This window comes from Nocardioides sp. NPDC087217, assembly GCF_044744805.1.
Classification (GTDB): Bacteria; Actinomycetota; Actinomycetes; order Propionibacteriales; family Nocardioidaceae; genus Nocardioides.
On record NZ_JBIUZB010000007.1, the window covers coordinates 91,225 to 142,662 of the forward strand.

Sequence of the window (51,438 nt, forward strand, 5' to 3'; positions counted from 1 at the left end):
GGTCGGCGCTCGATGCCACGGCGAGTTCGAGACCTTCGCAGACTGTCGGCAGCTCAGGAGGCCCATTCCGCGAGGCGCGACGTCACACTCGGCGAAAACATCCATCACTGGGACCGGCACCTCGTCGACCGTCGCTTCCCTCCCTGATGGGCCACGTCGACCAAGCGGAATGAAGCCTCGAGCGCGTCGTTCACGTTTCCTTCGCCGTGGTCCTTTAAGACCAGCTCACGTGTCGCCTACTTCGGCGGGTCAAACACGCGTCTATCTGGGCGGTACGTCGCGCACCGCCATGCACACGGTCGCGGTGAGTGTCATCCCGCCATTATCCGGACTGAACGCGTGTCTTCGGTGACCGGACCGAGGAATCGAACCTGGAACTTGTGCGCGGAGGACGAGGACTTCGCGCACAATGACTCGACGCCGACGTATCAGCTTGGTTCGCGGACCCTCGGCTTACTGACTCGTCCGGTAGGAACTGATGGCCGACGACGCAAGCCGCGTCGTAGGTCGTCTGAGCCGAGATTGGCTCGAACAAACTAGTCGATGGAGTTACCTTGTCTGACCAATTGCTTTCTGAGCTGATCGACCTGATCCCGGAGTCGCAGCGCGAACGCAGCGGCCGCGCGTTCTACTCAGGACGCGCAGCGTGGGCCAAGCCCTCGCGCATTTATCTGATCGGCTACAACCCAGGCGGCGACGCAAACGACCCAGGCACCGTCATGGATGACACAGAGACGATTCTTCAGCACGACCGGTACTCGGCGTACGTGACTGAGGGCAATCCGGTCAACGAGCCCCGCTGGGGTACATCCATGCAGGCGAGCGTTCGGCACGTCCTCGGAAACCTCGGCTATGACCCAAATCAGGTTCCGGCGTCGAACCTGTTCTTCGCTCGCAGCTCGCGCGCCGATCAGCACCCCGCAGAACTGAAGCAGCAGTGGAAGGAGGAGTGCTGGCCGTTCCACGAGCACGTAATCAAGAGCCTTGATATCGAAATCGTCATGTGCGTCGGCAAAGCCACTGCCGACTTCGTTCTGGGTCGTGACGCGTTCAGCAAGCACAGGCCGACCAGCACGTCTTTCACCTCAACGAAGGGTCTTCGGCGAATCAGTCAAAAGTACGACGGCCCCGGCGTCCGCGTCGTCCAGCTGGGTCACACGTCTTCGACTAGCTGGCTCGGAGTCGAGCGCGACCCGTCGCCGTACCTCCGCGACTGGTGCGCCAACGACGGCCACTGACAGACAGCGAAGCAGGCCACCTCGAAGCCCGAGTCGGGGCTGCGGAGACTGCCTGTGCCCCGTCAGCCAAGTTGCGGGGCGATCCACGTCACCGGGTCTTCCAAGCCATGGATGCCTGTATCAGTCCGATGTGCTGCGACAACTTTGTGGCGACGACGTGTCTTGAGCGGATGCCGTGACTATCTGGGCGATAAGGGCTGCGTTGCCGTCCCCGTCACTCGGGGGCGCGACCCCACGTAATGGCTGAGCGGACGGCCGGGTCCAGCGCCTGAGCGAGGGCGATGTCTGGGCGAGCACCGAGGGCGCTGTTGATGCTGGAGAAGGCTGTGCGGAGCCCGGCGTACACCGTGAGCGCCGCGATCTGTGGCTCCTTGAACCCGGCGTCCCGGAGCCGTTGCACATCCTGCGGCGTGCTGCTGCCGGGGGAGCGGGCGACGGTGCGGGCCCAAGCGGCCAGGGCCCGTTCGCGTTCGCTGAACGGTTCGTCGTCGGCGACAAGGGCGGCGATGGCGGTCTGTGGGTCGGCCCAGTCGGCGAGGCGTTTGCTCCAGGCGACGGCACAGTAGGAGTCACCTACTGCCCGTGCTTGCGCGATCACGATCACGGCCTTGTCGCGCGGTGTCAACCCGGCCGCATCGGCCGTGGCGTCGAACAGTCTCACGAGCTGTTCCTTCACGTCCGGCTGATGTGCCCACACCCGGGTGAGGTCCCAGACGTAGCCGTCCTCGGCGAGGTCCGCGGTGTACAGCAGCTCCTGGCCGGCGCTCGGCGCAGGCTCCTCTAAGAAGGTCACGCATTCAGCACATCGATGCCGCGCTTGGTCGTGCCGTACAAGTGCCACATGTCCCCTGCGTTGGGGATCGGAGACCGAGCGTCCGACCGACGCGGCGGCCGCTACTCTGACGCCGTGGAGATGAAGGTGGAAGAGGGTCGCTTGGTCGAGTCCGCGACCGACCAAGGCACGGACCGCCGTGTGTTCGGGGAGTTTGTCGGACCGCATGGTGAGCTGGCGTCGTACGCGTTCGGTTGGTCCTCGCACTCCGACAGCGGCCGCATCTCCATCGGCATCGGCGCCGGCAACGAGGGTGGCGGCACGTTTCATGCGGCGGTCTTCGAGAACGACGGCGATATGGCGTACGCACTGATCGACGAGCCATTCGAGGCTGTCCCTCAAGGCGGGCGAGATCTCACGGCCGCTCAGGCTCGCGCACACCAGGATCTTCCGTTCGTCTGGTGGGTGGTGGATTCCGTGATGGCTCGGGACAGCCGGGCGGCGTGGTTGCGGCACTGGGTTCTGCGCACGAACAGCATCACGACGGCTGCAGTCATGACAGGTGATGAGCCAGCCCTCTATGTCTCACACGACGCTGACGACGGCATGTGGCAGGTCATCGGTACGTCGGACGGCACCGTCGACAACGGACGGGTTGGTCATCTCTTCCACCTCGTGGACGACGACCCCACCATTGCCGGCGTCCTCGATCTCGAACCGGGGGAGAGTGCGACCCGGGATCGCGTGGGTGGCCCTTGGGCCCGGCGCGGGTCTGGTGCTTAGGCTCGATCGAAGGCGCAGCATGAGTCGGACCTCCTTCGTGACCAGACTTCGGGACCATGTCATTCGGCCGCTCGTTCACAGCGCGCTGACAGAGCATGAGATCCCCGAGGTCACCATTGCGGTCGTGACCGGTACGGAGCACGACAGCTCACTGCGGGAGCCGGGGGAGCCGCATTGGACGTTTCCCGACGATGGGCACGAGTACGTGTGGGTGCACGCCACCTATCAGCCGACGAACGAGGCAGCTGAGTGGAGGTTGGGGCGCACGGCGGATCTCCATGATCCGTCCGAGCTGGTCGCTGCGCTTCAGGATCTGGGCTCGCGTGTCGAGGACTGGCTGTGCGAGACGTCGTTCGCGTGGGGCGAAGAGCGCCACGCCCGGCGTGTGGAGCTCGGAGATCTGCCGGAGTGGCTGATCGCCGGAGCTTGACGGCCTCACCGCAGCTGGAGCAGCTCCCGGATGTCCTTCTCTACGAGAGCGACCTCGTCGGGCCCGAGGTCGCGGTCGCCGAACAGGGTGCCGGTTGCCGTGTGCGCCCAATCGACAATGGCGTCCACCCCGATGTCCGCGTCAGAGATGCTTACAGGGTCGAGGTCGAGGTCGGGGTCGAGGAGAGTCGGGGCGTGTCTGTTGAGAACGGCGTGCTCCTCGGGGGCAAGGTTCCGGTGATACTGGCGTAGGAGTCGGGCAAGCTGACCGAACGCGTTGATTCGATGGCTGTACTGGACGAGCGCGACTAGCTCGTGCGTATCCCAGTTGTTGAGTCTTGACTTCCGGGATATCCGGCGTCGGGCCCAATCGAAGAACTCCTTCTCTTGGTTGCTGTCGCCAAGCTGCGCGATGGCAGTGGCCGCCAGGAGACTCACCTCGCCGGAGCGGTCTCGGAGCGCGGTGACGTACGTGGCCATGCCGTCGGCGGCGTACCGAATTCGGAGGGTGAAGAGGCCCGCGGCCCGGCATGACCCCTTCTCGCTCGAGAGTGCCTCGTTGACCAAGAAGCCCAGCGGCGGCAGGTCGCCGCTGGTGCTACTCAGGTGCCGGACAAGCGGGTCTCGCCGCCAGTCCGTTGGATCCGGCAGTCGCTCCATGATCTCCGCTGTTGTGATCGAGACATCCATGCGATCTCAGCTCAGTTGTCGACGAGGAGGTGTCATCATGCATCGCCAGATCTTCCTGCGTGTGGCGATGCCTCGAAACGCCCCAGAACTCAGCAGCTGCGGGACGGCCCAGCCCACGTACGTTCCCGCCTTCGGGCGCACGGGCGGATCGCGTCGATGACGCGGGACCGGTTCTCGGCGTACCCACGCGAGCAGCTGGGCGCGGATGTCGAGGACTGGATCTGTGAAACGTCGCTCGCACGAGGCAAGCAATGCCATGCCCAGCGCCTGGAGCCAGATGACCTGCCGGGATCGCTGTAGGAATGGCAGCATGGGCACCCCGTCACCAGGAGGCCCCATGCCCACCACAGCCACGTTCGTCTCGCCGACCGACGGCACCGCGCTCGCGATCAGGACATGGGGGGAGGAGCTGTCCGCGCCGCGGGGCGTTGTCCAGATCGCCCACGGCATCGCCGAGCACGGGCAGCGTTACGACCGGCTCGCTCGGGCTCTCGTCGCGGCTGGGTACGTCGTGCGGGCGGTCGACCACCGCGGTCACGGCGGGTCCGTCGCGTCGGCCGACCAGCTCGGTCACTTCAACTTCGAGGCGCTGGTGGCCGACGTCGCGGCCATGGGTGCCTCGCTGCGCGAGGAGTTCCCCGGGATCCCGGTGTTCCTGGTCGCGCACTCGATGGGGTCCTTCGCGGCGCAGACGGTGATCGTGGACCGGTCCGACCTGTACGACGGCGTGGTGCTGTCGGGCTCGACCGCCCTCGACGTACTCGCTGGTGCGCTCTCGAGCGCCGAGGGGCCGGTCGGGCTGGAGGCGTTCAACGCCGGGTTCGAGCACCGGACCGGCTATGAGTGGCTCTCGCGCGATGAGGCCGAGGTCGATGCGTACGTCGCAGACCCGTTGTCCGGGTTCGATCTGCCCGACACCGCCGTGCCTCAGCTGTTCGCCGGCGCCGAGCGTCTGGCCGACCCGGCAGCCATCGGTGGGATCCGCTCCGATCTGCCGATTCTCGTCGTCTCCGGCGACGCCGACCCGCTTGCCGGAGGTGGCGCCCTGGTCGAGCTGCTGGGGGAGCGTTATCGCGAGGCCGGATTGAAGGATGTGACGGTGACGCTCTACCCCGGGGCGCGCCACGAGATCTTCAACGAGACCAACCGCGACGCGATCACCGCCGACGTGATCGACTGGCTCACGGCTCATTCCTGACTGCCGCACGGTTGGGGACAGGTGGTTTCGCATATGCGAAATCACCTGTCCCAGGACCGCTCACCTCAGAAGGATGCTTCGGTCCGGATCGTGCGCGAGAGCCTGAAATGGGCGACTCATCCCAACACCTCGATCAACGTCTCGATCCGAGCGGCGAGGAGGTCATCGATCTCGCCGACGACCTGGAGGCGAATGCTCTCGGCGTTTGGTGCTTTGGTGACGTACGCCGTGATCGCGGTCCATCCGTCTATCAGGTAGCTGACCTGCGTGTCAGACTCGCTGCCGAGCCGTTCCATGCCCGTGCGGACCGTGTGCCAGTCGCTGTCGGTGAGAAAGCTGCCGGTCCAGTCAGAGACTCGCTCCAGAAACTGGCGCACCTGCTCAGGGTCGCGCAGGCGACAGGTGATCTCTCGGACGTGCTGTCGGTCCGAGACCGGTGGCGTCTCGACGGGCTGTTTCCGGAGCCGAGCTCCACACCAGGGGCAGTGGCGAATCGCGATGTAGCTCGAGCCGCCATCGTGGATGGGAAGGCCGATCCGGCCGCTGTCATCGCGGAAGATGACCGCATCGGAGCAGTGGAGTGGGTCCCGGTGCAGGCGACACCCGAAGTCGAGGTGCTCGGCGAGGGCGGTGCAGCAAAGGTCCCGCGGCCGGCGTCGAAGAATGATGCGGGTGATCCTCGGCAGGAGGCTGGCGATGGCGGGCACTGGGAGATCTTGGCCTATGGCGCTGTCGTCCCGCGCCTCAGTTTCTTACGGAGACTCCTCGGCTGACGCGAGTGACGTCTCGGCCGACGTACCTGACGTCTCGGCGGATGGCGGACGGGGCGACCCCTCGCGGAGGCCGCCCCGTCAGCAGATCGACTCAGGCGTACGGCCGGATGGCGTCGATGATCCGAGACCAGTTCTCGGCGCCGTACCCACGCGAGCGGGCCCAGGTGTAGTGGGCCTGGACGGCGCGGGGGAGGTCGGTGTCGATGCCGGCGGCCTCGCTGGCCTCGACGAGGTGGTCGGTGGTGGCGCCCATCATGGTGACGGTGCTCAGGTGGCCGGGGTGCTTGCCGGCCTCGAGCTGGGCGCCGAGGTCCTCGCCGGCGGCGAGCATGGGCGGGATGCCGGCGAGGGTCTGCATCAGCTCCGGCAGAGCAGCAGAGGGCTTGATGCCGCCCGTCTCCAGCAGCGCCACGGCGTGGAGCAGCGAGGAGAGGGAGGTGAGGAAGATGTCCAGGTTGGCCTGGTACATCAGCTGGGCGAGCCCGGGGTCCTCACCCAGGTAGCGGACCGACCCGATCCGGGCCAGCGCGTCCTCGTGCCGCGAGAGCACCTCGGCCGGACCGCTGACATAGACGTACGCATCGGGGGTGCCGACCATCGGGGCGGGCACCATCACGCCGCCGGTCAGGAAGGTGGCGCCGTGGCCGGTGACCCACTCGCTGCCCTGGCGGGTGCGCTCGGGAGCCTCGGAGCTGAGGTTGACGACCGTACGTCCGGCGAGCTCGTCGGTGGCGGAGCCGAGCACGTCGTACATCGCCTGATAGTCGGTCAGGCTGAGCACGATCAGGTCGCTGGCGGCGACGGCCTTCGCGGGGGAGTCGGCCAGCTGGGCGCCGGCGGCGACGACCTCGTCGGCACGCGAGGCGGTGCGGTTCCATACGGTCACCGGATGCCCGGCGGCGAGCAGACTGTGGACCATCGCCTGGCCCATGGGGCCGAGGCCGATGACGGTGACGGGAGTGCGAGTTGCGTTCATGGCTTCATCCTTGCGACTCGCCTACGATTGCGGGAGTACCCACTATTTACTGGGGTACTTACCAGAAGGTGAGTGAGGAAGACCCCCATGACGAAGAAGGCCCGAACCGGTCCCTACATCTGCGGCATCGACGCCGCGCTCGACGTGGTCAGCGGGAAGTGGAAGGGGCTGATCCTGTGGGAGCTCGACAACTATGGCGTGCGCCGCTTCGCCGAGCTGCGCCGCGGCCTTCCCGGAGTCAGCGAGAAGATGCTGACCCAGCACCTGCGTGAGATGGAGCAGGACGGGCTGGTGCACCGCGAGGTGTACGCCGAGGTGCCGCCGCGGGTCGAGTACTCGCTGACCGAGCACGGCCGCACCCTCAACGCCGCGCTCGGGCCGCTCGGCCGCTGGGGGATGGACCGCATCGCCCGCGAGCGCACCGAGCTCGTCGAGCATCGCGACGCCGCCATGCTGCCGCGTTAGGGTTGGCGGGATCAGTGCGCGCCGGCGACGCAGAACTCGTTGCTCTCGACGTCACGCAGCACGGTCCACTGGATCTCGAACTCGTCGTGCTCCGCGACGACGCTCGCGCCGAGCGAGACCAGGCGCGCGACCTCCGCGGCGCGGTCGGCAGCGATGAGGTCGGGGTGGGCGCGGTTCTTGGCCTGGCGTGCCTCGGGAACGCGCGCGAACAGCCAGGCCGCCACGCCCGGCGTGGGCTGCTTGAGGCCGATGGAGCTGAACTCGTCGGTGCTTCCCTCGTCGAGCGGGCGGTCGAGCGCGGCGGCCCAGAAGGTGGCGGTGCGAAGCGCGTCGGAGCAGTCGAAGCTGATGGCGCCGAGAGTCAGGGTCATGCGGGGTCCTTTCGAGGGGTGAGCGGCCAGACGATGTCGGTCTGGTAGGTCGACGGCAGGGCGCCGTCGGGGACGTTGATGACGTACGCCTCGCGGATCGGTTGCCCGGTCGGGGTGCCGTGGTGCGCGACCCAGGCGCCGAGGAGGCCGTAGGTCTCGGGCAGGGTCTCGTAGCTGCCGGCGTGGGTGGCGACCGCGGCGGTGACCGGCGGCAGCCGCAACAGCACGGTGCCCTCGGGAGCGACGTCCGCCCGAACCGGAAAGTACGCCGTGACCTGCTGCTCCGCGTCGTCGACGAACTCGGCGTCATAGAGCGCCGAGGCCGGCCCGGTCATCTCGATCCGACCGGATCGGCACGCCTGCTCGAGCCGCTCGAACGCCGGCGCCAGGAAGTCGTCATAGGCGCCGTCGCGGACGATGCCGGTCACCGCGACCGCGTTCGTAGCGGGGAGGTCGATGAGTCGCGGCGGGGTCCAAGACGCAGGGGGAGCGGCGTACAGATCCTCGACGATCTTCTCGACCTGTCGGGCGCGCTCGCGCATCCGATCGGCATGCCTGGCGAGGGTCGCGGCGGTGACCTCGGGGTCGCGTGCGGCCAGGATCGCGGCGACGTCGGCGAGCGGGACCTCCAGGTCACGAAGCCGGCGGATGATGGTGGCGTCGGCCAGCTGCCCCGCGGCGTACCGACGGAAACCAGTCTCCGGGTCGACCGCCGCCGGGGTGAGCAACCCTTGGGCGTGGTAGGCGCGCAGCGTCTTGATGGAGAGGCTGGCGGCGCGCGAGAAGGTCCCGATAGACAGCAGCGGCTCGCTCATGCGATCCATCCTGGTGTCTCCCCCGGAGGGAGATACAAGGATCCAGCGGATGCGGTGTGTCAAACGCCACAACACCGGCTCAAATCGACCCAAACGGGCGGTCTCGATTTGGGCAGGAGAAGGCCGCGGGGTGAGCCTGAAGTAATGACTCAACTGCACAGTGAGACCACCGCGGGCGATCCCGGCGAGCGGTCTTTCCTGGGCCAGCCACGCGTACTGGCCAACCTGTTCGGCGTCGAGCTGTGGGAGCGGTTCAGCTTCTACGGCATGCAGGGCATCCTGGCGATCTACCTCTACTACTCCGCGGCCGAGGGTGGCCTCGGGATCAGCGAGCCGGTCGCGCTCGGGATCGTCGGTGCGTACGGCGGTGCGGTCTACCTGTCCACGATCATCGCGGCCTGGATCGCCGACCGCCTGCTCGGCGCGGAGCGTACGCTCTTCGCCTCTGCCTGGCTGGTCGTCTTCGGCCACCTCGGGCTCGCTCTGATCCCGGGCATCGCCGGGGTCGGGGTCGGGCTGGTGCTGATCGCCCTCGGCTCGGGCGGCGTGAAGGCGAACGCCTCGTCCCTGGTCGGCACCCTGTACGCCGCCGACGACGAGCGCCGCGACGCAGGCTTCTCCCTCTTCTACCTGGGCATCAACCTGGGCGCCCTGGTCGGCCCGCTGCTTACCGGGCTGCTGCAGAAGCAGTGGGGCTTCCACGTCGGCTTCGGGCTGGCCGCGATCGGCATGATCTTCGGTCTGGTGCAGTACGCCCTGGGCCGTAGCGCGCTTCCCGACGAGAGCCGCGTCGTCCCCAACCCGCTTCCCGCCGCCGAGCGCGGCCGCTGGATCGCCATCGCCGTCGCCGCCGTGGCGGCGATCGTGGTGCTCTGCCTGACCGGTGTCATCACCGCGCCTCGGCTCGCCAATATCGTGATCGGCATCAGCGCGGTCGCCGCGGTCGCGCTCTTCGCCGTCATCCTGCTGAGCCTCCAGGTCACCGCCATCGAGCGGAGCCGGGTGTGGGCGATGGCGCCCCTCTTCATCGCCTCCGCGGTCTTCTGGTCGCTCTACCAGCAGCAGTTCACCGTGATGGTGGTCTACTCCGACCAGCGCCTGGACCGCGACATCTTCGGCTGGGAGATGCCGGTCTCCTGGGTCAACTCGATCAACCCGGTCTTCATCATCCTGCTCTCCGGAGTCTTCGCGGCCCTGTGGACCAAGCTCGGCTCCCGTCAGCCGTCGACGCCGGTGAAGTTCGCGATCGGCACGATCCTGATGGGCATCGCGTTCTGGGTGTTCCTGCTGATGCCGAGCGGTGAGCACACCGTGCCGCTGATCGGCCTCGCGTTCATCCTGCTGCTTTTCACCCTCGCCGAGCTGCTGCTCTCCCCGGTCGGTCTCTCGCTGGCCACCAAGCTCGCCCCCGAGCGCTTCCGCACCCAGATGATGGCCCTGTTCTTCCTCTCCGTCGCGCTGGGCACTGCGATGTCCGGTCGCCTCGCTGAGTTCTACGACGTGAGCGACGACAGCGGATTCTTCTGGTGGGTCGGCCTCGCCTCCGTCGTCGTTGGCGTCCTGCTGCTCATCGGCAACCGGCCCATCCGGCGGCTGATGGCCGGCGTGCACTGACACTCTCGCCCGTGCGGTCAGGGTTGCCAGGTTCGCCCGCTGTTCATGGAGGTGCGGATGCCGTCGCTGGTCGCGAGATAGATGGTCCCGTCGAGAACCGCGGCATCCCAGATCGCGTCCGGGTCGGCATGCGGATCCACCTCGGACGCGCCGCCCTCGGTGAGAACAGTCCCCCCGATCAGGACCACGTCGTCGGCCAGCGGCACCGGACTGCCCGTTCCCTCGATGACTCCGAACTCCTCCCACGACGTCAGGTCGGTGGAGCGGTGGATCGTCTCCCGTGGGCCGTCGGCGCAGGCAACGAAGGCGGCGGTGTCAGCGGCGTGAACCCGCGCCTCACCACAAGGGGCGGCCAGCTCCTCCCAGGTCTCGCCACCGTCTCGGCTGACCAGTGGTGTGGCCGTGACGCTGCCCTCGCCCTCGGGCGCAGCGGTGGCGACCACGGCCTCGCCGAGCACCACCACGTCCCACAAGACTTTGGCGCCAGAGACCGGCACCGCCTCGAAGTCATCGCCCGCGACCGTGCTGCGCCGGAGGATGCCGTCAGCTGTGTCGAGCAACCAGACGTGGTTGGTTGATGCATCGAGGATCGCGCCACCGTTCCACACCTTGGTCCAGGTGCTTCCCCCATCGTGGGTGGCCCAGACCGGGCCACCCGGAGTAGTGGCCCAACCGTTCTGCCCGTGGGGTGCCATGGCGAGCCGCTCCACGGAGTCCACGGGAAAGTCGTACAGCCGCTCCCAGGCGGTGCCGTCGAACCGCCAGAACGCGGAGCAGCCGCAGTCGGCCTCGTTGGAGGTCGCGAACACCTGGCCGTCGGCGGCCTCGACCTGCAGCGCTCTACCGGGCTTCGGGCCGTCCACCGACTGATTGCCGTCCTGGTCGGGGTCGATCGCGGTCTCCGACGGCTGGGGCGCAGGCCGTGGCTCGCTCTCGCCGCGGGTGAGAAGGGCGCCACCGACGACGACACCGACAACCAGCACCGCGGCGGCAGCCATCAATCCGGTGGTACGTCGGCGGGCCTGCCGCCGCTTCGCGCCGCGTCGTACGTCGTCGAGCATCTGCATCGGCCCCACCTCGGTCTCGAGCTCGAGGTCGAGCGCCCGGTGAAGTCGGTCTTCCAGCCCGGTCATGACGTCTCCTCCCGGTCGGCGTAGTTGGATAGTTCGGCACGGAGCGCCTTCATCGCCTGGTGGGCCTGGCTCTTCACCGTGCCGACCGAGCAGCCCAAGGCCTCTGCGGTCTGGGCCTCGGTGATGTCCTCGTAGTAGCGCAGCACGATCACCGCACGCTGGCGAGGCGGCAGTCGTCTGACCGCCTCGAGCAGGTCATGGTCCGGCGTGCGGTCGCTGCCGACCGGTTCCCGCATCTCGGTCAGCGGCCGTTCCCGCCTCTGCTTGCGCCACACCGACACACTGCGATTGACCATGGCACGGCGAACGAACGCATCGGGATCGCGCACGTTGCGCCAGTGCAGCAGCGTCCGCTCCAGGGCGTCCTGCACCAGATCGGCGCCGCGCTGCTCGTCCCCGGCCAGTGCCCGCCCCACCTTGAGCAGGTGTGGCAGCCGCGCGGTCACGTACTCGGTGAAGGCAGCATCGTCCCGGGCGCCGTCGGCGCCGGTCGTGAGTTGAGCCGTCATCGTGCCTCCACCCAGGTCATATTTCCGGTCTATGTCCAGGTGACGCACGAGGCACGTCGATGGTTGTACGTGATCTGTGAGCGCTTGCATCGAACCGCGAGGCATCCGTCCTCGCCGGTGGCGCCGCCTGGAAGTGTGGGTCAGGCGTTCTTCCGGCGACGGGTGAGGAAGGCGCCGATGCCCCCGATGCCGGCGAGCAGCCCGCCGACGGCGAGGAGCACTCCGTTCGGACCGCCCGTGTTCGGCAGGTTCCCAGCCAGACCGGCATCGATCCGGGTCGGGACCTCGGAGTCAGCCTTGGAGTCGGCCTTGGTGCTGGCCTTGGTGCTGGCGTCCTTGACGACCGCCGCGCACTTCTCCGACTTGTCGGTCTTGGTCTCGTAGACAGCCGGGATGACGACCGTGACCGAAGAGGCAGGCGAGTCCACCACCGTGACGTCCGATGCCGGGCTGTCCTCCACCGTGCGGGTGTCGACCAGGTCCCAACCCTCAGGCTCGTCGGCGGTCCAGGATGCGTCGGCCAGGTTCGTGGTCGGCTCACCGTCTTCGACGAAGTAGAGCGTGACGTCGGGGTCGGTGTAGGCCTCCTGCTTGATCACGGTCTGCTCGTACTGCTCGCCGATCTGGGACAGGTTCAGCGGGTTGTCCTCACCGTCCTGACCGTCCTCATCGGCCGGGGTGCCCGACGTGGTGGTCCAGGCGGTGAAGTGGTCCCACTGCCATGGGCCGAAGACGGCAGGAGTGGCCTCTTCGACCACGATGGTCTCGGTCCAGGCCTCCTTGTCCACGACGGTCTCGGTCCAGGCCTCTTTGTCCACGACCGTCTCGTCCCACGCCTCCTGGTCCACGACGGTGACGGTCTCGGTCAGGTCGCCCTCGGCGAAGCGGACCCAGCCCAGGTCGCCGTGCTCGTCCTCGCCGTTCCAGTCCGGCGTGTTCAGGTAGCGGACCTTGCCGGTCTGCTTCTGCCTGTAGGCGTAGCCACGGGCCGTGACGCGAGTCTCCTCGTGGGTGACCGCCTCGTGGTGGACGACGTGCGTCTCGGCCGGGTGCTCGACCGTGTGGGTCTCAGCCGGGTGCTCGATGGTGTCGGTCACCGCGGCGGTGCCGGGCGTGTAGGTCCGGGTGTAGACCGAGTTGCGGAACTGGTCCTCGGCGACAGCCTCGTGGCTCTCACCCTTGACCACCTTCGAGAAGCGGGACTCCTCGTGGGACACCGCGTCGGTGTGCTCCACGTGCGTGACCGCAGGCGTGACCTCGGTGGTCGTCTTCTCGTCGGCGACCTTGACCTGAGAGGTCACGGTGGTCGTCTTGCAGTCCTGCGCGGCCTGAGCCCCCGGGGCTGCCACGACCGAGGCGACTCCGGCAACGGCGACAGCCGCGAGACCGATCTTGGTGGAGTTGTGCATGTTCATGGGCGGGTTCCTTGCTGGGTTTGTGGTCCGTGCCTGTGGTGAGCAGGCAGGGCTGAGGTACCCGAGACCGGGCGGGCGGACAGGGATGCCCGTTCGCGGTCGGCCTGGGCCGATCTCGGGTGGATCGTCCGGACCTCTTGAAACCGAGGAGCAAAGTGCGGCGCGTGGGCCGCCTCGGCGAGGCCTGTGAGAGGAGGGTCTCCCGGGGCTGTCTCAGCGGGTTGCGGGTATTCTCTTCGCCTACTCAATTTTGGGGTAGACAGGACCTTCGACCCCCTTGTGTCCGACCTGAATTGGGACCAAGGTCGGGTGGTATCCGCCTGTGCCGATGGGACGCCGGGCGGCCCACTCGCCCGCCTCGGGAGGATTCTCTCCGGGTAGCCGACGTAGCCTGGAGGCATGAGGTCGGACGACGATCTGTACGCCGATGTCCCAGCCCTCGATGAGCGGTCGCGACGAGCCATCACGGTTGCCGAGAAGTGGATCGGGGAGGGCATCGAGGGGGTGGAGACCGGAGACGCCTTCCGTACAGAAGACTGAAGACCTCTCCGGTCCCGTGGCCGATCACGGCCAGACACGCACCTGAACCGAGCTGGACCAGCTCGAGCGGGTGTCAGCTGAGCTCGCGCTTGAGGATCTTGCCCGTCGCGGTCATCGGCAGCGCATCGACGATCTCCACGATGCGGGGGTACTTGTAGCCGGCCATCTGCTCCTTGCCCCACACCACCAGCTGCTCGGCGGTCACGCTCGCTCCCGGGTTGAGGATGACGAACGCCTTGATCTCCTCGCCGTGCGACTCATGGGATACGCCGACCACGGCGGCGAGGCTGACGTCGCCGTGCGTCACGAGGACCTCCTCGATCTCGCGCGGGTACACGTTGAAGCCGCCGCGGATGATCATGTCCTTCGCTCGGTCGACGATGTAGTAGAAGCCGTCCTCGTCCTTGCGGGCCAGGTCGCCGGAGCGGAACCAGCCGTCCTTGATCGCCTCCGCGGTGGCCTCGGGCCGCCGTAGTAGCCCTTCATCACGTTGTGACCCTTGATCGCGATCTCCCCGACTCCGCCGGTCGAGCTGTCGATCTCGTTCCAGTCGTCGTCGATCAGTTTGACCTCCACGCCCCAGATCGGGACGCCGATCGATCCGGCCCGCGGCTCCTGGTCGGGGTCGCTGAACGTGACGACGGGCGACGTCTCCGAGAGGCCGTAACCCTCCAGGATGGTGACCCCGAGCTTCTCCTTGACCCGGTTGATGATCTCGACCGGGAGGCTGGCGCCGCCGGAGACGCCGATCCGCAGGTTGCCGGCGATCCGCTGGACGTCGACCGCGTCCGTGAGGGCGCCGAGGAGCCCCCACCACATGGTCGGGACGCCGGCGAAGAAGGTGATCTCCTCCTTCTGCATCAAGCCGATCACCTGCTCGGCGTCGAAGCGCGGCACCAGATAGAGCGTTGCCGCCATCGAGAAGCCCGCGTGCATCTGGACGGTCGCGCCGAAGGTGTGGAAGAGCGGCAGCGTCAACACATGGGAGTCGGTCGCCGGCTGGCTCTTGAAGATCCGGTTCATCGTGACCACGTTCATCATCGTGTTCGCATGCGACAGCTCCGCACCCTTGGCCTGACCGGTCGTCCCGGAGGTGTAGAGGATGATCGCGGTGTCGGTCGCCTCCGTGACCACCGGGTCGAAGACCGCCGACTTTCCGGCCAGCGCCTGACCGAGCGTCTCGGTCCCCTCGAGAGGGCTCTCCGCCGCCGGGTCGGCGGTGATCATGAAGAAGTGCTCACACCCGTCGGTCTGCTCGAAACCAGCGTGGCCCTCCGCGCCGATCGCGAGCTCGGGGGTCCCCTGGAAACAGAAGTACGCCTTCGCATCGGCATCGGCCAGGTGGTAGGCCACCTCCCGGCCCTTGAGCAGCACGTTCAGCGGGACGACGACGGCGCCCGCCTTGAGGATTCCGTAATAGATGACCGGGAAGTAGGGGAGGTTCGGGCAGCTGAGCGCCACCTTGTCCCCAGGCTGGATGCCGCGCTCGATGAGCAGGTTGGCGACCTGGTTGGCCGCGGCGTTCACCTGCGCGTACGTCAACCGCGAGTCGCCGAGGACCAACGCCTCCCGATCGGGGTACTTGCGGGCGGAGTCCTCGAGCAGGACGGACAGGTTCAACATGACACTCCTGGGGCTGGGTGAATCTGAGCGGTGGTGCCGATGAAGCGGGTCACCCGGTCGGCGAACTCGTCCGGCACCTCGATCTGCGGCATGTGGCCGATGCCGCGGAAGAGGACCGCCTCGGCATGCGGGAAGGCCCGTTCGGCCTCGGCCAGGTGTGTTGCCGGGAGAACTCGGTCCTGGTCGCCCCACATCAGCAAGGTGGGGATACGCAACGAGGCCACCTCAGCGAGGAGCTCCTTGCGCCAGCTGTCCTTGATCCCGCGGGGTGTGCCCAGCGCTCGCGCGATCTCGAGCGAGACGCGCCCGGTGTCGGGCTGGCGCGAGATGGCGATGGCGTGATCCACCCGGGCGCTCGTGGCCAGGCGTGGGTCGGCCAGCGACATGCGCTCGAGCACGTACGCCGCACCGCGTGTGGTGTGGAACGTCATCGCCTCACCCAGGCCGGGAATGCTCATGAGGCGCAGCGGTAGTGCGACCTCCTTGCCGAACCCGGCGCTGTCCGCCAGGACGAGGCCGGCCGTCCGGGTCGGCGCAAGGGTCGCGACCCTCATCGCCACGGCGCCACCGAGGGAGTTGCCGATCAGGTGGATCCGACGTGTCTCACCGAGTGCGTCGAGGACGTCGAGCACGGACTCGGCCAAGGTGGTCAGCGACGTCTCGGTCGATACGCGCTCGGAGAACCCGCACCCCGGGAGGTCGAGTGCGATCAGACGATGACCGTGCGCGAGTCGGACGAACTGCTCGGACCAGTCCTCCAGCGACCTGGTGATCCCGTGGATCAGCACGACGGGCGCTGAGTCGGGGCTGCCCGCGACTCGTACGCGCACCCGCTTGTCGCGGACCGTGATGAAGGATGGGCTGCTCATCGGCTGCTGCCCTCGAGCGTCTTCTGGGCTGGCGCCGCCTCCGGCTTCGTCGGGGTGAACTGCAGCGCCGGATCGTCGATCGGGCCCTTGCCGAGGACTGCCTGATCGTGCTTGTAGTCCTGCGGCGCCGCCCACGGGCCGGTGGTGCCCTGCTTCGGGAACAGGTGCATGGCGCGGTTCATGTATCCGTTGTCCATCTCGACGAAGCGCCTCAGCGGCATCGACGGGTCGGCGACGACCGGGGTCACGGTGGCATAGCCCTGCTCGTCCATGTGCGCGAGCAGGCGGCAGAACCAGGCAGAGACCAGATCGGCCTTCAGCGTCCATGCCTGGTTGGTGTAGCCCACGGTGTAGCCGAAGTTCGGGATGCCGCTGACCATCGCCGCCTTGTAGACCACGCGACTGGGCAGGTCGACGGGCTCGCCGTCGACGGCCAGCTGCATCTTGCCGAAGGGCACCATGTTGAGCCCCGTCGCGGTGACGATGATGTCCGCCGGAAGCTCGGTGCCCGATTCCAGCAGAATTCCCGTGTTGGTGAACCGCACGATCTTGTCCGTGACGACGGACGCCCGACCGTCGGAGATCGCCTTGAACATGTCGCCGTCGGGCACCATGCACATCCGCTGGTCCCACGGGTTGTACGTCGGGGCGAAGTGGGTGTCGACGTCGTACCCGTCGGGCAGCATCGCCACGTTGATCCGACGCACCAGGCGCCGCATCTGGCGCGGGAACCTCTGGCTGGCGTTGAACAGGATGCTCAGCCGGCGGGCGTTGATCGCCCGCGCGATCGCGTGTGCCCGCTTGGCGGAGAGGAAGCGGTGCAGGGTGTTGGCGATCGGATCCTTGCGCGGGATGGGCAGCACGTACGACGGCGACCTCTGCAGCATCGTCGTGTGCTGGGCGACCTTCGCCAACGAGGGCAGCAAGGTGACTGCCGTGGCACCACTGCCGATGACCACGACGTTCTTGCCAGCGTAGTCGAGGTCCTCCGGCCAGTGCTGCGGGTGGATGATCTGGCCGCTGAAGTCCTCACTCCCAGGGAACGTCGGGGCGTAACCCTGGTCGTAGTCGTAGTAGCCCGCTGCCGAGAACAGCATCCCGGCCGTCACGTCGAATCGCGCGCCGTCCTCACTACGTTCGAGGGTGACGACCCATCGCTGGTCTGCCGTCGAGAAGTCGGCCGCCACCACCTTGTGCCCGAGGCGCAGGTGGGGTTCGAGGCCGTCCTCGACGATGGTCTCCTGCAAGTAGGCGACGATCTCATGGGCATCGGCGAGCGCGTTCTCGCGGACCCACGGCTTGAACCCGAATCCGAAGGTCTGGAGATCGGCGTCTGAACGGATGCCCGGGTACTTGAACAGGTCCCAGGTGCCGCCGATGTTCTGCCGGGCGTCGACCACGGCGAAGGTGCGCCCGGGCTGAAGTGTCTTGAGATGGTGAGCCATGCTGATGCCGGCGATCCCAGCTCCCACGACGAGTACGTCGACGTGGTCGAAGGACGGCGGGGTGGTGGACGAGGTCTTCTTCTTCGCGGCCATGGTGATTCCTGGAGGTGAGTGCGGAAAGGCGGGCTCGGGCGGGGGTCAGCTCGTGCGATCGGCCGACAGGAGCGAGACGATCGAGGGAACGGCCTCCAGCTCCGGAACCGACAGGAAGTCTTCTCGCTCGTACGAGGGGTTCGGGTAGCTGTAGTAGCCGGACCCCGTGGCGAGGCCCAGGTGTCCCTGGTCGAGGAAACGCTCCTTGATGTAGGCAGCGTTCGAGAGCATCTGCGCATCGTTGGCCTGGTCGCCCCAGTAGGCCAGTACGTCGACCGCGGTCTTCATGCCGATGACGTCGAGCATCCCCATCGGCCCGAATCGCGCCCCGTTCAGCATGAACGTCCGGTCGACGTCCGCGGGCGTGGCCACCTCGTTCGTCACCAGTGTCTGCGCTGCGTTCAGAAGCGGCACCAGCCACGAGTTGAGGATGTAGCCGTTCTGCTCCTTGCGCACCGGGATCGGCACCATGCCGATCTCGATGGCGAACTCCGTCACCGCCGTCAACGTCTCGACGGACGTTCCGGCGTGCCCCATGACCTCGACGACGTTCATCAACCAGATCAGGTTGGCGAAGTGGAGCGCGCAGAACTTGTCCGGGCGCCCCGTGGCATCCGCGAAGTCGCGCGGCAGGAACGTCGAGCTGTTGGTGACGACCAGCGTGTGCTCCGGCAGCAGATCGGCCAGCCGCTTGTAGACGTCGGTCTTCACCTCGGGGATCTCGGGAACCGCCTCCACGACGAGATCGACGTCCACCGCCGCCGAGGTCAGCTCGGTGGAGTAGGTCAGGCGACTCCTCGTCGCCGCCAGGTCCTCCTCGGACGCGCCGAGCTCGCCGGCATAGATCGCGGCGTACACCTCGTGCTGAGCCTTGAGACGTTCGATGGCGTCGGCGCTGATGTCGTGGACGACCACGTCCTTGCCCTTGAACGCGCTGTGCCAGGCGATCTGACCGCCCAGCACTCCGGCTCCCAGTACCGCGATTCGATGTAGATCTGACATGCGATGGCCTCCACGTGTGTCGTGCGCCACATCGGCGCCGAGCACCACCGTCGCAGAGGACGTGCGGAAAGACTTGTCACCAGCCGACACGAAGTTGTCATTTGCCGACAGTCCTGTGCCTGTGGCCTAGGGATCGTGGTGACGAGCGTCAGGTGCCTCCTCAGGACGCTGTCCGCGTCGGCGCCGCAGCAGCTCCCTGGGCGACTCGCCGAACCACCGCCGACAGGCGCGGCTGAAGCTGCTCTGCTCGGAGTAGCCGATCGCGCGTGCGATCTGCGACGCCTGCATCCCGGTCGCCGCCAGCTCCCACGCTGCCGCCCGGCGCAGGTCATCCAGGATGGCTTCGAACGTCGTGCCGTGCGCACGGAGATGACGCTCGAGCGTACGCTCGTGCAGCGAGAGCTCCCGTGCGACCTGAGGCAGGCTGGCGCCGCCGACCATCAGCAGTCGACGCGTGACCTCGCGGACGTGATCGGCGAACGCGGGCTCCGGAACCAGCCGCTTCAGGTAGTCCTCGGCGAGGACCAACGCCGAGTAGTCCCGGCCGTCGATGACACGCGCGAGGTCGACGGGACTGAGATGTATCGCGTTGCGTTCCTGCCTGAAGTCGACCTGGCAGCCGAACACCTCGTGATAGGTCGCGAGCGGCGCGTAACGCTGGTGCTCGAACGTCACGCGGTTCGGGACGAAGGTCGGTCCGATCAGCACGCGGTAGGCGCGCATCGCCAGGCCGAAGGCCCGTTCGAGCATCTGACGGCGGTCGAAGTCGTTGCTCAGCAACACCGAGTACGAGAACGCGGACGTCCCCGTCGATTGGGTCAGGGCAGCGGTGTCGGACGGCACCATGGCCCGCAGGAAGTGACACAGCCTCTCCACCGCCGCCCCGACCGTCTCCGAGTTGCGCATGATCACTCCGAGAGGCCCGAGTGTCTCGAGCCCCTGCTTGCCCCCGAGTCGGAGCCCGAAGTCGGGGGCATCGAGCTCCCGTGCTGCGTGTCCCAGCACCGCACCGGCATCCTGGTAGCGGATGTACCGGTTGATGTCCTCGATCGCCGACGGATCGATGCCGTGAGCAGCAAGCATCGTCTCCGCATCGCCGCCGAGATCATTGATCAGGACGTCGGCCTGCGAGAGCACGGGGCCGCGGATGAGGAGACTCACGTCGACGATCTTCCTTGTCAAGGTCGGCCGGGCGCCACCTCGATCGCCATGGTCCGGGATCTTGATTGTGCCATCTGTCCTCGGTTCCTCGGGTTGATGTGGCTGCTGGCGCACCTGCGCCGGCGCGGTCCCTCGACCCTGCGGCTCCGGACGAGCGACGAGATCGGTTGCGTCCAGGCCGATCTCCGCTCGATCGCCGATACCTCCGGGGGTAGGCTCGAGAGTATGGCTGCCCTCACCGGCGTCACCGGAACGGTCGTCACCATCCGGTCACGGCCGGTGATCCTGCTGCGTGGACGGATCGACCCCGTCGCCTCGACCGCGTCGATCACCGACGCAGCCGAGATCTGCACCCGCGACCTGGCTGCGGCGTTCCCCGACCAGGCGATCACCTGCCGGATCCTGGTCGACTCGCCGCGGCGTGGGAAGGCGCGGCAACAGTCCAACGTGCGCGTGCGCTGACCGCACCCCCTGAACCCCTCACCATCCATCACGACACAACCGAAGGAGACCGACGATGAGCATGATCGACAAGGCCAAGAACGCCGCCAAGGGGGCTCTCGGCAAGGCCAAGGTGGTTACTGGGAAGACGACGAACGACCGCTCCCTCCAGGCCGAGGGAAAGATGGATCGGGCCAAGGCTTCGGCCAAGAACACCGTCGAGGACGTCAAGGACAAGTTCAAGAAGTAGTAGCTGTCTCACTCGGGACGCGTGGGGGCGGCCGGGGAGGCATCGGCCACAGCGACCTCGCGCCGCCAGGCCGCGACGGCGACGGCGCCGAGCAGCACCGGCACGGCCACGGTGTACACCCGCCACACGAGGATCCCGGCCACGGCCGCAGCCTCGATCTCGAGGCCACCGGCCTCGACCAGGGTGGCGAGGAGGAGGGCGTCGACGATGCCGATCCCCCAGAGGGGGAACACGGTGAACGGGAAGGCGAACAGGTAGGCGATCGCGATCCATACGAGGCCCACCTCGTCCGCCGTGACCCCGACGAATCGTAGGCACAGCGTGAGCGCGGCGAAGTCGACGACCATCATGCCGACCTGAGAGAGCACCGCCAGGGGGAACCCGCTGTGGAACCGCTCGGCGATGTCGGCACGGAAGTTCTGGCACCTGTCGGCCCAGCGGTCGGGGTCGACCGTCTTTCGGAACCGGCGCACGATCAGCCCAGCGCGGGTTCCGACGGCGCGCGCGAGCGCGTCGCTGCGTACGATCATGAGAACGATCACGAGGGTGGCGACCGCGATCGCGATGCTGAGCAGCTCGAGCAACCGGAACGACGCATCCTCGCCGATGGCCAGCAGCAGCATGAATCCGACGAGCGGAGCCGAGAACCTCGCGACGTAGAACGTCAGCGAGTTCATCACGGTGCCGGCGAGGCCCTTGGCGGGACTGACCCCCCACGACTTGAACATCGCGACCCGAAGCGCGATGTCGCTCGGTGGCGGAGCGATGAGGTACATCAGCGTCGCACCGAGGTCGTTGATGGTGGCCCGGTAGAACGTCACGCCGCGGATGAAGAAGCTCAGCGGCATCGCCAGCAGGATCTGACGAGCCACCACGATGACGAGCAGCACGATGTGATGCCACCAGCTGAGGTGCGTCAGCGCGTCCCGGGCCGCCTCCCAGTCGACCCGTCCGATCAGGCCCACGATGGTGACGGTGCTGAGCGCGGCCACCACCAGCAGGACGACGCGCGTGATCCAGGCACGACGTCCGGGGCGGGCGTCGCTGACGTCGGGGCTCTCCGGTGTGCTCACTGCGCGGCCGCGATGACTCAGAACTCCACGGGATCGCGGCTGATCGGGCAGGTCATACAGTGTCCGCCACCGCGGCCCCGACCGAGCTCGGCGCCCACGATGGTGATGACCTCGACCCCCGCCTTGCGCAGCAGCGTGTTGGTGAGGGTGTTGCGGTCGTAGGTGAACACCACGCCGGGCTCGAGCGCGACCGCGTTGTTGCCGCTGTCCCACTGCTGCCGCTCGGACTGGTAGACGTCCCCGCCGGTGTCGATCACCTGGAGCTCGGGCAGCCCGAGCGCCTGCGCCACGACGTCGACGAAGGCCGCGTCGCCGTGGTCGATCACCTCGACCCCGGGTGACTTGTCGGAGGGCACCAGCGTGAACGTGTGGACCGCGTCCATGATCGTCGGATAGAGCGTGACGATGTCGCGGTCGACGAACGTGAACACGGTGTCGAGATGCATGGCGGCCCGCAGCTTCGGCATCCCGGCGACGATGACCTTCTCCGCGGCGCCCTTCTCGAAGAGGGCTTTGGCGACCTGGGTGATCGCCTGGCGGGAGGTGCGCTCGCTCATGCCGACGAGGACCACCCCGTTGCCGACCGGCATCACGTCGCCGCCCTCGAAGCTGGCCTGCCCCCAGTCCTTCTCGGGGTCGCCCCACCACACGGTCGAGCCGACGTAGTCGGGATGGTGCTGGTAGATGGCCTTGTAGAGGAGCGTCTCGTCCTTGCGGGCCGGCCAGTAGAGCGGGTTCATGGTCAGCCCGCCGTACAGCCAGCAGGTCGTGTCCCGGGTATAGAGCGTGTTCGGCAGCGGCGGCATCAGATACTCCCGGGCACCGGTCGACTCCCGCGCGAGGCCGACGTAGTCGGAGCGGAAGTCGCCGGGCAGGTCGCTGGTTGCGAGGCCACCGATGAGGAACTCCGCCAGTTGCCGGTCCGAGACCGACTCGAGGTAGGTGCGGGTGTCATCGACCAGTCCGAGACCGACCTGGTTCGGCACGATCTTGCGGTCGAGGATCCAGTCCTTGGCGCCGGCGACCGCGAGCGTCTGCGCCAGCAGGTCGTGCAGCTCGACGACCTCGACACCACGCTGGGTCAGCTTGTTCACGAAGTCGGCGTGGTCGCGCTGAGCGTTCTCGACCCACATGACGTCGTCGAAGAGCAGCTCGTCGTTGTTGCTGGGAGTGAGCCGGCGGTGGGCCAGGCCGGGTGCGCAGACGAGCACCTTCCTGAGCCTGCCGACCTCGGAGTGGACGCCGTACGCGGACTCCTGCTCGGACATGGGATGCCTTTCTGTCGGGGATGGAGATCAGAGGGAGACCCGGCCGGTCCACAGGCCGACGACGCCGATCGCCGCTCCGATGAGGATCGCGACCAACAGCGCGATCTCGGTGGGACTGAAGATCCTCCTGCCACGCTCGCTGCGGGCCTTGACGTACAGCAGCGACGCCGGCGCGAGGATCAGCGTCATCAGCAGCACGAACTTCAGACCGGCGGCGTCGAAGAGGAAGATCGTGTACGCCGTCGCGATGCCGGCCACGATCGTCTCCTTGCGACGTACGCCGGCCGACACCCCTTCGTACGCCTCGCCCGTCAGGCCGAGCTTGAGTGCGTACGCGGCGGCCAGCAGGTAGGGCAGGATCGCCAGGCTGGTGGCGAGATCGAGCATGAAGTTGAGCGCGTCGTTGACGAACAGGGTGAGGGCGAGGAGCCCCTGAACGGCCAGTGACGTCACCACGAGCGCGGTGATCGGGGTGCCGTTCCGGTTCTCCTGACCCAGGAAGGCGGGCATGTCGTCGGAGCGGGCCGGGACGTACATGACCTCGGCCGCCATCAGCGTCCAGGCGAGGTAGGCGCCCAGGACCGACACGATCACCGCAACGCTGATGAACACCTCGCCCCAGTCGCCGACCACCGACTCGAAGACCCCGACCATCGACGGCTGCCGGGTGGCGGCCAGCTCGGGCTGCGGGACGACGGAGTAGCTGGACAGGGTGACCAGCGCGAAGATCGACAGCACGCTGAGGAAGCCCAGCACGGTCGCCTTCCCGACGTCCTCGCGCTTCTTGGCGTAGCGGGAGTAGACGCTGGCACCTTCGATGCCGATGAAGACGAAGGTGGTGATCAGCATGGTGTTGCGGATCTGCTCGTCGAGGCTGCCGAGATCGCCGTAGCCGGTCGCGACCCAGTTGTCGGCGAAGACGCCGGCGTCGAAGGAGATGAAGAGCACCACGATGAACACCAGGATCGGCAGCACCTTGAAGATCGTGACGATCCGGTTGATCACGGCGGCGTCCCGGACGCCGCGCGCGATCAGATAGTGGAAGAGCCACACCCCCACGGTCGAGAGCGCGACCGCGAGCACGGTGTCGCCGTCCCCGAAGCCGTCGTAGAACGCGCCGATGGTGGCGCCTATGAAGACCCAGTAGAAGGTGTTGCCGGCCACGGAGCTGGCCCAGAAGCCGATCGCGGAGTTGAAGCCCGCGTAGTCGCCGAAGCCGGCCTTGGCGTAGATGAAGACCCCGGAGTCGAGCTCGGGCTTGCGGACCGCGAGGGTCTGGAACACGAACGCCAGCATGAGCATCCCGGCACCCGCGATCGCCCACGCGATCAGTGAGCCGAGGATGCCGGTGGCGACCCCGAACCTGGCTGGTAACGAGAAGACCCCGGCGCCGACCATCCCGCCCACGACCATCCCGGTCAGGGTCGGGAGACTCATCTTCGCCACGGCAGGTGCTTCGGTGGTGGCAGCGTCAGAACTCATGCTGGCTCCTGTTTCCTTGGCGGGTGAGCCCAGTTGTTGTCGGTAGCAACCGTTCGCATCTTTACACTCCCGGACGGGTTGCTAACAGGGTCATTGATCTGTTTTTTCCGCGTCCGGGGCCCGGACGCGGTGCCAGGTTCGCTGACGAAGGTGCGTACGGCAGCCTCCCGATCTCATGTCGGATCCGATCCGTCCACCTCACCCGGAACGTGTGATCCGCGACGCCTCGTCTGCGACGACCCTGAGATGGTCCTATGAAGGGAGACGACGATGGGCTTTCGAGACCGACGCGACAAGCGACAAGAGGAGCGCCAGGCCTTCGGGCGTGGCGGGAGCGCCAACCGCTTCCAGATGCGCCAGAAGATGATTTCGATCGGTGACGACTACTGGATCGAGAACGAGGACGGCGACCGGGTCTTCCGCGTCGATGGCAAGGCGTTGCGGCTGCGCGACACGTTCGATCTCGAGGACGCCCACGGCAACAAGGTGTGCCGCATTCAGACGAGGGTCCTGCACATCCGGGACTCGATGGCGATCGAGGACGCCGACGGCGAGAAGCTCGCCCTCGTGCACAAGGCGCTCATCTCGCCCTTGCGTGATCGCTGGAAGGTCGACCGCGAGCAGGGTGAGGACTGGACGGTCCAGGGCAACATCGTCGACCACGAGTACGACATCGAGGCTGACGGACGCAAGATCGCCGAGGTGTCCAAGAAGTGGTTCCGGGTCCGCGACACCTACGGGGTCGAGGTCGCGCCCGGCGAGGAAGCAGCCCTCATCCTGGCCGTGACCGTCGCGGTCGACGCGATGGTCCATCCCGCGAAGTGACGACGCTGACTTCAACTCTCCGCAGATAAAGCCCTGATTTGCGGACGGGCTCACCTGTAGTTCGGGGATCATTCCCGTATGAAGGGTTGGCGATGAGCGACATCGGGCGCCCGCGGGTCGCTCGAGTGGTGAGCGTGCTGCGAAGGCAGCTGCGAGCGCCGTTCGCGGCGACGGCCGGCATGGTGGTGCTTCTCTGGGCGTCGCTGACTCCGTCGTTGATGCCGCGGACCGCGCTCTTCCAAGCGCTGCTCACCGCGCTGTGCATGCTGGCCGGGTACGGCGCGGGCGCGTTGGCGGGATGGCTGGTCCGCAGCTGTGGTGGCCGGTTGACCGGTAGAGCACGGGTGATCGCCTGGCGGGTTCTCGGCGGCGTCGGCGGCGTCGGCACCCTGATCGTGCTGGGCCTGTCGTTGCGGTGGGAGAACGAGGTACGCGACCTGGTCGGGGTCGACCGGGTGGGCTTCTGGCACCTGGTGCTCACCGTGCTGATCACCGCGGTCCTGTTCGCGCTGTTCCTCGGACTGTCGCGGGCGATCAGGGCGCTGGGCCGCTCGATCGGCCGGTTCGTCGGCCGTTTCCTTCCGGCCGCGGCATCCACCGTGATCGGCGGCCTGATCGCTGCGGTCCTGATCTACGAGCTGGCCGTCGGGGTGGGTGGCAACCGGCTGCTGGGAGCACTCGACTCCAGCTTCGCCACGATCAACGAGGAGTTCACCACCGGCGTACCCGTTCCCACGACGCCCGAGCTCACTGCCGGCCCGGCCTCGTCCCAGGCATGGGAGGACCTGGGCCGCCAGGGACGGGTCTTCATCGCGAGCGCGCCGACCGCCGCGGACATCGGCGAGTTCACCCAGGAGCCTGCCCAGCAGCCGGTGCGTGCCTACATCGGGGCCGGCGCCGAAGGCGTCGACATCCGCGACGAGGCGCAGGCCGCGGTGGCCGAGCTCGACGCGCTGGGCGGCTTCGACCGCGCCGTGATCAACGTGGTGACCGGCACGGGCAGAGGTTGGATCAACGAGAACCAGGCTCAGGCGCTGGAGTTCATGTGGGGTGGCGACACGGCGACGGTCAGCCTGCAGTACTCCTACCTCCCGAGCTGGATGTCCTTCGTCCTGGACCGCCAGCGTGCGCAGGACGCCGGCCTGGCGCTCTTCGACGCCGTCTACGGACGCTGGCTGGAGATCCCCGAGGCCGAACGCCCGCTGCTGGTGGTGAGCGGGGAGAGCCTGGGCAGCTTCGGCGGCGAGGCCGCCTTCAGCGGAGCGCAGGATCTCGCGACCCGCACCGACGGCGGCCTGTTCGTCGGCCCGACCGCCGACAACCGGCTCTGGAACCGGTTCACCGAGGAACGCGAGCCGGGGACCCCGCAGGTGCTGCCGATCCTTGACGACGGCGAGATCGTACGCTTCGCCGACCGGCCCGAGGAGTGGGAGCTGCCCGGGGCCTGGGACGGCACCCGGATCGGATACCTCCAGCACGCGAACGACCCGATCACCTGGTGGTCGCCGTCGTTGGCGCTGGAGCGCCCGGACTGGCTGGAGGAGGAGCGCGGCCGCGACGTCTCCCCGAACGTACGCTGGATCCCCGGGGTGACGATGCTGCAGCTGGGTGTCGACCAGTTCTCCGCCAACTCCGTGCCCAGCGGGCAGGGCCACCAGTTCGGCACCGCACCGGTGCACGCGTGGGCGTCGATCCTGCCGCCGCCGGGATGGACCGATCAGCGCACCGACGAGCTGGCCACGGTGATCGGCGACCGGGGGTGGCTGAGTTGAGCGACGGGCCGGTCGGGTGAGCCGTCCCGGCGTCGCGCTCAGCCTTGGCTGATCAGGGCCTGGGCGACGGTGCGTACGCGGTCGATGGGGACGGCGAAGCCGATGCCGATGTTGCCGCTGGGGCCGCCGAGGGTGGCGATGGAGGTGTTGATCCCGACGACGCGGCCCTGGAGGTCGACCAGCGGGCCGCCGGAGTTGCCGGGGTTGATGGCGGCGTCGGTCTGGATCATCTCGGGCCTCGATCCGGAGGAGCGGTGGGGTGAGCTGACGATGCCGGAGGTCACCGTACCGTTGAGACCGAGGGGCGAGCCGACGGCGATCACGGGCTGCCCGATCCGGAGGTTGCCGCTCTGACCGATGGTGGCCGCGCGTACGGCATTGGGGTTGGTGGCGATCACCGCGATGTCGTTGCGCTCGTCGCTGCCGATGACGCGACCCGAGGTGGTGCTGCCGTCGGCGAGCACCAGGCTCACCGAGTCCGAGCCCTGGACGACGTGGGCGTTGGTGACCACATGACCGACGCCGTCGATGGCGACCCCGGAACCCGTGCCGCGTCCCGCACGAACCTGCACCACGCTGGGCAGGATGCGCTGGGCGGCGGCCTCGGTGGCGTTGGTCGGCGCGCCCCCCTGGGGTGCTGGGGCCGGTGCGGCGATGGTGCCCGCGCCGGGCTCGGGGTCCGGGGCGATGAGGGTGATCGCGCCGCTGGTCGCCGCACCCGCGAGGACGGCCGCCGCGAGGGTGAGCGTGACGGTGCGGGTACGTCGTGGACGCTTGGCCAGCGCCGCTGGCGGCTCCGGGGGAGCGCCGGTCGGCGGGCCCTGTGGATCGGGGGAGCGTGGTGGGGCGACCAGCCGCACCCTGCCGTAGCGGTCACGCACCACACGTCGTGCCGGAGGGGGCGCCGACAGGGGGGTCGGGCTCGGCGCGGCCGGTGGTGCCGGCGGGGGTGCGACTGGTCGGATCGGGGGTGGTGGTGCGGGCTGGAGCGGGCGGGCGGCGCGCGCGGGCGGAGCCGAGATGGTCCACTGCTGGGGTCCGGTGGGTCGGCCGAGGCCCGGCCCCGGCGATGCGGTGTCGTTCACGGGAGTGCCTTTCCGGAGTGCCTAGATGAGCCGGGCGAACCAGCGCAGGGAGAGCGCGGCGGCGGCGAAGGCGAGGACCATGGCGCCGATGACGACCCAGACGGTGATCTCGCGGTATTCGACGTGGTAGCCGACGAGGGTGCCGATGTCGTCGTAGACCTCGCGCAGCTCGTCGGCGCTGGAGGCGCGGTAGAACTCGCCGCCGGTGGTGTCGGCGAGCTGGCGCAGCGTGTCTTCGCGGACCTCGACCGACTGTCCGCCGGGCAGGGCGGCGCTGGAGCCCTCGGTCCCGTAGGCGATCGTCGAGACCGGCAGTCCCGCCTCACTGGCGGCCTCGGCCGCCGCCACCGGGTTGCGACCCGCGGAGTTGCCGCCGTCGGAGAGGAGTACGAGGTGGGCCGGGGACCCGCTCTCGTCGGTGTCGTCCTCGGAGCCGTTGGGCGAGGGTGAGGCGGACGCACCGCCCGCGGCGGCTTCGTCCAGGATCTGCCGCAGGTCGTTGACCGAGGAGTAGACGGCCTCGCCGATGGCGGTGCCGCCGTCGGGTGGGCCGAGACCTTCGACGCTCCGGGTGACCAGGGCGTGGTCGGTGGTCGGGCTCGAGACGACGCGGGCGTTGCTCGAGAAGCTGACGAGCCCGACGTTGTAGCGCGGTGGCAGCTGCTCGATGAAGTCGACGGCGGCTGCCTTGGCGGCCTCGAGACGGTTGGGTGGCATGTCCTCGGCCGACATCGAGGCGGAGGTGTCGATGGCGACCAGGATCGTGGCGCGCTCGTACGGCACCTGCGCTCGGACCTGGGGTTGGGTGGTGGCGACCGCGAGCAGGGCCAGGGCACCGACGACCAGTCCGGCGGCCAGGTGGCGGCGCCAGCGTGGGCGGTGGGGGACGAGGCGCTCGAGCATGGGCGCGGTGGCGAACCGGAGGGCGTACTTGATCCGGCGGCGCTGCATCACCAGGTAGCCGATGGCGAGCAGGGCGACCGGGACCAGCGCGAGCAGGAACAGGGGCTGGGTGAGTCTCATCGAGGGCTCCTTCCGATCAGTGGGTGGCCGTGGCCGAGCGTGAGCGGGCCGGTCGGGGATGCCGTGCCCGGCGGCGCAGCAGGCGGATGAGCAGGCGTGCCCAGTCGTCGTCGGTCGAGACCCGGAGGTGGTCCGCGCCGGCGGCCCGGAGGGCCTCCGCGTTGTGCTCGCGCAGCGACCTCATCGCCTCGGCGTACGCTGCCCGCAGCCGCGGGTCGGAGGTGTCGGCCTCGTGCTGACGACCGGTCTCCGGGTCGAGGATCGTGACGTGACCGACGGCCGGGAGGTCGAGCTCGCGAGGGTCCACGATCTCGACGACGATCACGTCGTGGCGCGCGGTGAGCCGCCGCAGCGCGGGCTCCCAGTCGAAGGGGCGCTCCCAGGTCCCGTCCGCGGGCAGCAGGTCGGACACGATCACCCGTAACCCCGGGATCCGGGCGCGCCGGCCGAGCTCGACCAGCGCTGCGCCGAAGGTGGGGCCGGTGGTCGCCGCCTCGGACGTACGCGGCGAGGGTGGCTCCGTGGTCAGCAGCCGGCGGGCGACCCGGCGCCCGGTGGTGGGCGGGCGCCAACGTACGCCGCCGGCATCGAGGATCCCGAGTCCGACCCGGTTGCCGGGGCCGTCGGCCACGATGCCGATCGCGGAGACGGTCGCCTCGGCGACCTCCACCTTCTCGGCGAGCGCGGTCCCGAAGGCCATGCTGGGGGTGCGGTCGACCAGGACCCAGGTCTCGAGCTCGTGCTCGGCCTGGGTGAGCCAGACGTGCGGGTCGCCCAGACGGGCGGTGGCGTTCCAGTCGATGCGGCGTACGTCGTGGCCGGGGGAGTAGGGGACCAGCTCCTCGGCGTCGCTGCCCGGCCCGAGCCGCAGTCCGGCGGTCTCGCCCTGGAGCAGTCCGCTCACTCGCCGCTGGACGGTCAGGTCCAGCCTCCGGAAGGCGCCGTCGGGCGAGCGCCGTGCCCGGTTCACGAGGCCAGCTCCGCATCGGGCGCAGGCTCGGCGGTCTCGGAGTCGTCGTCGCTCGGCGTCGCCCGAGGTTGCGGCACGACGGCGAGGACGGCGTCCACGACGGCGCGGGGGTCGACCCCGTCGGCTTCGGCGTCGAAGGTGAGCACCAGCCGGTGGGCCAGGATGTCGCCGGCCAGGTCGGCGACATCGCCGGGCAGCACGTAGTCGCGCCCACGCAGCAGCGCCAGGGCACGACCTGCGGTGATGAGACCGAGGCTGCCACGTGCGCTGACGCCGTAGGCCAGCAACCCCTCGAGGTGGCGGAGCCCGTAGGCATGCGGCGTACGAGTCGCCATGACGAGCTTCACGGCATACTGCGCGACGGTGTGATGGACGAAGACCTGGTCCGCTCGTGACTGCAGGTGCCGCAGCGCGGTGGCGTCGAGGATCTGCTCCGCGCGCGGCGGCTGCGTGCCCATCCGCTGGATGATGGTCATCTCCTCGAGCTCGTCGACGTGGCCGACGTCGACCTTGAGCAGGAAGCGGTCGCGCTGCGCCTCGGGCAGCCGGTAGACGCCGTCGTTCTCGATCGGGTTCTGGGTGGCGAGGACGAGGAACGGGTCGGGCAGGCGGTGGCTGGTGCCCCCGATGCTGACCTGGCGCTCCGCCATCGCCTCCAGCAGCGCCGACTGCACCTTGGCCGGGGCCCGGTTGATCTCGTCGGCGAGGACGAGGTTGGCGAAGACCGGTCCCAGCTCGGTGTCGAACTGCTCCGCCGACGGCCGCCAGACCCGGGTGCCGACGATGTCGGAGGGCATCAGGTCCGGGGTGAACTGGAGCCGGGCGAACGAGCCGCCGACGACGTCGGCGAGGGTGCGTACGGCCAGGGTCTTGGCGACTCCCGGCACACCCTCGAGCAGCACGTGGCCGCGGGCGAGCAGCCCGACCAGCATCCGCTCGATCATCAGGTCCTGTCCCACGACGACGCGCTTGACCTCGAACAGGACCCGCTCGAGGACGGCACTCGTCCCGATGTCGGACCGGATCGGCTCGGTGATCGGCTGCTTGTGCTCTGGCTCCCACATGGGGGACCTCCCTGGCTGGCTGTGTCCTGGCTGTGTCCTGGATGGCTCTGCTGAGCACCGATCACATCGAAGAGGGGCGAAAACCAGCGGAAACGGCACCGAAAGCGATCCGAAAGAGCTGGGCGGAACCGATACCGAGCGATTACTTCCTACGCATGGGCGCCGGCCCGGCCACGCGCTACCGTTCTTGAGCGTGAGGGTCTTGATCGTCGAGGACCAGGCGGGCCTGGTCAGCGCCCTGCGGGTCGCGCTGCAGCGGGAGGGGTACGCCGTCGACGGGGCCGGATCGGTCGCCGACGCGATGGAGAAGCTCGGCGTGAACGCCTACGACCTCGTCGTCCTGGACATCAATCTGCCCGACGGCAGCGGCTTCGAGGTGGCCGCGGCGCTGCGTACGGGGAATCTGGAGATCCCCGGCGAGGAGGCACCGCGGATCCTGATGCTCACCGCCCGCAACCGTCTCGACGACCGGGTCCGCGGCCTCGACGTCGGTGCCGACGACTACCTGACCAAGCCGTTCGAGCTGGCCGAGCTGACCGCGCGGCTGCGCGCGCTGCTGCGCCGGCCGAGCAGCGATGGCTCCGCCGTGCTGACGCACGGGCCGATCCGGCTCGACACCGCCCGGCAGCTGGCCCGGCGGGGGGACCGCGAGCTCGGCCTGACGCTCAAGGAGTTCTCCGTCCTGCGCTACCTGATGTCCCGGCCCGCCTACATCGTCTCGGCCGAAGAGCTCCTCGAGCACGTGTGGGACGAGAACGCCGACCCGTTCACCCAGACCGTGCGGGTCACCGTCGGCACGCTGCGCCGCAAGCTCACCGTCGGCGAAGAGGCGCCGGCCCTCGAGACCGTCGTCGGCCGCGGCTACCGGCTTCGGGATCTGCCCGAGCTGGACCGGGGTGTGACCGCATGAGTGAGAGCTCGGGCCGGCTGGCGCGGGTGCCCCGGTGGCTCCGTACGGTGCGGGTGCGGCTGACCCTGACGTACTCCTCGCTCCTGTTCGGCGTGACCGCGCTGCTGCTCGCGGGGGTCTATCTCGCGGTCTCCAGCAGCATCAGCGCTGCGCCGCTGGATCCGGTGACGGTCAAGAAGTTCGAGACCGAGGACGGCCACATCGTCTACAAGCCGGGGCAGGAGTTCCAGGCCGCGGACTTCGCCGATGTCCAGGAGGCGGTCAACTACGCCTCGCTCCAGACGCTGCGCAACTACTCGATCATCGCGCTGATCGTGATGTTCGTGCTCAGCCTGGCCATCGGCTGGTGGGTGGCCGGGCGCGCGCTGCGGCCGGTCGGCGCGATCACCCGCACCGCCCAGGAGATCAATGCCTCCGACCTCACCCGGCGCATCGGCGCGACCGGGCCGCACGACGAGCTGCGTACGCTCGCCGACACCATCGACTCCATGCTCGCCCGCCTCGACCGGGCGTTCTCCGACCAGCGTCGGTTCGTCGAGGACGTCTCCCACGAGCTGCGCAACCCGGTCTCCCTCATCCACACCAACGTCGAGGCCGTCCTCGCCAATGACCGCTCCACGATCCCCGAGCGGCGCGAGGCCAGCCTGGTCGTGCTCCAGGCGACCCGCCGGATGCGCCGCCTCATCGAGGACCTGCTGGCCATCGCTCGCAGCCGCTCGGAGGCCTTCACCGACCGTCAGGTCGACCTGGCCGGAGCCGTCACCGCTGCCGTTCGGGAGTACCGGCTGCCGGCAGAAGCACGCGGCCTCAGCGTGGTCGAGCGCAGCCATGGAGGACCGGTCGTCGTCGGCGACCCCGACGCGCTGCAGCGCGTCATGGCCAACCTGCTGTCCAACGCGGTCAGACTCGCTCCGGCCGGCTCCACTCTCACGGTCGGCATGGGCAGCCGCGACGGCTGGGCCTGGGCCGCGGTCGCCGACGAGGGACCGGGGATCGACGAGGCGAACCAGGAACGCGTCTTCGACCGGTTCTACCGCGGGAACGGTACGTCCGGCGACGACGCGGTCACCGACGGGTCGGGCCTCGGCCTCTCCATCGCCCGCCAGATCGCCGAGAGTCACGAAGGCCGGCTCGTCCTGGTCAGCCACGGGAAGGCCGGGAGCACCTTCGTGCTCTGGCTCCCCGACCACGCCATGAACCGTTCCGCCGGGCGTACCGACTCGCCACCAGAAGGTGACCCGCTGCTGGGGCGGCCCGCGGACCTACCGCTTGAGGAGTGAGCATGAGAACAGCATCGACGTGGCCCGGCGTACGAGCGCTTGCCCCCGTGGTTCTGCTCGGAGCCGTCACCAGCGCCTGTATGAACGTCACGGTCCAGGTGGACCCGGCGCCCACGTCTCCCACCAAGCCGACGACCTACTACGGCACGGTCGAGACGGTCGAGGAAGCCCGTTGGTCGACGACGTACGCCGACGACCCGACGTACGAGACGTACGAGACGTGGGACGACTGCTGGGCGAGCTGAACCGCGGCTACCGCTTCCCGAGCAGCTGGCGTGCCATCACCACGCGCTGGATCTGGTTGGTGCCTTCGTAGATCTGGGTGATCTTGGCGTCGCGCATCATGCGTTCGAGGGGGAAGTCCTGGGTGTAGCCGGCTCCGCCGAGGAGCTGGACGGCGTCGACGGTGATCTCCATGGCGGTGTCGCTGGCGAAGCACTTGGCGGCTGCTCCGAAGAAGGACAGGTCGCCGGCGTCCCGCTGGGACTTGGCGGCGGCGATGTAGACGAGCTGGCGGGCGGCCTCGAGCTTCATGGCCATGTCGGCGAGCATGAACTGGATCCCCTGGAAGTCGGCGATGTGCTTGCCGAACTGCTGGCGTTCCTGGACGTAGGCCAACGCGTGGTCGAGGGCGCCCTGGGCGATGCCGACGGCTTGGGCGGCGATCGTGATGCGGGTGTGGTCCAGGGTGCGCAGGGCGAGCTGGAGGCCGGTGCCGGGTTCGCCGATGATGCGGTCGCCGGGCAGGTAGACGGCGTCGAACATCAGCTCGCAGGTGGGGGAGCCTTTGATGCCCAGCTTCTTCTCGGGTGCGCCGATGGTGAACCCCTCGTCGCTCTTCTCCACGACGAAGGCACTCACGTTGGATCCGCGCCGGCCGTCAGGATCGGTGACGGCGAGGACCGTGTAGTAGTCGGAGACACCTGCGTTGCTGATCCACGACTTCTGGCCGCTCAGCACCCAGTGGTCGCCGTCGCGGACGGCGCGGGTCTTCATGGAGGCGGTGTCGGAGCCGGCCTCGCGCTCGGAGAGGGCGTAGGAGAACGTCGAGGTGCCTGCGGCGAGCGGCGGGAGGTATCGCTGGCTGAGGCTCTCGGAGCCGGCCAGGATGAGCGGGAGGCTGCCGAGCTTGTTGACCGCGGGGATCAGGGAGGAGGAGGCGCACACGCGCGCGACCTCCTCGATGATGATGCAGGTCGCCAGGGCATCGGCGCCCTCGCCGCCGTACTCCTCGGGGACGTGCGCCGCGTGGAGGCCGGAGGTGACGAGCGCGTCGTAGGCCTCGGTCGGGAACCGCGCGGCGGCGTCGACCTCTGCGGCGTAGGGAGCGATCTTGTTCACCGCGATCGCGCGCACGGCCTCGCGCAGGTCGAGGTGGTGGTCGGCGAGCTCGAGGTAGGGAAAGTCGTCGGACATGGTGCCTCCTTGATCGATGGCTGGGTTGAGGTCGTTCGGTGGGTCAGTAGTGGTAGAAGCCGCGGCCGGTCTTGCGGCCGAGCAGACCGGCGTCGACCATGCGCGCGAGGAGCGGGGGCGGGGCGTAGAGGGGCTCCTTGAACTCCTCGTAGAGCGACTCGGCCACGGCCTTGGTCGTGTCCAGCCCGATGAGGTCCGCCAGCGCCAGCGGTCCTTGGGGGTGGGCGGCGCCGCGGACGAGGCCCTGGTCGATGTCCTCGGCGGTCGCGAACCCGGACTCCAGCATCCGGATCGCGGAGAGCACGAACGGGATCAGCAGCGCGTTGACCACGAAGCCCGCCCGGTCTTGGGAGTCGATGGGGTGCTTGCCGAGGTCGTTCTCGACGAACCTACGCACGCGGTCGGTGGTCTGCGGCGCGGTCAGCAGGCTGGGCACGAGCTCCACCAGGGAGAGCACGGGGACCGGGTTGAAGAAGTGCAGCCCGATCACCTGTGCGGGCCGCTCGGTGGCGACCGCGAGCTTCATGATCGGGATGGAGGAGGTGTTGGAGGCCAGCACGGCCTCGGGGTCGGTGACGATGGCGTCGAGCCGGGTGAACAGCGCGGTCTTGGCGGATTCGTCCTCGACGATCGCCTCGATGACCAGGTCGCGGTCGGCGAGTGCTTCGAGGTCGTTGCTGAGGGTGATGCGCTCCAGTACCTCGGCGGCGTCGCTGATCTTGCCGCGCTGCTCGGCCCGTTCGAGGGAGGCCCGCAGCCGGTCGAGGCCGGCCTCGGCGGCCGCGGGGTTGGCGTCGATGAGGACGACGTCCTTGCCGGCGCGCGCGGCGACCTCGGCGATGCCGGCCCCCATCAGTCCGGCGCCGACGACGCCGACGCGGTTGAACCCGTTCATGTGCAGCCTCCTAGGTGTTGGTACGCCGTACCTTATAGACGGAACGGCGTACCAACAAGTAGGTTCAGGTCATGAGCGAGAAGCCTCGATCAGCGACGACGAAGGATCGCCTGGTCGCCGCGGCGTACGAACTGTTCGAGGAACGCGGTTTCGACGCGACGACCGCCGAGGACATCGCGCGTCGCGCCGGCGTCGGGCGTACGACCTTCTTCCGCGCGTTCGGGTCCAAGGACGACGTGATCTTTCCCGAGCACGACCTGCTGCTCGGTCGCATCGACGAGCGTCTGGCCGCCGCGACCCCGGCGACGCGCGCCGTCGCGCTGAGTGAGGCGGCGCGCGTGGTGCTGCGTCACTACCTCGACGAGGGGGAGCTGGCGCGAGCGCGCTACCGCCTGGTCGGCTCGGTGCCCGCCCTGCGTGCCCGTGAGACGGGTGGCATCCAGCAGTACCAGCGGCTGTTCGCACGCTGGCTTCGGGAGTGGATGTCCCACCTGCCTGACGGACATCTGCGCGCCGATCTGCTGGCCGCCGACCTCGTGACCGCCCACAACTACGTGCTCCGACGCTGGCTCCGGGACCAGACCTCCGATCCCGAGAGCGAGTTCGACCAGGCGATGCGGGTCGCCCTCGAGCGCTATCAGCCCTCAGGGCTCGAGCCGTCCTCCACCGTGGTCGTGCTGCGCACCTCGGCCACGCCCGCCGCCATCCAGGCGCAGCTGCAGCCCCTGCTGGACGAAGCGCCCTGAGCTGAGCCGAGGGTCCGGCGGAGCGGTCGTGCTCAGCGCGTGGCCAGGACGAGCGCGTACGCCTCCTCCGGATCGGTCCACCAGCGAAGGTCGCGGAATCCCGCCGCGGCGAGCTCGAGTGCGGCGATGCTTCGGCGGAACTTGCAGGACAGCTCGGTGAGGAGCTCTTCACCTTCGTCGAACTTGATGACGAGCTCGAGCTCGCTCAGCTCCACGCGGGCGGAGTCCTGCGCGACCAGCCGCATCTCGATCCGCTCCTCGTCGGTGTTCCACCGCGCCAGGTGCCGGAACCCGTCGAGATCGAAGTCGGCGCCCAGACTCTGGTTGAGAACGCGCAGCGCGTTGAGGTTGAACTCGGCGGTCACGCCGGCGGAATCGTCGTAGGCGGCGACCAGCTGACCGGGGTCCTTGACCAGGTCCAGCCCGAGCAGCAGACCTTCCCCGGGCTGCATGGCGGCGGCGACCGATCCCAGGAACCGCTCGCGGCCGGGGCGGTCGTAGTTGCCCAGCGTGCTGCCGAGCAGCGCGATCAGCCGGCGTCCCGGGATCGGCAGCTGCCCGAGATGCTGGTCGAAGTCGGCGACGACACCGTGCAGCGCGAGCCCCGGCCGCTCCTCGGCGAGTGCGCCCATCGCCTGGGTGAGCGCGCTGGCGCTGACATCGACGGGGACGTACGTCGTCAGCCGGCCGGTCCGAGTCAGCGCGTCGAGCAGGAGCCGGGTCTTCTCCGAGGAACCGGACCCGAGCTCGAGAAGCACCTCGGCGTCGGAGGCCTCGGCGATCTCCCGGGCATGCTCGGTCAGCAGCGCTCGCTCGGTGCGGGTCGGGTAGTACTCCGGCAGCCGGGTGATCTCCTCGAACAGCTCCGAACCGCGCTCGTCGTAGAAGTACTTCGGCGGGAGCCACTTCGGCGACGCGCTCAAGCCGGTGCGGGCGTCCTCCGCAAGGCTCCGGCGCAGGTCCTCGGCGGTCAGCAGGGTGGTGAGGTCGGTGCTGTCGAGGGTCACGCGAGGTTCTCCTTCGGGTTGTGAAGCGGCATGTCGAGTCGCCACCAGGTGGGCCCGCACGGGTTGAAGACGCCGATGGTGCGCGGCGGGATCGAGGTGGACGGAGCGCCCGGGAGCGGACGGCCGCTGACGACGTACTCCCAGGACGCCGGCTCGACCAGGTGGCCGCCCTCGTCACCGGTCAGCAGGGCAAGCTCCTCCCCGTCGCTGAGGAGAACCGAGAAGCCGCCGACCGCTATCTCGTTGGCGATCCGGACCATGGCAGAGCCGACCGGCAGGCGCTCCTGCTGCGCCCTGTCGAGGACGCGCGTCCACGAGTCGTCGATGGTGCCGCTGACCGCGGCGGTCCATGGACCGAGCCGCAGCGGAGCGGGGCAGTAGTCGTGGTCACAGGCCCAGTCGACGTGCGTGTGGGGCGGTCCGAGGATGCCGCGATGGGCACAGGTGACGGCAGCCGACCAGGTCACGCACGACGCCCGTCGTCGGCGAGCCGGAGCCCGGTGACGGGCCAGCGCGCACCAGGCGGGAAGAAGTTGCGGTACGAGGCTCGGGTGTGTCCCGGCGGGGTGAGCGCACAGCCACCGCGGAGCACCATCTGGCTCGACATGAACTTTCCGTTGTACTCGCCGATCGCGCCGGCGGCGGGGTGGAAGCCCGGGTAGGGCAGGTACGCCGAGGAGGTCCACTCCCAGCAGTCCCCGAAGAGCTGTCGCAGGCCGCCGGTCGCGGGGCCGGCCGCCCGTGGGTGGAAGCTGTCCCGGTCGGCGAGGTTGCCGGCCACCTCGTACGTCCGGGCAGCGTGCTCCCACTCGGCCTCGGTGGGCAGGCGCTTGCCGGCCCAGGTGGCGTACGCATCGGCCTCGTAGTGGCTCAGGTGGCAGACCGGCAGCCCCGGGTCGAGCGGGGACGTGCCGTGCAGGGTGTGCTCGAACCACTCTCCGTCGAGGTCGCGCCAGTAGAAGGGCGCCTCCCAGCCCTCGGCGTTGACCCGCGCCCAGCCGTCGGAGAGCCACAGCTCCGGGCGCCGGTAGCCACCGTCGGCCATGAACTCCAGCCACTCGCCGTTGGTGATCAGCCGGTCGGCTAGCCGGTACGGCTCCAGCCACTGCTGATGCCGTGGCAGCTCGTTGTCGAAGCAGAACCCACCACCCTCGGACCCGATCTCGACCAGGCCGCCGTCGAGGTCGACCCACCCCAGCCGGTCGGTCCCGCCGGCCGCGACCGGACGCCCGGCGTACGTCGGCTGCAGCGGGTTGAGCGAGAGCACGTGCTTGATGTCCATCAGCAGCAGCTCCTGGTGCTGCTGCTCGTGGTGGAAGCCGAGCTCGATGGTCGGAGCGAGCTTGGCGAAGGTGCCCTCGTCCACGCGGTCGAGCAGGTCCCGGACCCGGTCGTCGACGTTGCGCCGGTAGTCGCCGACCTCGTACGCACCGGGGCGGCTGATCACGCCACGCATCGGCCGCGCGTACCTCGGCCCGACCTGCTCGTAGTAGCTGTTGAAGAGGAACCAGTACTTGTCCTGGAACGGTGTGAAGCCGGGCTCGTTCTCCGCCAGTACGAATGTCTCGAAGAACCAGGTCACGTGGGCGCGATGCCACTTGGTCGGCGAGACATCCGGCATCGACTGGACCGTCTGGTCTTCGGGGGAGAGGGGTGCGGCGAGGCGTTCGGTGTCGGCCCGGACTTCGTCGAAGCGGGCGATCGCAGTGGTCGTGTCCATCTCACGTCTCCTGACGGTGGAGGGTCGAGTACGGCGAGTGCTACGAACTACTCTGCCTGGTCGCCCAACCCGCGCCACGCGCTTTGAGTGGCTGTCACACCGGGGCGATACCCGCCCCGGTGTGACAGCAACCGATGTCGCCGTTCGCGTGTCAGCAGACGGCGTCTGCGGATGAATCGCAGGCGCTGAGGATCCGCTTGGTGACCTCGTCGACCTCACCGAGGCCGTCGACCTCGACGATGAGACCGCGCTCGCGGTAGGCGTCGACGAGCGGCGCCGTCTGCTCGAGGTAGATCTCCTGACGACGGCGGATGATGTCCTCGGTGTCGTCGGCTCGGCCCTCCGTCTGGGCACGCTGCAGCAGTCGCTCGACCACCTCGTCCTCGTCGACGACGAGGCTGATGACGCCATCGATCTCGTGGCCGGCGGGCCTGATCATCCCGTCGAGCTCCTCGACCTGTGCGAGCGTGCGGGGATAGCCGTCGAGAAGGAAGCCGCTGGCTGCGTCGGGCTCGCCGATCCGGTCGCGGACCATGTTGTTGGTGATCTCGTCCGGCACGTACTCGCCGGCGTCCAGGTAGCGCTTGGCCTCCAGGCCGAGTGGTGTGGCCAGCGATACGTTGGCGCGGAAGATGTCGCCGGTGGAGATGGCCGGGATGCCGAAGTGCTGGGCGAGGTGCTTGGCCTGAGTTCCCTTACCGGCGCCCGGCGGGCCCATGATGATGATCCGCATCAGCGACCCGCCATGGTCGCGGGCTCGCCCGCGGCACGTTGCGCGCACGACCGGCACATCTCGGGAGACGTCATGTTGATCGGGAGCTCCCAGAACGTGTACCAGAGCGCGGTCGGCTCTCCGCAGGCCGTTCGCTGGGAGCCGTTCCTCCGGATGTGTACGGTCCCCCACGGCGATCGGTCGCGAGAGTGCCGCGGCTGTGTCTGCGGCGCCGTCGCCAGCCACTGCATGCTCACGTTGCCGCGTGACTGGGGCCTGGGGAGAGTCGCAGGCGCTGGTGTCATCACAGGTCCCTTCAGCTACTTGATCTCGGCGATGACGGCGCCGTTGGTGACGGTCTCGCCCACGGTGGCGTTGAGGCCGGTGATGGTGCCGGCCTTGTGGGCCTTGAGGGGTTGTTCCATCTTCATGGCTTCGATGACCACGACGACGTCGCCCTCGGCGACCTGTTGGCCTTCGTCGACGGCGATCTTGACGATGGTGCCCTGCATCGGCGAGGTGACCGAGTCGCCGGAGGCGGCCGCGCCGGTCTTCTTGGCCGACCGCTTGGGCTTCTTCGCAGCACCGGCACCGGCGCCGGTGGTGAGGCCGCCGAGGCCGGCGGGCAGGGAGACGTTGAGGCGTTTGCCGCCGACCTCGACCACCACGGTCTGGCGTTCGCCGGTCTCCTCGGCCTCGCCGATAGCACCGGCATAGGGGGTGATCTGGTTGTCGAAGTCGGTCTCGATCCAGGTGGTGTAGACCTCGAAAGAGCCATTGGCGGCGGTGTAGGCCGGGTCGTCCACGACGGCCTGGTGGAAGGGGATGACGGTGGGCATGCCGTCGACCTTGAACTCGGCCAGGGCGCGACGTGAACGCTCGAGGGCCTGTTCGCGGGTGGTGCCGGTGATGATGAGTTTGGCGATCAGCGAGTCGAAGGCGCCCGGGATGGTCTCGCCCTTCTCATAGCCCCCGTCGAGGCGGACCCCGGGTCCGGCGGGCGGTGCCCATTCGGTGAGGGTGCCGGGGGCGGGCATGAAGTTGTTGCCGCCGTCTTCGGCGTTGATGCGGTATTCGATGGAGTGGCCGCGGACCTCGGGGTCGTCGTAGCCGAGTTCTTCGCCGGCGGCGATGCGGAACATCTCCCGGACCAGGTCGAGGCCGGTGACTTCCTCGGAGACGCAGTGTTCGACCTGGAGGCGGGTGTTGACCTCGAGGAAGGAGATGGTGCCGTCGGCGGCGACGAGGAACTCACAGGTCCCGGCGCCGACGTAGCCGGCCTCGCGCAGGATGGCCTTGGAGGACTCATAGAGCCGCTTGTTCTGCTCCTCGGACAGGAACGGGGCGGGGGCCTCCTCGACCAGCTTCTGGTGGCGGCGCTGCAGGGAGCAGTCCCGGGTGGAGACCACCACGACGTTGCCGTGGGTATCGGCCAGGCACTGGGTCTCGACGTGACGGGGCTTGTCGAGGAACTTCTCCACCAGACACTCACCCCGCCCGAACGCCCCGACGGCCTCGCGGACCGCGGACTCGTACAGGTCGGGGATCTCCTCCAGGGTCCGGGCGACCTTCAGGCCGCGGCCACCGCCCCCGAAGACGGCCTTGATCGCGACCGGCAGGCCGTGCTCTTGGGCGAAGGCGACGATCTCGGTCGCGTCCTTGACCGGGTCCTTGAGCCCCGGCGCCAACGGGGCACCGGCCTTGAGCGCGATCTGCTTGGCCTTGGCCTTGTCCCCCAGCGCATCGATGGCCTCGGGGGAGGGACCGATCCAGGTCAGACCCGCCTCGATCACGGCCTGGGCGAAGTCGGCGTTCTCGGCCAAGAACCCGTAGCCGGGGTGGACCGAGTCCGCACCCGACTGGCGGGCGACGTCGAGGATCTTCTCGATCGAGAGGTACGACTCCGCCGGGGTCGCGCCACCCAGGGCGTAGGACTCATCGGCCAGCCGCACGAACAGCGCGTCACGGTCGGGCTCGGCATAGATCGCGACCGACCCGATCCCGGCGTCCTTGCATGCACGGATCACTCGAACCGCGATCTCACCGCGGTTGGCGATCAAAACCTTTGTCAGTTCAGGCACGGTGTTCTGCTTTCTACGGTGTTCAGTTCGGAAGAGCGCTGGCGCGCCAGGCGCCGGGGCCGGGGTGGATGGGGGTACGCAACTGCGGGGTGGCCCAGAGGGTCCGCTGCTTCTTCTTCGGGGCCTCGGCTGAACCGAGGGCGGAGAGGACGGCCACGATCGCGGCGATCTCTTCGGGGGTGGCGTTGTGGTCGATGACCTTGAGCAGGGGCTTCTGCTCGTCAGGGCTGGTCATGTCCGTGACCACCTTTCGGTTCTTGGTTCGGGTTGGGCGGGGTTCGGGTTGGGAGCCCGCCGAGTCGGCGCAATCCGGTCCTCGCTCGCTTCGCTTCGCTGCGGTCCGTTTGCGCCGACTCGGCTTTATCCGCTCTTCGCGGGACCCTTCGGGCCCCACTCAGAGCGGGATGTTCCCGTGCTTCTTCGCGGGCAGGGTTTCGCGTTTGGTGCGCAGCAGGCGTAGGGCGCGGGTGACTTCGGCGCGGGTTTCGTGGGGTGGGATGACGGCGTCGATGTAGCCGCGTTCGGCGGCGATGTAGGGGTTGGCCAGGGTGGTCTCGTACTCGTCGATGAGTTGGGCGCGTTTGGCTTCGACCTGGTCGGTGCCCACGCCGGAGGCTTCCAGGTCGGCCAGGGTGCGGCGGTGGATGATGTTGGCGGCGCCTTGGGCGCCCATGACCGCGATCTGGGCGGTGGGCCAGGCCAGGTTGATGTCGGCGCCGAGGTGTTTGGAGCCCATCACGTCGTAGGCGCCGCCGTAGGCCTTGCGGGTGATGATGGTGACCAGGGGGACGGTGGCCTCGGCGTAGGCGTAGATCAGTTTCGCGCCGCGGCGGATGATGCCGTTGTGTTCTTGGTCGGTGCCGGGCAGGAACCCGGGTACGTCGACGAAGGTGATCACGGGGACGTTGAAGGCGTCGCAGGTGCGGACGAACCGGGCGGCCTTCTCACTCGCGTCGATGTCGAGGCAGCCGGCGAACTGCATCGGCTGGTTGGCCACGATCCCGACCGGGCGGCCCTCGATGCGGGCGTAGCCGATGATGATGTTGGGTGCCCACAAGGGCTGGACCTCGAGGAACTCCTCATCATCGACCACATGGGAGATGACCTCGTGCATGTCGTAGGGCTGGTTCCCGCCGTCGGGGATGAAGGTGTCCAGCTCCCGGTCCAGCCCGGTGATCTCCAGGTCCGCGACCTCCTCGTAGGCGGGGGGTTCTTCGAGGTTGTTGGAGGGCAGGTAGGACAACAACGCTTTGACGTAGTCGATGGCGTCGGCCTCATCGGCGCCCATGTAGTGGGCCACCCCGGACTTGGAGTTGTGGGCCAGGGCGCCGCCGAGCTCTTCCATGGTGATGTCCTCACCGGTGACGGTCTTGATCACGTCGGGGCCGGTGATGAACATGCCGGAGGTCTTGTCGACCATGATGGTGAAGTCGGTGACCGCGGGGGAGTAGACATGCCCGCCGGCGCAGTTGCCCATGATCAGGCTGATCTGCGGGATCACCCCGCTCGCGTGGACGTTGCGTTTGAAGATCTTCCCATACAACCCCAACGAGACGACGCCTTCTTGGATGCGGGCGCCGGCGCCCTCGTTGATCCCGATCAGCGGGGACCCGGTCTTGATCGCCAGGTCCATGATCTTGGTGATCTTCTCGCCATAGACCTCACCCAGGGAGCCACCGAAGACGGTGAAGTCCTGGGAGAACACACACACCTGACGGCCATCGATGGTGCCGTACCCGGTCACCACACCATCCCCGAAGGGCCGGTTCTTCTCCAGCCCGAACGCGGTCGAACGATGCCGGGCCAGCTCATCGACCTCCTGGAACGAGCCCTCATCGAGCAGCATCTCGATCCGCTCCCGCGCGGTCTGGCGACCCTTCGCATGCTGCTTCTCCACCGCCTTCGCGGAACCAGCATGGACAGCCTCGTCAAGACGACGCTCCAGCTCGGCCAGCTTCCCGGCAGTCGTGTGCAGATCGATCTCGGCGCCCGAGGAATCGGGTGCGGTGGTGGGCTCGGCGCTCAACGGAACTCCTTGTGAACTTCAGTGTCAATGAGTGAGACTAAGTGTCATGCGGCATGATGTCCAGGGATCGTTCCAAAAGGGAGAGTGATGGCAGCAGCGCGTGACGAGATCTCGGATGCGGCGTTCCGCCTGTTCGGGATCCAGGGGTACGCCGCCACCTCTGTCGACGACATCGCGTCCGAGGCCGGCGTCAGCCGCAGCACCTTCTTCCGTTCCTTCGGGTCCAAGGAAGCGGTGATCTTCCCCGACCACGATGAGATTCTCGGCCGGGTCGAAGAGCGGCTCCGTTCCTCGCCCGCAGACGCCGGCCTCGCCGCCGTCACGGACGCGGTCAAGATCGTGCTGTTCCACTACGTCGCGGAGGGCGAGCGTGCGCGGGAGCGCTACGGGCTGACCTCCACCGTGCCGGCCCTCCGTGAGCGTGAGCTGGTGAGCGGTGCCCGCTACCAGCGCCTCTTCCGTCGCTACCTGAGCCACTGGGCCGACGCCTCACCAGAGGCGGAGCTCCGTGCCGAGATGACGGCAGCGGCCGTCGTCGCGGCACACAACCGCGTGCTTCGCCGATGGCTCCGGCGAGAGTGCACCGACCCCCAGCGGGAGATCGAGCAGGCACTGGCCGCCGTCCATCGCACCTTCGCCGACGAGAGCGAGGCATCGATCGGGATGCTCGTCGTTCCGGCCGGCGTACCCGCCTCTGCCGTGGAGAAGGCCGTGAAGAGGGCGCTGGAGGGCATCGCCGTCCGCAACCTCGATCAGTGACACCGGATCAGACCGATGAAGCTGACGGGATGGCCTGTAAGCCGGGATCCGGTCCCTCGGGGACGGCTTTTAGATGATCGCTGACGACATATGCCGTTTGACCTGCGGAATCACGTAGCGGAACGGTGGCTGTCGACGGACTGTGATGGTTCTCGTCCGGACAGTAGGCGGACAGTTGGTGAAGCCGAGGGTCGCGGCCAGGCCGTACGACAGGAAGATGAGCCGGTCCCAGGTCGTCACGACCTCCGCGGTCGTCGCGGCCCTGCGGGGCGAGCATTCCGACGTTCGCTGACCTGCTCAGCCAAGATCGGGTCCGGTTGGCTGCAAACCGCGTCCGCTACCAGATCGCCAGCGATCTTTCTCTTGCGCGTTACGCACGGTCAGAGGCCGAACGAGTCGACCGAACCCATGCCCCTCGCCGCGAGGGTCGACTGGCCACTACTGCGCCCATGCCGCGATCCGTTCTGCGATCGCTTCGGGGGCCTCGATCTGCAGGAAGTGACCGACGTCGGGGACGACCTCTACCGCGTGTGGGGCGGTGAACCGGTGCTGGTCGTCGACCTTCGGCGGGAGGAAGCAGCCGTCGTCGGCACCATAAAGCTGCAGCAGGGGCACCGTGATCGGCCTAGACAGGCGCCGCGTCGCCCCGATCATGCCGGGCCGCAGCATCGCGCGGTAGTACTTCAGAGGCGCGGGCATGCTCGCCCGCAGATGCTCGTGCAGCTCCGCCTGGAGAGCTGGATCGAGCGAGAGGCCAGGCGACCACTGGCGCCACAGGCGGTCGATGAAGGCGAGATCGCGAGCGGTGGCTATCCAGCCGCTTCCCGGCAGCTGGAACAGCCCCATGTACCAGATCCGGCGTAGCTGAGCGAGGCGCGGCCGGCTCAGGAGAGTGAGTGGGTGGGGGACTGCGAGCGTGACCGCGCGTTCGATCCGCTCCGGCGCTGTGACGCTGGCATCGTAGGTGATCAAGGCGCCCCAGTCGTGGCCGATCAACTCCACGGGGCGCCCGGGGGACCAGCGGTCGATCAGCGCGAGCACGTCACCGGTGAGGGACGCGAAGTCGAACGGCCCCGCGGTCGGGGACGGCGCGTAACCGCGAAGCCAGGGTGCGAGGACGCGACGTCCGCGGCGGCCGAGCTCGGCAAGGAAGGGTGCCGCGGTCGACGGATTGTCCGGGAAGCCGTGCAAGACGAGCGTCGGTTGGCCATCGGGATCACCGCCCTGCAGTGCGTGAAAGGTGCCGTGTGGCAGGTCGAAGGTGACGTGTTCGAACTCCATGTGTGTCAGCCTCTTCCGCGAGTGGTCGGACGAGAGATGCTGATCCTGGCCTCGGTGTCTCTGGTCGTGTACATGTGTCTCCTCAGGTGCTGGGTGTATTGCGGGGGGTCAGTGGGACAGTCGGTTGAGCTTGCGGATCTGTTTGTCGAAGGCGCGCGAGGGCACGATCCGGCGCAGGAGGCTGACGCGTGCGGCCATTGAGCCGGCGGTGTATCGGAGCTTGGGCTTGGCGTCGGTGGCGGCCGCGACGATCACCTTCGCGACCACGTCTGGGTCGTCGGCGTTGCGCACGGCCGTGGCCAGCACGTCTCGGGAGATCTCCCGCTGTGCGGCGTAGATCGGCAGGGGCGAGTCGGGTGCCATGCTGCTCGCCTCGAAGCTAGTGCTTGTGTAGGCCGGCTCGACCAGCAGCATCCGGACGCCGTGCTCGCGAAGCTCGTGGTCGATGGACTCGGAGTAGCCCTCGACCGCGTGCTTGGTGGCGGCGTAGATGGCCATGAAGGGGGCTGGGATCAGGCCGAGTACCGAGGAGACGTTGATCACGCGGCCGCTGCCTTGGGTGCGCATGTGGGGGAGCACTGCGTTTGTCATCCGGATCAGGCCGAAGACGTTGATGTCGAAGACCTCGTTGGCCTGGTTGATCGAGCTTTCCTCGCCGGCGCCGACCGCGCCCACGCCTGCGTTGTTGACCAGGACGTCGATCCGGCCGAACCGCTCGATCACCTCCTCGACCAGGGAGCGGACCGATTCGTCGCTGGCCACGTCGAGGTCGAGGAACGTCACGCCGGGGAGGGGCTCGGTGTTGGCCGCGTTGCGGCTCGTGCCGACCACCGCGAAGCCGGCGTTCACGAGGGCGAGCGCTGCCGCCCTCCCGATCCCGGAGGAGGCGCCCGTCACGAGGGCCACTGGGGGAGTTGTATGCATGTTGGTTTCCTTAGGTTGTGCTCACGACGTTGTCGTGTGCTGTGCGGGTTCCCTGTGCTCGGGGTTCTTCTTCTGCTCCGGAGCGCTCAGCGGCTTGGAGCAATCGCCAGTTCGCGCAGGTTGGTGTTGTTCTGCAGTGCCCATCGCATGGTCCGCGGTGGGTGCCCGAGGAGGTTCTCGAGTTGGTCGGAGAGGACGGCGTACCGCCCGCTGGCGATCAGCCTGGTCTGGATCCTCAGGTGCTCCGCCACGTGCCGGGCCGTAGCGGGGTCGCCCAGGGACTCCTGCAGTACGGTCTCGTCGAGGAAGGCCTCGTTCCAGGCCTCCACTTCCTCAGGGATGTAGGTGACCTGGCGTCCAAGCACGGCTGCGTAGTCCTCAGCGAATCCGTACATGTCCTTCAGTTCCGGGCCGGTGAGCGCGTAGGACTTCGAGATGTGCGGTGCGGGGTCGACCAGCACCTTCACGCACACCTCTGCCAGGTCGTGAACGGCGATGGGTGCGAGCCGCTGGTTGCCGAAGGGCAGCCGCAGTTCACCGTTGCTCAGTGCACCCAGTTGCATCCAGGTCAGATGGGGGTTCTCGGCGAACAGGGTCGCGCGCACGTTGATGGTCGGGAGGCCGGACCAGTCCAACACCCGCTCGCAGACCCAGTGTGCACGTTGCTGCGGTGACCAGTCCGTGACCAGTCCGCCGAGCCAAGAACGCCGCTCGTCATCCGGTGTGGCCATCTTCTCGAGCGTCATGTAGGACTGCTCGTAGTTGGACAGGTGCACGAAGGCCTCGATGTCGCCCTGGGCTCGCGCCGCCGCGGCCATCACGGTGAGGGCATCGGCGTAGTACGGCTGCGGGGTCATGCTGAAGAAGATGCGCTTGACGCCCTTCAGTGCGGCGGCTGCGTCCGCGAGTTTGAGCAGGTCGCCGACGAAGACCTCGGCCCCGGCCTCGCGCAGCGACTGGGCGCGTTCGTCGTCCCGTCGCACGAACGCGCGCACGGGGTGGCCCTGTTCGAGCAGCATCTCGACCATCACTCTGCTCACGCCACCGACTTGGCCGCCGGCACCGGTGATCAGAATGGGACTGCGCTCCGTCATTGTTGTGTCCTTCATCAGTTGGGTTGGGTTTGGCAGTTCAGGAAGCCGAGGATGTGGAGTCGTCGAGGCGGGCTCGGAGGGCGGCGTCGGTGTCCGCGATGGCCAGCATCCTGTTGATATCGGCGCCGGCCAGTGCGCCGGCCGCTGCGGAAGCCCCGACCTGGGCGACCAGATCGGTGACGTTGCCGGCCACCCACACACCCGGCACCTCGGTGGCGCCGGACACGCCGGACGCGAAACTGCGACCCTTCGGCAGGTCCTCCACCGGCAGGCCCAGACCTTCCAGGCCCTGAGCACGGATCTGCAGCTGCGCGAGGACCGCCAGGACGCGGCGGGCCACGACTTGGCCGTCGGCCAGGCGTACACCGGCGAGGGCGCCGTCGGTGTCGTTGACGACCTCGGTGACCGGGGTGTCGATGACGCGGATGCCGCGGGCAGCGAAGCGGGCGCGGCTGTCCGCGTCCAGGTCAGTGCCGTGGGTGAAGTACGTCAGGTCCTCGGTCAGCTGACGGAACAGAAACGCGTGGTCGATGGAGACCGGGCCGGTGGCGAGGATACCGATGGCTTCATCGCGCACCTCCCAGCCGTGGCAATACGGGCAGTGCAGCACGCTGTGCCCCCAGTGCTCGGCGAGCCCGGGCACCTCCGGCAGCACATCCGTGAGACCGGTCGCCACCAGGATGCGGCGAGCGGTGATGCTGCGGCCGTCGGCCAGGGTGACGGTGAACCGCAGATCTCCGTCCGCCGACGGGGCGGCAGGCTCGGCCGAGACCACCTCGCCATGGACGACCCGTCCTCCGTACTGGCGCACCTGCTCCCGACCCCGTCGAAGGATCTCGGACGGCGGGGTGCCGTCCAGGGCGAGGAGGCCGTGCACGGCCTCCGCGGGCGCGTTGCGCGGGGCGCCGCTGTCGATCACGACGACCGAGCGGCGGGAGCGAGCGAGGATCAGTGCACCATTCAGTCCCGCGGCGCCCCCACCGATCACCGCTGCGTCGACGGTCCCGTCGGCCAGCGCGTCGCTGGCGTACGGAGGAGTCATCACAGCCATCGCCTCCTTCGGTTCCTTGTCAGTCATTGTTCGATCAACCCTTCGAGTTCTAGGTGGTTGGAGCGGGGTCCTGCCCGGCGGCTCAGGATGGTTGTGTACTGAACAGTCAGAAATCTAGACGGTTCTGTACTGAATTGTCAAATACGATAGATCGGCCCTATCCTTTACGTATGGCAAGACCACGAAGCTTCGACCGCGACCACGTCCTCCATGCCGCCGAGCGGCAGTTCCGCGCCTCGGGCTACAACGGCACGAGTGTCGATGACATCAGCGCCGCGACCGGCCTGGGCCGCGGCAGCCTCTATGCCACGTTCGACGGCAAGCACGGCGTGCTGCTGCAGGCGATGGACGGGTACTTCGCCCGGCTGGCGCAGTTTGCGCCGAAGGCGCTCGGCGGACCGGACGAGGGCGCCCTGGAACGACTGCACGGGTACCTGCTCCGCGCCGTCCACGGGGTGCCACTCGCTGCCGACGTACCCCCCGCGTCTGACCGGACGGCGGCGACCTGCTTCGCCGCCAAGATGGCCCTGGAGATCGGCGCCTCCGACCCCGAGGTGCAACGCCTGGCAAATGACTGCTTCTCCGTAGTCCGGACGGCGGTGGCCGATTGCGTGCGGGCGGCGCAGCGCAACGGCGACATCGACCCCGATGCGGATCCTGACGACCTTGCGTATCTCTTGGTGACCGTCATCCGCGGGAGCGATGTCGTAGGCGCGTACGGCCATGGTCCCGCCCGCCTGACCTCGATTGCGGAGAGCGCGTTCGCCTTGCTGCCTCGCCCGCGCCAACAGTGATAGGGGTAGACCCTCACTCGGACGTGCCGGATAGGCCGCGACCTTGTCGAGGTGGGCGCCTCGCTCACGTCGAACGGCCGGCTCCGCACACGCGGAGCCGGCCGTTCGGCCATCAGGTGCGCGCGGACGTCTGCAGGAACAGTTCGAGCAGCGCCAGCAGCGTCTCGGGAGCGTCCTCGGTCGGGAAGTGACCGGCGCCCGGGATCTCGACCACAGGTGCGTCGGGGTAGCTGAGCTTGAATGCCGGGATCACGTACTTGGGCAGGAGTGCGGTGTCGCGCATCCCGACCGCCAGCATCGTCGGCAGGCCTCGCAGCGCGGCGACCGCTTCCATGGGCGGCGGGCCGGGCGGCGTGCCCTGCGGGCCCTTCAGGACCTGCCGGGGGAACGCGATGACACCGCGGCTCTCTGCCGGGGTTGGGAAGGGGCTGGAGTAGGCGCTGATCCACGTCGGCGTGGCGATCTCTGGTCGGGCGACATGCTGCAGGTCGATCATCAGCTGGGCGATGGTGTGACCCGCGTTGCCGAGGATCTGCTCGAACGAACCGTCCACGAGCGCCGAGTGGGCCCACTGGAACCACCGGCTCTCGGCGCCGTTGGCCATCATCAGATCGTCGATGCCCTCGGCGAGGGGCAGCACCGTGTTCACTGCGAAGATCCGGGAGATCCGGCTGGGATTACGCAATGCGAACCCGGCGCCGATGGGGCCGCCCCAGTCTCGGACCACCAGGGTGATGTCCGTGAGGTCGAGCGTGTCGACGAGCAGCGATTCGAGATTCAAGATGTGCTCGCTCGCGTCGTAAGTGCGATCCTGCGGCGTCTCGCTCTTGCCGAAGCCCATGTGGTCGGGAACGACCACTCGATGGTGACGTGACAGCGGCCCGATCAGGTGTCGCCACTCGTAGCCCCACGTGGGCTCGCCGTGCAGCATGACGATCGTCTGATCGGGCCGCTCGGGGCCCTCGTCGACATAATGCTGGCGGAAGCCGGAAGCCTCGTTGAAATAGGCGTGATACGGCCATGTCCCGTCGAACGTCTCGTCAGCGGCAATCACGAGATATCCGTGCCTTCCGGTGCGGTGTTGTCCGTACTGAGTGCGGTCATGAGGTCCTCCAAGTATTGGTTCTGAAACAGCCGTCATCGGCTGGCTCGTTCTTGTGCCCAACTGCGTGCTCCGCCCTGACAGTCATCAGTTGAACCTCTGGGCGGCCTTCGCGGCGTCGTTGCAAGCACGGACCAAACCGGTCGACGGGCTCGAGAATGGTTGTGTACTAAACAGTCAGAAATCTAGGGAGTTCTGTACTGAATTGTCAAGTACGGCAGGTCGGCCTGGCCGCGAACGTGCTCGGACCATGATCGAGGGGGGGCGTTCGTGAGAGTCGTGGACCAGGTCCTCGAGATCCCTGGCCGTCACGCCGACTTGGGCTCCGTGGCGGGTGATCCGGCGTGCTACCGCACAGCCGCCGCCTCGCTCGCCGGTGTTGCGGGGGGGGGGGGGGGGGGGGGGGGGGGGGGGGGGGGGCGCCGGGGGGGGGGGGGGGGGGGGGGGGGCGGCGCCGGCGCGGGGCGGCGGCG

Annotated in this window: 53 protein-coding genes; 17 read left to right on the plus strand and 36 right to left on the minus strand. The window is 68.2% G+C overall.

The features are described from left to right. Nucleotides 1-554 precede the first annotated feature (554 nt). Nucleotides 555-1,238, plus strand: a complete 684-nt coding sequence (locus ACIO3S_RS25255) for a hypothetical protein (protein ID WP_400468610.1) — start codon at nucleotides 555-557, stop codon at nucleotides 1,236-1,238. Nucleotides 1,239-1,452: 214 nt separating this feature from the next. On the opposite strand, the gene ACIO3S_RS25260 is transcribed toward ACIO3S_RS25255, so the two are convergent. Beyond that, on the minus strand, nucleotides 1,453-2,031 hold the full coding sequence (locus ACIO3S_RS25260; protein WP_400468612.1) for a carboxymuconolactone decarboxylase family protein: 579 nt from the start codon (nucleotides 2,029-2,031) through the stop codon (nucleotides 1,453-1,455). Nucleotides 2,032-2,151: 120 nt separating this feature from the next. On the opposite strand from ACIO3S_RS25260, the gene ACIO3S_RS25265 reads away from it, so the two are divergent. Further along, nucleotides 2,152-2,793, plus strand: coding sequence for a hypothetical protein (locus tag ACIO3S_RS25265; protein ID WP_400468863.1), 642 nt, complete (start codon nucleotides 2,152-2,154; stop codon nucleotides 2,791-2,793). Between the two features lie 19 nt (nucleotides 2,794-2,812). Beyond that, a complete protein-coding gene (locus tag ACIO3S_RS25270; protein WP_400468614.1) occupies nucleotides 2,813-3,223 on the plus strand; it encodes a hypothetical protein in 411 nt (136 codons plus the stop codon). 5 nt (nucleotides 3,224-3,228) lie between these two features. On the opposite strand, the gene ACIO3S_RS25275 is transcribed toward ACIO3S_RS25270, so the two are convergent. Beyond that, nucleotides 3,229-3,912 carry a hypothetical protein gene (locus ACIO3S_RS25275; RefSeq protein ID WP_400468616.1) on the minus strand — a complete coding sequence of 228 codons (684 nt, stop codon included), beginning with the start codon at nucleotides 3,910-3,912 and terminating at the stop codon, nucleotides 3,229-3,231. A 337-nt stretch (nucleotides 3,913-4,249) separates the two neighbouring features. On the opposite strand from ACIO3S_RS25275, the gene ACIO3S_RS25280 reads away from it, so the two are divergent. Continuing rightward, a complete protein-coding gene (locus tag ACIO3S_RS25280) occupies nucleotides 4,250-5,110 on the plus strand; it encodes an alpha/beta fold hydrolase (protein ID WP_400468618.1) in 861 nt (286 codons plus the stop codon). A 116-nt stretch (nucleotides 5,111-5,226) separates the two neighbouring features. On the opposite strand, the gene ACIO3S_RS25285 is transcribed toward ACIO3S_RS25280, so the two are convergent. Both ACIO3S_RS25285 and ACIO3S_RS25290 read right to left on the minus strand, forming a co-directional pair. Next, nucleotides 5,227-5,817 carry a DUF6980 family protein gene (locus tag ACIO3S_RS25285; RefSeq protein WP_400468620.1) on the minus strand — a complete coding sequence of 197 codons (591 nt, stop codon included), beginning with the start codon at nucleotides 5,815-5,817 and terminating at the stop codon, nucleotides 5,227-5,229. 157 nt (nucleotides 5,818-5,974) lie between these two features. Beyond that, on the minus strand, nucleotides 5,975-6,859 hold the full coding sequence (locus ACIO3S_RS25290) for an NAD(P)-dependent oxidoreductase (protein ID WP_400468622.1): 885 nt from the start codon (nucleotides 6,857-6,859) through the stop codon (nucleotides 5,975-5,977). 87 nt (nucleotides 6,860-6,946) lie between these two features. Here ACIO3S_RS25290 and ACIO3S_RS25295 point away from each other — a divergent pair, with 87 nt between their 5' ends. After that, the gene (locus ACIO3S_RS25295) at nucleotides 6,947-7,324 is read left to right on the plus strand and encodes a winged helix-turn-helix transcriptional regulator (RefSeq protein WP_400468624.1); all 378 of its coding nucleotides are present in this window, start codon (nucleotides 6,947-6,949) and stop codon (nucleotides 7,322-7,324) included. An 11-nt stretch (nucleotides 7,325-7,335) separates the two neighbouring features. Here ACIO3S_RS25295 and ACIO3S_RS25300 read toward each other — a convergent pair whose 3' ends face one another. After that, entirely contained in the window at nucleotides 7,336-7,695 is a 360-nt protein-coding gene (locus tag ACIO3S_RS25300) for a VOC family protein (RefSeq protein WP_400468625.1), read from the minus strand. Further along, nucleotides 7,692-8,510: a MerR family transcriptional regulator gene (locus tag ACIO3S_RS25305; RefSeq protein ID WP_400468626.1), complete on the minus strand. Its 819-nt coding sequence runs from the start codon at nucleotides 8,508-8,510 to the stop codon at nucleotides 7,692-7,694. Before ACIO3S_RS25305 ends, ACIO3S_RS25300 begins: the two co-directional genes overlap by 4 nt. A 144-nt stretch (nucleotides 8,511-8,654) precedes the next feature. Between ACIO3S_RS25305 and ACIO3S_RS25310 the strand changes: the two genes are divergently transcribed. After that, on the plus strand, nucleotides 8,655-10,124 hold the full coding sequence (locus ACIO3S_RS25310; RefSeq protein ID WP_400468627.1) for a peptide MFS transporter: 1,470 nt from the start codon (nucleotides 8,655-8,657) through the stop codon (nucleotides 10,122-10,124). Nucleotides 10,125-10,141: 17 nt separating this feature from the next. Here the strand turns inward: ACIO3S_RS25310 and ACIO3S_RS25315 are convergent, their stop codons facing one another. From ACIO3S_RS25315 to ACIO3S_RS25325, 3 genes are all read right to left on the minus strand, one after another. Next, on the minus strand, nucleotides 10,142-11,257 hold the full coding sequence (locus ACIO3S_RS25315; RefSeq protein ID WP_400468629.1) for a hypothetical protein: 1,116 nt from the start codon (nucleotides 11,255-11,257) through the stop codon (nucleotides 10,142-10,144). Then, a complete protein-coding gene (locus ACIO3S_RS25320; RefSeq protein ID WP_400468631.1) occupies nucleotides 11,254-11,766 on the minus strand; it encodes a SigE family RNA polymerase sigma factor in 513 nt (170 codons plus the stop codon). Before ACIO3S_RS25320 ends, ACIO3S_RS25315 begins: the two co-directional genes overlap by 4 nt. Nucleotides 11,767-11,906: 140 nt before the next feature. Continuing rightward, entirely contained in the window at nucleotides 11,907-13,181 is a 1,275-nt protein-coding gene (locus tag ACIO3S_RS25325; protein ID WP_400468633.1) for an LPXTG cell wall anchor domain-containing protein, read from the minus strand. Between the two features lie 399 nt (nucleotides 13,182-13,580). On the opposite strand from ACIO3S_RS25325, the gene ACIO3S_RS25330 reads away from it, so the two are divergent. After that, on the plus strand, nucleotides 13,581-13,721 hold the full coding sequence (locus ACIO3S_RS25330) for a hypothetical protein (RefSeq protein WP_400468634.1): 141 nt from the start codon (nucleotides 13,581-13,583) through the stop codon (nucleotides 13,719-13,721). Between the two features lie 73 nt (nucleotides 13,722-13,794). Here ACIO3S_RS25330 and ACIO3S_RS25335 read toward each other — a convergent pair whose 3' ends face one another. The 6 genes from ACIO3S_RS25335 to ACIO3S_RS25360 all read right to left on the minus strand — a co-directional run bounded on the left by ACIO3S_RS25335 (nucleotide 13,795) and on the right by ACIO3S_RS25360 (nucleotide 19,914). Then, nucleotides 13,795-14,082, minus strand: a complete 288-nt coding sequence (locus tag ACIO3S_RS25335) for a hypothetical protein (RefSeq protein ID WP_400468636.1) — start codon at nucleotides 14,080-14,082, stop codon at nucleotides 13,795-13,797. After that, nucleotides 14,079-15,344, minus strand: a complete 1,266-nt coding sequence (locus tag ACIO3S_RS25340; RefSeq protein ID WP_400468638.1) for an AMP-binding protein — start codon at nucleotides 15,342-15,344, stop codon at nucleotides 14,079-14,081. Before ACIO3S_RS25340 ends, ACIO3S_RS25335 begins: the two co-directional genes overlap by 4 nt. Beyond that, the gene (locus ACIO3S_RS25345; RefSeq protein WP_400468640.1) at nucleotides 15,338-16,213 is read right to left on the minus strand and encodes an alpha/beta fold hydrolase; all 876 of its coding nucleotides are present in this window, start codon (nucleotides 16,211-16,213) and stop codon (nucleotides 15,338-15,340) included. The genes ACIO3S_RS25340 and ACIO3S_RS25345 overlap by 7 nt, the downstream gene beginning before the upstream one ends. Continuing rightward, nucleotides 16,210-17,751 carry a flavin-containing monooxygenase gene (locus ACIO3S_RS25350; RefSeq protein ID WP_400468642.1) on the minus strand — a complete coding sequence of 514 codons (1,542 nt, stop codon included), beginning with the start codon at nucleotides 17,749-17,751 and terminating at the stop codon, nucleotides 16,210-16,212. The genes ACIO3S_RS25345 and ACIO3S_RS25350 overlap by 4 nt, the downstream gene beginning before the upstream one ends. Before the next feature lie 45 nt (nucleotides 17,752-17,796). Then, a complete protein-coding gene (locus ACIO3S_RS25355) occupies nucleotides 17,797-18,753 on the minus strand; it encodes a 3-hydroxyacyl-CoA dehydrogenase (protein WP_400468643.1) in 957 nt (318 codons plus the stop codon). A 126-nt stretch (nucleotides 18,754-18,879) separates the two neighbouring features. Continuing rightward, nucleotides 18,880-19,914 carry an AraC family transcriptional regulator gene (locus tag ACIO3S_RS25360; protein WP_400468645.1) on the minus strand — a complete coding sequence of 345 codons (1,035 nt, stop codon included), beginning with the start codon at nucleotides 19,912-19,914 and terminating at the stop codon, nucleotides 18,880-18,882. 225 nt (nucleotides 19,915-20,139) lie between these two features. On the opposite strand from ACIO3S_RS25360, the gene ACIO3S_RS25365 reads away from it, so the two are divergent. Next, nucleotides 20,140-20,376, plus strand: a complete 237-nt coding sequence (locus tag ACIO3S_RS25365; RefSeq protein ID WP_400468647.1) for a hypothetical protein — start codon at nucleotides 20,140-20,142, stop codon at nucleotides 20,374-20,376. Nucleotides 20,377-20,431: 55 nt separating this feature from the next. Beyond that, the gene (locus ACIO3S_RS25370; protein ID WP_160022078.1) at nucleotides 20,432-20,605 is read left to right on the plus strand and encodes a CsbD family protein; all 174 of its coding nucleotides are present in this window, start codon (nucleotides 20,432-20,434) and stop codon (nucleotides 20,603-20,605) included. A gap of 8 nt (nucleotides 20,606-20,613) precedes the next feature. Here the strand turns inward: ACIO3S_RS25370 and ACIO3S_RS25375 are convergent, their stop codons facing one another. From ACIO3S_RS25375 to ACIO3S_RS25385, 3 genes are read right to left on the minus strand one after another with little or no spacing between them, the layout of a single operon-like run. After that, nucleotides 20,614-21,678 carry a lysylphosphatidylglycerol synthase domain-containing protein gene (locus ACIO3S_RS25375; RefSeq protein ID WP_400468649.1) on the minus strand — a complete coding sequence of 355 codons (1,065 nt, stop codon included), beginning with the start codon at nucleotides 21,676-21,678 and terminating at the stop codon, nucleotides 20,614-20,616. Nucleotides 21,679-21,695: 17 nt separating this feature from the next. Beyond that, on the minus strand, nucleotides 21,696-22,946 hold the full coding sequence (locus ACIO3S_RS25380; RefSeq protein WP_400468651.1) for an arginine deiminase: 1,251 nt from the start codon (nucleotides 22,944-22,946) through the stop codon (nucleotides 21,696-21,698). Between the two features lie 27 nt (nucleotides 22,947-22,973). Further along, complete coding sequence (locus ACIO3S_RS25385) at nucleotides 22,974-24,428, minus strand: basic amino acid/polyamine antiporter (RefSeq protein WP_400468653.1); 1,455 nt, start codon at nucleotides 24,426-24,428, stop codon at nucleotides 22,974-22,976. Between the two features lie 270 nt (nucleotides 24,429-24,698). Between ACIO3S_RS25385 and ACIO3S_RS25390 the strand changes: the two genes are divergently transcribed. After that, a complete protein-coding gene (locus tag ACIO3S_RS25390; RefSeq protein ID WP_350842419.1) occupies nucleotides 24,699-25,253 on the plus strand; it encodes an LURP-one-related family protein in 555 nt (184 codons plus the stop codon). Nucleotides 25,254-25,345: 92 nt separating this feature from the next. Next, nucleotides 25,346-27,025, plus strand: coding sequence for an alpha/beta hydrolase (locus ACIO3S_RS25395; RefSeq protein ID WP_400468654.1), 1,680 nt, complete (start codon nucleotides 25,346-25,348; stop codon nucleotides 27,023-27,025). A 38-nt stretch (nucleotides 27,026-27,063) separates the two neighbouring features. Here the strand turns inward: ACIO3S_RS25395 and ACIO3S_RS25400 are convergent, their stop codons facing one another. The 4 genes from ACIO3S_RS25400 to ACIO3S_RS25415 form a co-directional block, all read right to left on the minus strand. Continuing rightward, a complete protein-coding gene (locus ACIO3S_RS25400; RefSeq protein WP_400468655.1) occupies nucleotides 27,064-27,906 on the minus strand; it encodes a S1C family serine protease in 843 nt (280 codons plus the stop codon). Between the two features lie 225 nt (nucleotides 27,907-28,131). Further along, entirely contained in the window at nucleotides 28,132-29,133 is a 1,002-nt protein-coding gene (locus ACIO3S_RS25405; protein ID WP_400468657.1) for a VWA domain-containing protein, read from the minus strand. Nucleotides 29,134-29,149: 16 nt separating this feature from the next. Continuing rightward, nucleotides 29,150-30,103 (minus strand): DUF58 domain-containing protein, encoded by a 954-nt coding sequence (locus ACIO3S_RS25410; RefSeq protein ID WP_400468659.1) that lies wholly within the window; start codon nucleotides 30,101-30,103, stop codon nucleotides 29,150-29,152. Further along, a complete protein-coding gene (locus ACIO3S_RS25415) occupies nucleotides 30,100-31,167 on the minus strand; it encodes an AAA family ATPase (RefSeq protein WP_400468661.1) in 1,068 nt (355 codons plus the stop codon). The genes ACIO3S_RS25410 and ACIO3S_RS25415 overlap by 4 nt, the downstream gene beginning before the upstream one ends. A 193-nt stretch (nucleotides 31,168-31,360) precedes the next feature. On the opposite strand from ACIO3S_RS25415, the gene ACIO3S_RS25420 reads away from it, so the two are divergent. Genes ACIO3S_RS25420 through ACIO3S_RS25430 form a run of 3 tightly spaced genes read left to right on the plus strand, consistent with a single transcriptional unit; the run spans nucleotide 31,361 to nucleotide 33,602 of the window. Beyond that, a complete protein-coding gene (locus ACIO3S_RS25420) occupies nucleotides 31,361-32,077 on the plus strand; it encodes a response regulator transcription factor (RefSeq protein WP_400468663.1) in 717 nt (238 codons plus the stop codon). Continuing rightward, the gene (locus tag ACIO3S_RS25425) at nucleotides 32,074-33,357 is read left to right on the plus strand and encodes a sensor histidine kinase (protein WP_400468664.1); all 1,284 of its coding nucleotides are present in this window, start codon (nucleotides 32,074-32,076) and stop codon (nucleotides 33,355-33,357) included. The genes ACIO3S_RS25420 and ACIO3S_RS25425 overlap by 4 nt, the downstream gene beginning before the upstream one ends. A 2-nt stretch (nucleotides 33,358-33,359) precedes the next feature. Beyond that, entirely contained in the window at nucleotides 33,360-33,602 is a 243-nt protein-coding gene (locus tag ACIO3S_RS25430; RefSeq protein ID WP_400468666.1) for a hypothetical protein, read from the plus strand. Between the two features lie 7 nt (nucleotides 33,603-33,609). On the opposite strand, the gene ACIO3S_RS25435 is transcribed toward ACIO3S_RS25430, so the two are convergent. Together ACIO3S_RS25435 and ACIO3S_RS25440 are read right to left on the minus strand one after the other, a co-directional pair. Next, nucleotides 33,610-34,773, minus strand: a complete 1,164-nt coding sequence (locus ACIO3S_RS25435) for an acyl-CoA dehydrogenase family protein (protein WP_400468668.1) — start codon at nucleotides 34,771-34,773, stop codon at nucleotides 33,610-33,612. Between the two features lie 43 nt (nucleotides 34,774-34,816). Beyond that, nucleotides 34,817-35,668: a 3-hydroxybutyryl-CoA dehydrogenase gene (locus ACIO3S_RS25440; RefSeq protein WP_400468670.1), complete on the minus strand. Its 852-nt coding sequence runs from the start codon at nucleotides 35,666-35,668 to the stop codon at nucleotides 34,817-34,819. A gap of 71 nt (nucleotides 35,669-35,739) precedes the next feature. On the opposite strand from ACIO3S_RS25440, the gene ACIO3S_RS25445 reads away from it, so the two are divergent. Next, a complete protein-coding gene (locus ACIO3S_RS25445; RefSeq protein WP_400468672.1) occupies nucleotides 35,740-36,414 on the plus strand; it encodes a TetR family transcriptional regulator in 675 nt (224 codons plus the stop codon). Nucleotides 36,415-36,446: 32 nt separating this feature from the next. On the opposite strand, the gene egtD is transcribed toward ACIO3S_RS25445, so the two are convergent. From egtD to ACIO3S_RS25480, 7 genes are all read right to left on the minus strand, one after another. After that, the gene (egtD, locus tag ACIO3S_RS25450; protein WP_400468674.1) at nucleotides 36,447-37,421 is read right to left on the minus strand and encodes an L-histidine N(alpha)-methyltransferase; all 975 of its coding nucleotides are present in this window, start codon (nucleotides 37,419-37,421) and stop codon (nucleotides 36,447-36,449) included. After that, nucleotides 37,418-37,888, minus strand: a complete 471-nt coding sequence (locus ACIO3S_RS25455; protein ID WP_400468675.1) for a hypothetical protein — start codon at nucleotides 37,886-37,888, stop codon at nucleotides 37,418-37,420. The genes egtD and ACIO3S_RS25455 overlap by 4 nt, the downstream gene beginning before the upstream one ends. Beyond that, nucleotides 37,885-39,141, minus strand: a complete 1,257-nt coding sequence (gene egtB, locus ACIO3S_RS25460) for an ergothioneine biosynthesis protein EgtB (protein ID WP_400468677.1) — start codon at nucleotides 39,139-39,141, stop codon at nucleotides 37,885-37,887. Before egtB ends, ACIO3S_RS25455 begins: the two co-directional genes overlap by 4 nt. A 151-nt stretch (nucleotides 39,142-39,292) precedes the next feature. Further along, nucleotides 39,293-39,874 carry an adenylate kinase gene (locus ACIO3S_RS25465; RefSeq protein ID WP_400468864.1) on the minus strand — a complete coding sequence of 194 codons (582 nt, stop codon included), beginning with the start codon at nucleotides 39,872-39,874 and terminating at the stop codon, nucleotides 39,293-39,295. A 299-nt stretch (nucleotides 39,875-40,173) separates the two neighbouring features. Next, the gene (locus ACIO3S_RS25470) at nucleotides 40,174-41,925 is read right to left on the minus strand and encodes an acetyl/propionyl/methylcrotonyl-CoA carboxylase subunit alpha (RefSeq protein WP_400468865.1); all 1,752 of its coding nucleotides are present in this window, start codon (nucleotides 41,923-41,925) and stop codon (nucleotides 40,174-40,176) included. A gap of 31 nt (nucleotides 41,926-41,956) precedes the next feature. After that, entirely contained in the window at nucleotides 41,957-42,169 is a 213-nt protein-coding gene (locus ACIO3S_RS25475; protein WP_400468678.1) for an acyl-CoA carboxylase subunit epsilon, read from the minus strand. Between the two features lie 159 nt (nucleotides 42,170-42,328). Next, a complete protein-coding gene (locus ACIO3S_RS25480) occupies nucleotides 42,329-43,960 on the minus strand; it encodes an acyl-CoA carboxylase subunit beta (protein ID WP_400468679.1) in 1,632 nt (543 codons plus the stop codon). 87 nt (nucleotides 43,961-44,047) lie between these two features. Between ACIO3S_RS25480 and ACIO3S_RS25485 the strand changes: the two genes are divergently transcribed. Next, nucleotides 44,048-44,719 carry a TetR/AcrR family transcriptional regulator gene (locus tag ACIO3S_RS25485; protein ID WP_160022120.1) on the plus strand — a complete coding sequence of 224 codons (672 nt, stop codon included), beginning with the start codon at nucleotides 44,048-44,050 and terminating at the stop codon, nucleotides 44,717-44,719. 438 nt (nucleotides 44,720-45,157) lie between these two features. On the opposite strand, the gene ACIO3S_RS25490 is transcribed toward ACIO3S_RS25485, so the two are convergent. From ACIO3S_RS25490 to ACIO3S_RS25505, 4 genes are all read right to left on the minus strand, one after another. After that, entirely contained in the window at nucleotides 45,158-46,000 is an 843-nt protein-coding gene (locus ACIO3S_RS25490; RefSeq protein WP_400468681.1) for an alpha/beta fold hydrolase, read from the minus strand. Between the two features lie 108 nt (nucleotides 46,001-46,108). Beyond that, entirely contained in the window at nucleotides 46,109-46,924 is an 816-nt protein-coding gene (locus ACIO3S_RS25495) for an oxidoreductase (RefSeq protein WP_400468683.1), read from the minus strand. A gap of 86 nt (nucleotides 46,925-47,010) precedes the next feature. Then, the gene (locus ACIO3S_RS25500) at nucleotides 47,011-48,018 is read right to left on the minus strand and encodes an NAD(P)H-binding protein (protein ID WP_400468685.1); all 1,008 of its coding nucleotides are present in this window, start codon (nucleotides 48,016-48,018) and stop codon (nucleotides 47,011-47,013) included. A 37-nt stretch (nucleotides 48,019-48,055) separates the two neighbouring features. Beyond that, complete coding sequence (locus tag ACIO3S_RS25505; protein WP_400468687.1) at nucleotides 48,056-49,096, minus strand: NAD(P)/FAD-dependent oxidoreductase; 1,041 nt, start codon at nucleotides 49,094-49,096, stop codon at nucleotides 48,056-48,058. A gap of 143 nt (nucleotides 49,097-49,239) precedes the next feature. On the opposite strand from ACIO3S_RS25505, the gene ACIO3S_RS25510 reads away from it, so the two are divergent. Beyond that, on the plus strand, nucleotides 49,240-49,863 hold the full coding sequence (locus tag ACIO3S_RS25510; protein WP_400468688.1) for a TetR/AcrR family transcriptional regulator: 624 nt from the start codon (nucleotides 49,240-49,242) through the stop codon (nucleotides 49,861-49,863). Between the two features lie 112 nt (nucleotides 49,864-49,975). Here ACIO3S_RS25510 and ACIO3S_RS25515 read toward each other — a convergent pair whose 3' ends face one another. Then, nucleotides 49,976-51,028, minus strand: a complete 1,053-nt coding sequence (locus ACIO3S_RS25515) for an alpha/beta fold hydrolase (protein ID WP_400468689.1) — start codon at nucleotides 51,026-51,028, stop codon at nucleotides 49,976-49,978. Between the last annotated feature and the right edge of the window lie 410 nt (nucleotides 51,029-51,438).

Excerpts from the sequence above, each read along its gene's own strand:
- ACIO3S_RS25265 (WP_400468863.1), top strand. The coding sequence starts at position 2,152 with ATGAAGGTGGAAGAGGGTCGCTTGGTCGAGTCCGCGACCGACCAAGGC.
- ACIO3S_RS25270 (WP_400468614.1), top strand. The coding sequence starts at position 2,813 with ATGAGTCGGACCTCCTTCGTGACCAGACTTCGGGACCATGTCATTCGG.
- ACIO3S_RS25275 (WP_400468616.1), bottom strand. The coding sequence starts at position 3,912 with ATGGATGTCTCGATCACAACAGCGGAGATCATGGAGCGACTGCCGGAT.
- ACIO3S_RS25280 (WP_400468618.1), top strand. The coding sequence starts at position 4,250 with ATGCCCACCACAGCCACGTTCGTCTCGCCGACCGACGGCACCGCGCTC.
- ACIO3S_RS25290 (WP_400468622.1), bottom strand. The coding sequence starts at position 6,859 with ATGAACGCAACTCGCACTCCCGTCACCGTCATCGGCCTCGGCCCCATG.
- ACIO3S_RS25295 (WP_400468624.1), top strand. The coding sequence starts at position 6,947 with ATGACGAAGAAGGCCCGAACCGGTCCCTACATCTGCGGCATCGACGCC.
- ACIO3S_RS25300 (WP_400468625.1), bottom strand. The coding sequence starts at position 7,695 with ATGACCCTGACTCTCGGCGCCATCAGCTTCGACTGCTCCGACGCGCTT.
- ACIO3S_RS25305 (WP_400468626.1), bottom strand. The coding sequence starts at position 8,510 with ATGAGCGAGCCGCTGCTGTCTATCGGGACCTTCTCGCGCGCCGCCAGC.
- ACIO3S_RS25310 (WP_400468627.1), top strand. The coding sequence starts at position 8,655 with ATGACTCAACTGCACAGTGAGACCACCGCGGGCGATCCCGGCGAGCGG.
- ACIO3S_RS25315 (WP_400468629.1), bottom strand. The coding sequence starts at position 11,257 with ATGACCGGGCTGGAAGACCGACTTCACCGGGCGCTCGACCTCGAGCTC.
- ACIO3S_RS25320 (WP_400468631.1), bottom strand. The coding sequence starts at position 11,766 with ATGACGGCTCAACTCACGACCGGCGCCGACGGCGCCCGGGACGATGCT.
- ACIO3S_RS25325 (WP_400468633.1), bottom strand. The coding sequence starts at position 13,181 with ATGAACATGCACAACTCCACCAAGATCGGTCTCGCGGCTGTCGCCGTT.
- ACIO3S_RS25330 (WP_400468634.1), top strand. The coding sequence starts at position 13,581 with ATGAGGTCGGACGACGATCTGTACGCCGATGTCCCAGCCCTCGATGAG.
- ACIO3S_RS25335 (WP_400468636.1), bottom strand. The coding sequence starts at position 14,082 with ATGATCATCCGCGGCGGCTTCAACGTGTACCCGCGCGAGATCGAGGAG.
- ACIO3S_RS25340 (WP_400468638.1), bottom strand. The coding sequence starts at position 15,344 with ATGTTGAACCTGTCCGTCCTGCTCGAGGACTCCGCCCGCAAGTACCCC.
- ACIO3S_RS25345 (WP_400468640.1), bottom strand. The coding sequence starts at position 16,213 with ATGAGCAGCCCATCCTTCATCACGGTCCGCGACAAGCGGGTGCGCGTA.
- ACIO3S_RS25350 (WP_400468642.1), bottom strand. The coding sequence starts at position 17,751 with ATGGCCGCGAAGAAGAAGACCTCGTCCACCACCCCGCCGTCCTTCGAC.
- ACIO3S_RS25355 (WP_400468643.1), bottom strand. The coding sequence starts at position 18,753 with ATGTCAGATCTACATCGAATCGCGGTACTGGGAGCCGGAGTGCTGGGC.
- ACIO3S_RS25365 (WP_400468647.1), top strand. The coding sequence starts at position 20,140 with ATGGCTGCCCTCACCGGCGTCACCGGAACGGTCGTCACCATCCGGTCA.
- ACIO3S_RS25370 (WP_160022078.1), top strand. The coding sequence starts at position 20,432 with ATGAGCATGATCGACAAGGCCAAGAACGCCGCCAAGGGGGCTCTCGGC.
- ACIO3S_RS25380 (WP_400468651.1), bottom strand. The coding sequence starts at position 22,946 with ATGTCCGAGCAGGAGTCCGCGTACGGCGTCCACTCCGAGGTCGGCAGG.
- ACIO3S_RS25385 (WP_400468653.1), bottom strand. The coding sequence starts at position 24,428 with ATGAGTTCTGACGCTGCCACCACCGAAGCACCTGCCGTGGCGAAGATG.
- ACIO3S_RS25390 (WP_350842419.1), top strand. The coding sequence starts at position 24,699 with ATGGGCTTTCGAGACCGACGCGACAAGCGACAAGAGGAGCGCCAGGCC.
- ACIO3S_RS25395 (WP_400468654.1), top strand. The coding sequence starts at position 25,346 with ATGAGCGACATCGGGCGCCCGCGGGTCGCTCGAGTGGTGAGCGTGCTG.
- ACIO3S_RS25405 (WP_400468657.1), bottom strand. The coding sequence starts at position 29,133 with ATGAGACTCACCCAGCCCCTGTTCCTGCTCGCGCTGGTCCCGGTCGCC.
- ACIO3S_RS25415 (WP_400468661.1), bottom strand. The coding sequence starts at position 31,167 with ATGTGGGAGCCAGAGCACAAGCAGCCGATCACCGAGCCGATCCGGTCC.
- ACIO3S_RS25425 (WP_400468664.1), top strand. The coding sequence starts at position 32,074 with ATGAGTGAGAGCTCGGGCCGGCTGGCGCGGGTGCCCCGGTGGCTCCGT.
- ACIO3S_RS25430 (WP_400468666.1), top strand. The coding sequence starts at position 33,360 with ATGAGAACAGCATCGACGTGGCCCGGCGTACGAGCGCTTGCCCCCGTG.
- ACIO3S_RS25435 (WP_400468668.1), bottom strand. The coding sequence starts at position 34,773 with ATGTCCGACGACTTTCCCTACCTCGAGCTCGCCGACCACCACCTCGAC.
- ACIO3S_RS25440 (WP_400468670.1), bottom strand. The coding sequence starts at position 35,668 with ATGAACGGGTTCAACCGCGTCGGCGTCGTCGGCGCCGGACTGATGGGG.
- ACIO3S_RS25445 (WP_400468672.1), top strand. The coding sequence starts at position 35,740 with ATGAGCGAGAAGCCTCGATCAGCGACGACGAAGGATCGCCTGGTCGCC.
- egtB (WP_400468677.1), bottom strand. The coding sequence starts at position 39,141 with ATGGACACGACCACTGCGATCGCCCGCTTCGACGAAGTCCGGGCCGAC.
- ACIO3S_RS25465 (WP_400468864.1), bottom strand. The coding sequence starts at position 39,874 with ATGCGGATCATCATCATGGGCCCGCCGGGCGCCGGTAAGGGAACTCAG.
- ACIO3S_RS25475 (WP_400468678.1), bottom strand. The coding sequence starts at position 42,169 with ATGACCAGCCCTGACGAGCAGAAGCCCCTGCTCAAGGTCATCGACCAC.
- ACIO3S_RS25485 (WP_160022120.1), top strand. The coding sequence starts at position 44,048 with ATGGCAGCAGCGCGTGACGAGATCTCGGATGCGGCGTTCCGCCTGTTC.
- ACIO3S_RS25490 (WP_400468681.1), bottom strand. The coding sequence starts at position 46,000 with ATGGAGTTCGAACACGTCACCTTCGACCTGCCACACGGCACCTTTCAC.
- ACIO3S_RS25495 (WP_400468683.1), bottom strand. The coding sequence starts at position 46,924 with ATGCATACAACTCCCCCAGTGGCCCTCGTGACGGGCGCCTCCTCCGGG.
- ACIO3S_RS25500 (WP_400468685.1), bottom strand. The coding sequence starts at position 48,018 with ATGACGGAGCGCAGTCCCATTCTGATCACCGGTGCCGGCGGCCAAGTC.
- ACIO3S_RS25505 (WP_400468687.1), bottom strand. The coding sequence starts at position 49,096 with ATGACTGACAAGGAACCGAAGGAGGCGATGGCTGTGATGACTCCTCCG.
- ACIO3S_RS25510 (WP_400468688.1), top strand. The coding sequence starts at position 49,240 with ATGGCAAGACCACGAAGCTTCGACCGCGACCACGTCCTCCATGCCGCC.